The sequence below is a fragment of the Propionivibrio sp. genome (assembly GCF_049316945.1).
Taxonomy (GTDB): domain Bacteria; phylum Pseudomonadota; class Gammaproteobacteria; order Burkholderiales; family Rhodocyclaceae; genus Propionivibrio.
The window spans coordinates 1-57671 of record NZ_JBMOJE010000016.1; the positions used below are offsets into that span (position 1 = coordinate 1).

At 58.6% G+C, this 57671-nt stretch carries 49 protein-coding genes (1 of these 49 running past the window's edge); 15 read left to right on the forward strand and 34 right to left on the reverse strand.

Annotation, left to right across the window (positions count from 1 at the left end; all coding sequences use genetic code 11):
* Positions 1 to 261: 261 nt before the first annotated feature.
* The 16 genes from ACOYNV_RS05620 to gyrA all read right to left on the reverse strand — a co-directional run bounded on the left by ACOYNV_RS05620 (position 262) and on the right by gyrA (position 18751).
* Positions 262 to 600 carry a P-II family nitrogen regulator gene (locus tag ACOYNV_RS05620; RefSeq protein ID WP_422898771.1) on the reverse strand — a complete coding sequence of 113 codons (339 nt, stop codon included), beginning with the start codon at positions 598 to 600 and terminating at the stop codon, positions 262 to 264.
* Positions 601 to 649: 49 nt separating this feature from the next.
* Positions 650 to 2260, reverse strand: coding sequence for an NAD+ synthase (locus ACOYNV_RS05625; RefSeq protein ID WP_422898772.1), 1611 nt, complete (start codon positions 2258 to 2260; stop codon positions 650 to 652).
* A 216-nt stretch (positions 2261 to 2476) separates the two neighbouring features.
* A complete protein-coding gene (locus tag ACOYNV_RS05630; protein ID WP_422898773.1) occupies positions 2477 to 2734 on the reverse strand; it encodes a hypothetical protein in 258 nt (85 codons plus the stop codon).
* A gap of 241 nt (positions 2735 to 2975) precedes the next feature.
* Positions 2976 to 3764 (reverse strand): 3'-5' exonuclease, encoded by a 789-nt coding sequence (locus tag ACOYNV_RS05635; RefSeq protein WP_422898774.1) that lies wholly within the window; start codon positions 3762 to 3764, stop codon positions 2976 to 2978.
* A gap of 144 nt (positions 3765 to 3908) precedes the next feature.
* Positions 3909 to 4808: a cysteine synthase CysM gene (gene cysM / locus ACOYNV_RS05640; RefSeq protein ID WP_422898775.1), complete on the reverse strand. Its 900-nt coding sequence runs from the start codon at positions 4806 to 4808 to the stop codon at positions 3909 to 3911.
* The gene (rfaD, locus tag ACOYNV_RS05645; RefSeq protein ID WP_422898776.1) at positions 4801 to 5796 is read right to left on the reverse strand and encodes an ADP-glyceromanno-heptose 6-epimerase; all 996 of its coding nucleotides are present in this window, start codon (positions 5794 to 5796) and stop codon (positions 4801 to 4803) included. Before rfaD ends, cysM begins: the two co-directional genes overlap by 8 nt.
* Before the next feature lie 9 nt (positions 5797 to 5805).
* A complete protein-coding gene (gene rfaE1, locus ACOYNV_RS05650; protein WP_422898777.1) occupies positions 5806 to 6738 on the reverse strand; it encodes a D-glycero-beta-D-manno-heptose-7-phosphate kinase in 933 nt (310 codons plus the stop codon).
* A 151-nt stretch (positions 6739 to 6889) separates the two neighbouring features.
* Positions 6890 to 8056, reverse strand: a complete 1167-nt coding sequence (lapB, locus tag ACOYNV_RS05655) for a lipopolysaccharide assembly protein LapB (protein ID WP_422898818.1) — start codon at positions 8054 to 8056, stop codon at positions 6890 to 6892.
* An 82-nt stretch (positions 8057 to 8138) separates the two neighbouring features.
* The gene (locus ACOYNV_RS05660) at positions 8139 to 8381 is read right to left on the reverse strand and encodes a LapA family protein (RefSeq protein WP_422898778.1); all 243 of its coding nucleotides are present in this window, start codon (positions 8379 to 8381) and stop codon (positions 8139 to 8141) included.
* Between the two features lie 78 nt (positions 8382 to 8459).
* A complete protein-coding gene (locus ACOYNV_RS05665) occupies positions 8460 to 8753 on the reverse strand; it encodes an integration host factor subunit beta (RefSeq protein ID WP_422898779.1) in 294 nt (97 codons plus the stop codon).
* Between the two features lie 12 nt (positions 8754 to 8765).
* Positions 8766 to 10460, reverse strand: a complete 1695-nt coding sequence (rpsA, locus tag ACOYNV_RS05670) for a 30S ribosomal protein S1 (protein ID WP_422898780.1) — start codon at positions 10458 to 10460, stop codon at positions 8766 to 8768.
* A gap of 160 nt (positions 10461 to 10620) precedes the next feature.
* The gene (locus tag ACOYNV_RS05675; protein ID WP_422898781.1) at positions 10621 to 12573 is read right to left on the reverse strand and encodes a bifunctional 3-phosphoshikimate 1-carboxyvinyltransferase/cytidylate kinase; all 1953 of its coding nucleotides are present in this window, start codon (positions 12571 to 12573) and stop codon (positions 10621 to 10623) included.
* A gap of 2 nt (positions 12574 to 12575) precedes the next feature.
* Entirely contained in the window at positions 12576 to 13463 is an 888-nt protein-coding gene (locus tag ACOYNV_RS05680) for a prephenate dehydrogenase (RefSeq protein ID WP_422898782.1), read from the reverse strand.
* Positions 13463 to 14563, reverse strand: a complete 1101-nt coding sequence (gene hisC, locus ACOYNV_RS05685; RefSeq protein ID WP_422898783.1) for a histidinol-phosphate transaminase — start codon at positions 14561 to 14563, stop codon at positions 13463 to 13465. The genes ACOYNV_RS05680 and hisC overlap by 1 nt, the downstream gene beginning before the upstream one ends.
* Positions 14564 to 14791: 228 nt before the next feature.
* On the reverse strand, positions 14792 to 15883 hold the full coding sequence (pheA, locus tag ACOYNV_RS05690) for a prephenate dehydratase (RefSeq protein ID WP_422898784.1): 1092 nt from the start codon (positions 15881 to 15883) through the stop codon (positions 14792 to 14794).
* A gap of 234 nt (positions 15884 to 16117) precedes the next feature.
* Positions 16118 to 18751 carry a DNA gyrase subunit A gene (gene gyrA, locus ACOYNV_RS05695; RefSeq protein WP_422898819.1) on the reverse strand — a complete coding sequence of 878 codons (2634 nt, stop codon included), beginning with the start codon at positions 18749 to 18751 and terminating at the stop codon, positions 16118 to 16120.
* A 309-nt stretch (positions 18752 to 19060) separates the two neighbouring features.
* Here gyrA and ACOYNV_RS05700 point away from each other — a divergent pair, with 309 nt between their 5' ends.
* The 3 genes from ACOYNV_RS05700 to ubiG all read left to right on the forward strand — a co-directional run bounded on the left by ACOYNV_RS05700 (position 19061) and on the right by ubiG (position 21918).
* Positions 19061 to 20386, forward strand: a complete 1326-nt coding sequence (locus ACOYNV_RS05700; RefSeq protein WP_422898785.1) for a TRZ/ATZ family hydrolase — start codon at positions 19061 to 19063, stop codon at positions 20384 to 20386.
* 85 nt (positions 20387 to 20471) lie between these two features.
* A complete protein-coding gene (locus tag ACOYNV_RS05705) occupies positions 20472 to 21143 on the forward strand; it encodes an OmpA family protein (protein ID WP_422898786.1) in 672 nt (223 codons plus the stop codon).
* Positions 21144 to 21219: 76 nt separating this feature from the next.
* Positions 21220 to 21918, forward strand: coding sequence for a bifunctional 2-polyprenyl-6-hydroxyphenol methylase/3-demethylubiquinol 3-O-methyltransferase UbiG (ubiG, locus tag ACOYNV_RS05710; RefSeq protein ID WP_422898787.1), 699 nt, complete (start codon positions 21220 to 21222; stop codon positions 21916 to 21918).
* Between the two features lie 393 nt (positions 21919 to 22311).
* Here ubiG and ACOYNV_RS05715 read toward each other — a convergent pair whose 3' ends face one another.
* Together ACOYNV_RS05715 and ACOYNV_RS05720 are read right to left on the reverse strand one after the other, a co-directional pair.
* Positions 22312 to 23466: a DUF2934 domain-containing protein gene (locus ACOYNV_RS05715; RefSeq protein ID WP_422898788.1), complete on the reverse strand. Its 1155-nt coding sequence runs from the start codon at positions 23464 to 23466 to the stop codon at positions 22312 to 22314.
* 159 nt (positions 23467 to 23625) lie between these two features.
* Positions 23626 to 23928, reverse strand: a complete 303-nt coding sequence (locus ACOYNV_RS05720; RefSeq protein ID WP_422898789.1) for a hypothetical protein — start codon at positions 23926 to 23928, stop codon at positions 23626 to 23628.
* A gap of 439 nt (positions 23929 to 24367) precedes the next feature.
* On the opposite strand from ACOYNV_RS05720, the gene ACOYNV_RS05725 reads away from it, so the two are divergent.
* The 3 genes from ACOYNV_RS05725 (at position 24368) to ACOYNV_RS05735 (ending at position 28151) form a co-directional block, all read left to right on the forward strand.
* Positions 24368 to 26035: a diguanylate cyclase domain-containing protein gene (locus tag ACOYNV_RS05725; RefSeq protein ID WP_422898790.1), complete on the forward strand. Its 1668-nt coding sequence runs from the start codon at positions 24368 to 24370 to the stop codon at positions 26033 to 26035.
* Between the two features lie 132 nt (positions 26036 to 26167).
* Positions 26168 to 26911 (forward strand): HAD family hydrolase, encoded by a 744-nt coding sequence (locus ACOYNV_RS05730; RefSeq protein WP_422898791.1) that lies wholly within the window; start codon positions 26168 to 26170, stop codon positions 26909 to 26911.
* Positions 26912 to 27023: 112 nt separating this feature from the next.
* Positions 27024 to 28151: an alanine--glyoxylate aminotransferase family protein gene (locus ACOYNV_RS05735; RefSeq protein WP_422898792.1), complete on the forward strand. Its 1128-nt coding sequence runs from the start codon at positions 27024 to 27026 to the stop codon at positions 28149 to 28151.
* Between the two features lie 228 nt (positions 28152 to 28379).
* Here the strand turns inward: ACOYNV_RS05735 and lipA are convergent, their stop codons facing one another.
* The 5 genes from lipA to ACOYNV_RS05760 form a co-directional block, all read right to left on the reverse strand.
* A complete protein-coding gene (gene lipA / locus ACOYNV_RS05740; RefSeq protein WP_422898793.1) occupies positions 28380 to 29357 on the reverse strand; it encodes a lipoyl synthase in 978 nt (325 codons plus the stop codon).
* On the reverse strand, positions 29354 to 29983 hold the full coding sequence (gene lipB, locus ACOYNV_RS05745) for a lipoyl(octanoyl) transferase LipB (RefSeq protein WP_422898794.1): 630 nt from the start codon (positions 29981 to 29983) through the stop codon (positions 29354 to 29356). Before lipB ends, lipA begins: the two co-directional genes overlap by 4 nt.
* Positions 29980 to 30258 carry a YbeD family protein gene (locus tag ACOYNV_RS05750; RefSeq protein WP_422898820.1) on the reverse strand — a complete coding sequence of 93 codons (279 nt, stop codon included), beginning with the start codon at positions 30256 to 30258 and terminating at the stop codon, positions 29980 to 29982. Before ACOYNV_RS05750 ends, lipB begins: the two co-directional genes overlap by 4 nt.
* 228 nt (positions 30259 to 30486) lie before the next feature.
* On the reverse strand, positions 30487 to 31620 hold the full coding sequence (locus ACOYNV_RS05755; protein WP_422898795.1) for a D-alanyl-D-alanine carboxypeptidase family protein: 1134 nt from the start codon (positions 31618 to 31620) through the stop codon (positions 30487 to 30489).
* A 191-nt stretch (positions 31621 to 31811) separates the two neighbouring features.
* On the reverse strand, positions 31812 to 32321 hold the full coding sequence (locus ACOYNV_RS05760; protein WP_422898796.1) for a periplasmic heavy metal sensor: 510 nt from the start codon (positions 32319 to 32321) through the stop codon (positions 31812 to 31814).
* A 199-nt stretch (positions 32322 to 32520) separates the two neighbouring features.
* Here ACOYNV_RS05760 and ACOYNV_RS05765 point away from each other — a divergent pair, with 199 nt between their 5' ends.
* From ACOYNV_RS05765 to ACOYNV_RS05775, 3 genes are read left to right on the forward strand one after another with little or no spacing between them, the layout of a single operon-like run.
* Complete coding sequence (locus ACOYNV_RS05765) at positions 32521 to 33243, forward strand: response regulator (RefSeq protein WP_422898797.1); 723 nt, start codon at positions 32521 to 32523, stop codon at positions 33241 to 33243.
* A complete protein-coding gene (locus tag ACOYNV_RS05770) occupies positions 33240 to 34580 on the forward strand; it encodes an ATP-binding protein (protein WP_422898798.1) in 1341 nt (446 codons plus the stop codon). Before ACOYNV_RS05765 ends, ACOYNV_RS05770 begins: the two co-directional genes overlap by 4 nt.
* Before the next feature lie 38 nt (positions 34581 to 34618).
* Positions 34619 to 34900, forward strand: coding sequence for a type II toxin-antitoxin system HicA family toxin (locus tag ACOYNV_RS05775; protein WP_422898799.1), 282 nt, complete (start codon positions 34619 to 34621; stop codon positions 34898 to 34900).
* A gap of 1 nt (position 34901) precedes the next feature.
* Here the strand turns inward: ACOYNV_RS05775 and ACOYNV_RS05780 are convergent, their stop codons facing one another.
* From ACOYNV_RS05780 to ACOYNV_RS05790, 3 genes are all read right to left on the reverse strand, one after another.
* The gene (locus tag ACOYNV_RS05780) at positions 34902 to 36104 is read right to left on the reverse strand and encodes a multidrug effflux MFS transporter (RefSeq protein ID WP_422898800.1); all 1203 of its coding nucleotides are present in this window, start codon (positions 36102 to 36104) and stop codon (positions 34902 to 34904) included.
* A gap of 181 nt (positions 36105 to 36285) precedes the next feature.
* Positions 36286 to 37785, reverse strand: coding sequence for a YifB family Mg chelatase-like AAA ATPase (locus tag ACOYNV_RS05785; protein WP_422898801.1), 1500 nt, complete (start codon positions 37783 to 37785; stop codon positions 36286 to 36288).
* Between the two features lie 73 nt (positions 37786 to 37858).
* Positions 37859 to 38272, reverse strand: a complete 414-nt coding sequence (locus ACOYNV_RS05790) for an accessory factor UbiK family protein (RefSeq protein WP_422898802.1) — start codon at positions 38270 to 38272, stop codon at positions 37859 to 37861.
* 321 nt (positions 38273 to 38593) lie between these two features.
* On the opposite strand from ACOYNV_RS05790, the gene ACOYNV_RS05795 reads away from it, so the two are divergent.
* From ACOYNV_RS05795 to ACOYNV_RS05805, 3 genes are read left to right on the forward strand one after another with little or no spacing between them, the layout of a single operon-like run.
* On the forward strand, positions 38594 to 39481 hold the full coding sequence (locus ACOYNV_RS05795) for a TorF family putative porin (protein WP_422898803.1): 888 nt from the start codon (positions 38594 to 38596) through the stop codon (positions 39479 to 39481).
* Positions 39482 to 39529: 48 nt separating this feature from the next.
* Positions 39530 to 39868, forward strand: a complete 339-nt coding sequence (glnK, locus tag ACOYNV_RS05800; RefSeq protein WP_422898804.1) for a P-II family nitrogen regulator — start codon at positions 39530 to 39532, stop codon at positions 39866 to 39868.
* Between the two features lie 10 nt (positions 39869 to 39878).
* On the forward strand, positions 39879 to 41345 hold the full coding sequence (locus tag ACOYNV_RS05805; protein ID WP_422898805.1) for an ammonium transporter: 1467 nt from the start codon (positions 39879 to 39881) through the stop codon (positions 41343 to 41345).
* 87 nt (positions 41346 to 41432) lie between these two features.
* Here ACOYNV_RS05805 and ACOYNV_RS05810 read toward each other — a convergent pair whose 3' ends face one another.
* From ACOYNV_RS05810 to thrH, 3 genes are all read right to left on the reverse strand, one after another.
* Entirely contained in the window at positions 41433 to 43370 is a 1938-nt protein-coding gene (locus ACOYNV_RS05810; RefSeq protein ID WP_422898806.1) for an ATP-binding cassette domain-containing protein, read from the reverse strand.
* Between the two features lie 123 nt (positions 43371 to 43493).
* Positions 43494 to 44378, reverse strand: a complete 885-nt coding sequence (gene purU / locus ACOYNV_RS05815; protein WP_422898807.1) for a formyltetrahydrofolate deformylase — start codon at positions 44376 to 44378, stop codon at positions 43494 to 43496.
* A gap of 9 nt (positions 44379 to 44387) precedes the next feature.
* Positions 44388 to 45002, reverse strand: a complete 615-nt coding sequence (gene thrH, locus ACOYNV_RS05820; protein ID WP_422898808.1) for a bifunctional phosphoserine phosphatase/homoserine phosphotransferase ThrH — start codon at positions 45000 to 45002, stop codon at positions 44388 to 44390.
* A gap of 342 nt (positions 45003 to 45344) precedes the next feature.
* Between thrH and ACOYNV_RS05825 the strand changes: the two genes are divergently transcribed.
* Positions 45345 to 46061: a hypothetical protein gene (locus tag ACOYNV_RS05825; RefSeq protein ID WP_422898809.1), complete on the forward strand. Its 717-nt coding sequence runs from the start codon at positions 45345 to 45347 to the stop codon at positions 46059 to 46061.
* Positions 46062 to 46219: 158 nt separating this feature from the next.
* Here ACOYNV_RS05825 and ACOYNV_RS05830 read toward each other — a convergent pair whose 3' ends face one another.
* The 4 genes from ACOYNV_RS05830 to ACOYNV_RS05845 all read right to left on the reverse strand — a co-directional run bounded on the left by ACOYNV_RS05830 (position 46220) and on the right by ACOYNV_RS05845 (position 51165).
* Positions 46220 to 46561 (reverse strand): DUF3301 domain-containing protein, encoded by a 342-nt coding sequence (locus tag ACOYNV_RS05830; protein WP_422898810.1) that lies wholly within the window; start codon positions 46559 to 46561, stop codon positions 46220 to 46222.
* A 214-nt stretch (positions 46562 to 46775) separates the two neighbouring features.
* Positions 46776 to 48683 carry a DNA helicase RecQ gene (gene recQ, locus ACOYNV_RS05835; protein WP_422898811.1) on the reverse strand — a complete coding sequence of 636 codons (1908 nt, stop codon included), beginning with the start codon at positions 48681 to 48683 and terminating at the stop codon, positions 46776 to 46778.
* 137 nt (positions 48684 to 48820) lie between these two features.
* On the reverse strand, positions 48821 to 49378 hold the full coding sequence (locus tag ACOYNV_RS05840; protein ID WP_422898812.1) for a 1-acyl-sn-glycerol-3-phosphate acyltransferase: 558 nt from the start codon (positions 49376 to 49378) through the stop codon (positions 48821 to 48823).
* Between the two features lie 164 nt (positions 49379 to 49542).
* Positions 49543 to 51165 (reverse strand): ABC-F family ATPase, encoded by a 1623-nt coding sequence (locus tag ACOYNV_RS05845; protein WP_422898813.1) that lies wholly within the window; start codon positions 51163 to 51165, stop codon positions 49543 to 49545.
* Positions 51166 to 51539: 374 nt separating this feature from the next.
* Here ACOYNV_RS05845 and ACOYNV_RS05850 point away from each other — a divergent pair, with 374 nt between their 5' ends.
* Together ACOYNV_RS05850 and ACOYNV_RS05855 are read left to right on the forward strand one after the other, a co-directional pair.
* Positions 51540 to 52271 carry a sensor histidine kinase gene (locus ACOYNV_RS05850; protein WP_422898814.1) on the forward strand — a complete coding sequence of 244 codons (732 nt, stop codon included), beginning with the start codon at positions 51540 to 51542 and terminating at the stop codon, positions 52269 to 52271.
* 16 nt (positions 52272 to 52287) lie between these two features.
* A complete protein-coding gene (locus tag ACOYNV_RS05855) occupies positions 52288 to 53907 on the forward strand; it encodes a tetratricopeptide repeat protein (RefSeq protein WP_422898815.1) in 1620 nt (539 codons plus the stop codon).
* Positions 53908 to 53987: 80 nt separating this feature from the next.
* Here the strand turns inward: ACOYNV_RS05855 and ACOYNV_RS05860 are convergent, their stop codons facing one another.
* On the reverse strand, positions 53988 to 57671 hold the 3' portion of the coding sequence (locus ACOYNV_RS05860; RefSeq protein ID WP_422898816.1) for a PEP/pyruvate-binding domain-containing protein. Its footprint extends 1374 nt past the window's final position; 3684 of the gene's 5058 nt are visible here — the last part of the coding sequence; its start codon lies beyond the right edge, outside the window; it ends in the stop codon at positions 53988 to 53990.

Consider the following 57671-nt stretch of genomic DNA (forward strand, 5'->3'; position numbering starts at 1 on the left):
GTTCTTTAACCGCACCGTTCGTAATCAGGCATGATTTTTAAAATGAGAATTGCTGGCAATTTCCAAGGCGTTAAACATTTTTGTTGAAAATAAGCTCAATGACCTGAAACGACAAGCCGTCGCAAGCAACGCCGAAGACAAATTCGTCTGCGACTATTTCTTGCATCGTATTGATTCGACTTGGACAAAAACCCATCTTCAACAAATCATATTAACGGCTTGCGCAATTTCGCGAGCCGTTTTGTTTGAACGGGTGAATGATCATACCGCCGCTTCGCCGGTCTCTCCCGTCCGGATGCGAACCACCTGCTCGACGGCAGACACAAAGATCTTGCCGTCGCCGATCTTTCCAGTACGCGCTGCCTTGACGATCGAATCAATGGCGTTGTCGACCGCATCATCGGGAACGACGATCTCGATTTTGACCTTGGGCAGGAAATCAACGACGTACTCTGCGCCGCGATACAGCTCGGTGTGGCCTTTCTGGCGACCGAACCCTTTGACTTCCGTCACGGTCAGGCCGGAAACGCCAATTTCAGACAGCGCTTCGCGCACTTCGTCAAGCTTGAACGGTTTGATAACAGCTTCAATTTTTTTCATGAAATATTACCCCTAATAATTCTGTGCAAATCGTACCAGAAATCGAGCTTCAATACGGGTCCTGGTAGCGATTGGTGATCGGATAACGCCAGTCCTTGCCGAAACCGCGCTGTGTTACACGTATACCCACTGGTGATTGACGCCGCTTGTATTCGCTGATCTTGAGCAGACGGACGACACGACGGACATCAGCTTCCGCATAGCCTCTGGCGATGATTTCACGCGGGCTGAGGTCATTCACCATGTACGCTTCGATGATGGCATCAAGAACATCATACGGTGGCAGATTGTCCTGATCAGTCTGCCCCGGTTTCAATTCGGCGGACGGCGGACGGGTGATGATACGTTCGGGAATGGCGTAGGAAACCGTATTCCGCCAGCGCGACATGCGATAAACCAGCGTCTTGGCGATATCCTTGATTACCGCGAAACCGCCGGCCATGTCGCCGTAGAGCGTGCAGTAGCCGACCGCCATTTCGGACTTGTTGCCGGTCGTCAGCACCAGTGAACCGCTCTTGTTCGAGAGCGCCATCAGGAGCATGCCGCGAATGCGCGCCTGGATGTTTTCTTCCGTCGTGTCGGCCGGCAAGCCGGCAAATTCCTTTTTCAGCATCCCGGCAAATATCTGCATCGCCGGCTCGATGGCGATCTCGTCATAGCGCACGCCAAGCAAGCGGATCATTTCACGCGAATCGGCCAGGCTGATCTCGGCGGTGTAAGGCGAAGGCATCATCACCGCACGCACCTTGTCTGCGCCAAGCGCATCGACCGCGATGCACAGGGTCAGCGCCGAGTCGATACCGCCGGACAGGCCAATGATGGCACCGGGAAAACCGTTCTTCCCCAGATAGTCGCGTACGCCGAGCACCAGCGCCTGATAGACCTCGGCTTCGACCGGCTGCTCGGCAACGACCGGGCCAGGCAGCGGCTGGCCATTGGCAAAAGCGACAACAGCCAGCGCTTCCTCGAACTGGGGCAACTGGCAGCACAAGACACCGTTCGAGTCCATGGCGAAAGAGCCGCCGTCAAAGACCAGCTCATCCTGCCCACCAACAAGATTGGCATAAATCACCGGCAAACCGGTCGCAGCGATGCGCTCGCGCAACACTTCGGTGCGGCGTTCATGCTTGCCGATGTGATAGGGGGAGGCATTGAGCACGAGGAGGACTTCTGCACCGGATTCCTTGGCCTGGTCGGCCGCCCCGGCCTCCCAGACATCGGCGCAGATATTGATGCCGCAGCGAATCCCGTTGATGGTCACGACACAAGGTGTATCGCCAGAATCGAAGTAGCGTTCCTCGTCGAAAACCTCGTAATTGGGCAAGCGCTGCTTGCAGTAGGTAGCGACCCGAACCCCATTGCTAAGCAGCGTTGCCGCGTTGTAGCACGACCCGTTGCGCGCCAGCGGGTGGCCGACAAGAACAGAGATGCCCGGCAAACCGGCAGCCAGCGTATCGAGTTGACGCTCACAGGCCACGTAAAAATCATCACGCAGCAGCAGATCTTCCGGCGGATAACCGCAGAGCACCAGTTCGGGCGTCAGCAGGAGGTCAGCCCCCAGCGCTTTGGCGCGCCGGGAAAAATCGAGGATACGCGCCGCATTGCCGGCGAGGTCGCCGACCGTGGCGTTGATTTGGGCAATGGCGATCTTAAGTGTCATGGGCGTAACTATAAACGATACGCCCCTGCAAAACGACGACAGAGGGTTCCGAAGAAAGCCTCAGAGGTTGTGAAAAATGCCTGAACACCCATGGCCCGAGGCCAGGCTACGCACCCGCAGAGCCGCAAAGAAACACCATTGTTTTAAAAGAATTTCTCTGCGAAACCTCTGCGCCTTTGCGCCTCTGCGGTGGATTCTTGATATTTTCACAAGCTCTCACATCACCAGGGTTCGTGTCACCCCGTGATCATCGATGCCGAGCAGGCGAAAACCGGGATGCGGATGGAAAACCTGGCCGGTCGCCAAATCCATCAGATTCTTTGACATCGCCAGCAGGGTCAGCGCGGCCGTATGGTTACAGCCAAGATAATTGATGTTGTGAATTTTGCAGACATCCCCGGTTTGCATGGCCAGTTCAACGGTCGGCAGAACGGTTTCAATGGAGTCAGAGCGATTCAGGGTCAAATTCAACATGGCACTTACCAGTATCTTTTTAGGGCGCTGGACCTCGTAAGGAGTTACCGTAAAAGTCGCGCTAGCGACTCTCGAACCTCCCCTCGCCCTTTGGGAGAGGGGTCGGGGGTGAGGGTAACGGGCAGGACTTTCATAATTTGGGGTGCCTTACAAAGTCATGCCCGTTTGGCGGGAACAAGTCAGTCAACGGCCCTTGGCGCAGCAACTTGAGCAATTCCGTTGCCGTTGAGAAAGGACTCGGTCAATTGCTCCAGGCTGCCAGAAAATCTGGCCAGTGCGGCTTGTCCAGCCTTTCCAGTTCGCCTCGGACGAAGCAGATCTCGGCATCGTATTCTGCGCGTGATAATTCGCCACGCATCAGCCGGAAGCGCAGCATGACCAGATAGGTGTTCATCACATCGGTTTCGCAGTAATCGCGAATTCCGGCAATCTCGCCGTTCTGCCAGGCCTCCCAGACCTTGCTGCCGTCCATGCCGAGTTTGCCGGGGAAGCCGATCAACTTGGCCAGCGCATCGAGTGGCACGCTGGAACGTGGCTGGTACATGGCCAGCAGGTCCATCAGATCCAGATGGCGCGTGTGGTAGCGGCTGATGTAGTTATTCCACTTGAATTCACGGCTGTCGGCGTAGTCACCGTCGCCAAGATCCCAGTAACGCGGCGCCACGACGCCGTGGATCAGGCCGCGATAGTGCAGTACCGGCAGGTCGAAACCACCACCGTTCCAGGAAACGATTTGCGGAGTGAATTTTTCGATGCCGTCGAAGAAGCGTTGAATGATCTCGCCCTCACTCTGCTCGGGCTCGGCCAGTGACCAGACGCGCAGGTCCTTGCCAGCACGCAGAGCACACGAGATCACCGCAATCCGCTGCAGATGATGCGGCAAGAAATCGTTGCCATTCTGCGCGCGACGCTGCTGGAAGGCCAATTCGGCTACTTCGGCATCGGAAAGCGTCGGATCGAGGTTGTGCAGACGGCGCAGACCCGGCACGTCAGGAATGGTTTCAATGTCGAAGACGAGGACGGGTTTCATTAGAGGCTCAGTCATCAAAATCCACCGCGGAGGCGCAAAGGAGCAAAGGTTACGCAAAGGAAATCTGGCCCTTTCCAATTTCTTGCTTTTCTTTGCGTAACCTTTGTATCTTTGCGCCTTTGCGGTGAAGGTTTTCGGTTCATTTCAAGCCGGGAAAACACCCGTCGAGAGGTACCGATCGCCGCGGTCGCAAACGATGGTAACTATGGTGGCGTTCTCGACTTCACGCGCCAGTCGCAGGGAAACCGCCATCCCGCCACCGGAAGAAATCCCGGAAAAAATCCCTTCTTCGCAGGCCAGTCGCCGCGTCATTTCCTCGGCTTCACCTTGCGAAACCGACTCCACACGATCCACCCGCGAGCGGTCAAATATCTTCGGCAAATAGGCTTCCGGCCACTTGCGGATTCCCGGGATCTGCGAACCCGGTTCCGGCTGGCAACCGATAATGCAGATCGTCGGATTCTGCTCCTTGAGGTAACGCGAAACGCCCATGATCGTACCGGTGGTGCCCATGCTGCTGACAAAGTGAGTAACGCGTCCCTGCGTATCCTGCCAGATCTCCGGGCCGGTACCTTCGTAGTGGGCCAGCGGGTTATCCGGGTTGGCGAACTGGTCGAGAATGATGCCCCGTCCTTCGTTGCGCATCTTCTCGGCCACATCACGCGCCAGTTCCATACCTCCGTCTCTTGGCGTGAGCACCAGTTCAGCGCCGAACGCGCGCATCGTCTGCCGACGTTCGATGCTCTGGTTTTCCGGCATCACGAGCAGCATGCGATAGCCGCCCATGGCCGCCGCCATCGCCAGCGCAATGCCTGTATTGCCCGACGTTGCTTCTATCAACGTATCGCCGGGCTTGATGTCGCCTCGCTGCTCGGCGTGGCGGATCATCGAAAGCGCCGGCCTGTCCTTGACCGAACCGGCCGGGTTGTTGCCTTCCAGCTTGGCCAGGATGACGTTACCGCGGGCTTGCACTTCGGCGCCGGGTAATCGCTTCAAGCGCACCAGCGGCGTACCGCCAACGAAATCCTCAAGCGTTTTATACATGTGAGTTCAGCCATTGAACGTATTGCGCCACGCCTTCTTCAACGCTGGCAAACGGGGCGTCGTAGCCAGCCTGGCGCAGCTTCGAAAGATCCGCCTGAGTGAAACTCTGGTATTTGCCCCTGAGCGCTTCGGGAAAGGGGATGTACTCAATAAAACCTTGCTTGAGCAGATCATCCAGCGACTGCTTGGGCTCACCCGCCAGCGCGCGGCAACTGTTCACGTTGGCCACAGCCAGGTCATTGAAGCTTTGCGCGCGCCCGGTGCCGAGGTTGAATATTCCTGACTTCTCCGGATGATCGAGGAAGTAAAGATTGACCTTGGTCACATCGCCGACATAGACGAAATCGCGCTTCTGCTCGCCATTGGCGAAACCGTCGCAGCCTTCGAACAGCTTGACCTTGCGCTCGGCACAAAACTGGTTGTAGTGATGAAAAGCCACCGAGGCCATGCGTGCTTTGTGCGACTCGCGTGGGCCATAAACATTGAAGTAGCGGAAACCGACGATCTGCGACGAAGCTTCCGGCAAACGCTGGCGTACGATCTGATCAAAGAGAAACTTGGAGTAGCCATAGACATTGAGCGGTGCCTCGAACGGCCGCTCTTCCTTGAACTCGCTGCTGCCCCCATAGGTTGCCGCGCTTGAGGCGTAGAGGAATTGCACTTCCTGATCGATGCACCAGTCGAGCATGGTGAGCGAGTAGCGAAAGTTGTTTTCCATCATGTAGCGACCATCGGACTCCATCGTGTCGGAGCAGGCGCCTTCATGGAAAATGGCGTCGACGTCACCGTCGAAGTGTCCGGCCTGCAGTTGCTCGATGAACTCCTGCTTGTCTATGTAATCGACAATTTCGCAATCAACCAGGTTCTTGAACTTGTCGGCGCGTGTCAGGTTATCGACCGCAATGATTTTATTTATCCCGCGCTCGTTGAGTGCCTTGACGAGATTGGAACCGATAAAGCCGGCGGCGCCGGTGACAATGGTGTACATAATTCTTCCTCAGTTCAATGCCGCATCGAGTTCGGCGCGTGTTACAACCGCCGTGCCAAGCTTGCCGACAACGACACCGGCCGCCACATTCGCCACATGAATCGCTTGCGCCCAGTCAGCGCCATACGCCAGCATGACCGCCAGCGTGGCAATGACCGTATCACCCGCGCCGGACACATCGAAAACTTCGCGTGCCACGGCCTTTTCATGCACTGTACCGCCCGCATGGAAAAGCGTCATCCCCTCTTCGCTACGTGTAACCAGCAGCGCCTCCAGAGCAAGCTCGGTGCGCAAGGCGCCGGCCTTGCGCTCCAGTTCGGCGTCATCCTTCCAGCGCCCGACCACTTCGCGCAGTTCGCCCCGGTTCGGAGTAAGAATCGTCGCCCCCGCATACTTTGCGTATTCGTCGCCTTTTGGATCGACCAGAACGATTTTTCCGGCAGCACGCGCCAAGCGGATCATCTCGCCGATGTGTGTCAGTCCGCCCTTGCCGTAATCGGAAAAGACGACTGCATCGCACTTGGGCAGACGCTGCTCAAACTCGGATAGTTTGGCCAGCAGTACATCATGCGAAGGTATCGTTTCGAAATCGATTCTCAGCAATTGCTGCTGGCGGCCAATCACGCGCAGCTTGACGGTCGTAGTAACCGCTTCGTCGATGTGCAGGCTGGCATCGATGCCGCCTTCCGTCATCAAGCGCTTCAGGCTCTCGCCGGCCTCATCGTTGCCGACCAGCGCCAGCAGAGATACCTGGGCGCCGAGCGCGGCCGCGTTGCGCGCCACGTTGGCAGCGCCGCCCGGACGTTCCTCGGAGCGTTCGACCTTGACGACGGGAACGGGTGCTTCGGGCGAAATGCGCGACACATCGCCAAACCAATAGCGATCAAGCATCACATCGCCAACAATGAGCAGGTGCACTGCCGAAAGATCTCCAAGCTGCATGAAAATTTCCTCGGCTAATTTAGACTGGAAGTCGCGCTAGCGACTCTCGTATCTCCCCTCGCCCTCTGGGAGAGGGGTCGGGGGTGAGGGAAACGGGCATGACTTTCATAATTTGGGGAGCCTTTCAAAGCCATGCCCGTCAGGTGACAAATCAAGGTGTCAAATCGAATTCTTCGGTACGCTTTGGCGAGTAAGTCTCCCAACCGCCACACGCTGGGCAGCGCCAATAAAACTGGCGTGCCTTGAAGCCGCAATTATCGCACCGATAACGTGCCAGCCGGCGGGTGTAGCCGTGCACGATGCTTTTGGCCAGATCCAGATCGGCACGTGTTTCGGGTGGCGCAACCAGTAATCGTGCTTCAAGCAATTTGTCAAATCCAAGCAAAGTCGGATTGCGCTTCAACTCATCGCGGACCAGACCATACGCCGCTTCCGGGCCTTCACTTTCGAGCACCAGTTGAAAGACAACGTCAAGCAGGTCGAGCGAAGGATAGTGCTCAAGATAGCCGCGCAGGAGTTGCAAACCTTCATCGCGACGTGCCAGTTTGCGGAAGGCGTCGAGCAGGCGCTGTGCGACCAGTGCTAGATAGGTCGGGTCCTGCTGCTCAATTCGTTGCCAGCAGGCGACGGCCTCTTCAATTCTGTCCTGCTGCGCCTCGATGTCGCCTTGCAGAAGGCTGGCGCGAACACATTTCCGATTACGCTCAAGTGCCGTCTTCAAATAGCCCGTCGCTACATCGCGACGCGAGCGGATCATCTCCGCAGCGGCAAGCTCGCAGTAGTATTCGGCGATCTCCTTTTGCGAGGCGATATCAGGCAATTCGGCAGAAATGGCTATCGCCTTTTCCCAATCCTTTTCAAGCTGGTAGATTTCAAGCAGATTACTTTTGGCCTCCTTGACCATTGCCGAGTCCTGAAGCTTGTTGAAGACTTCCTCGGCACGGTCGAGCAAACCGGCTTTCAGATAGTCCTGCCCGAGTTCGGAAAGTGCCTGCAACTTCAGGTCCTGAGGCAGATCGTCACGATCCAGCAGATTCTGGTGCATGCGTATGGCACGTTCGAACTCGCCACGGCGGCGGAACAGGCTACCCAGCGCAAAATGCAGTTCGATGGTATGTGGATCAACCTTGACCGCATCGACAAAGGATTCGATGGCACGATCCGGCTGTTCGTTGAGCAGGAAATTGAGTCCCTGAAAATAGGAACGCGGAAGCGCTCGTGATTCCTTGACCAGGTGCTGGATATCGACGCGCGCAGCGGCCCACCCCAAGCCGAAGAAGAGAGGAAAAAACAGGAGTTGCCAGTACTCGAATTCAATCATTTTATCGACAATGCTTCGTTCAAACTCTCTGTGCCTGACTGGCAGGAATTGCTGTCAGCTACAGATCGCCTGTATTTTTCTATTGTTTCAACTCGCGCTTCAGTCGTGATACTTCGCGGCGCAAAGCGAAAACTGTTCCAAGCAATGAAAGTACCCCCAGCGCTGCACCGCACGTAAAAAAAGCCAGAACGATGATGATCAGCGGCGCTTGCCAGGCGGTTTCAAAGAAGAAGCGGACGCTAACAGGGTCAGTATTCTTGAGCGCAAAGGCGAGCAGGAAAAGGAATATGAAAATTCGAGAGCCCCATAGCAAGGCACGCATCAGTAACCCTCCAGAAATGAGAAAGGCGGCAACTCTCGTTGCCGCCCACCTGTTTTTACTTTAACACAGCTTTGTCATTCAGACTGCTTCGAGCGCGCTATCAACGCGCTCACGCAATTCCTTGCCGGCCTTGAAATGCGGCACCCATTTTTCCGGGACGCTGACCTTATCCCCGGACTTGGGGTTTCGGCCAACGCGCGGCGGTCGGTAGTTCAGCGAGAAACTGCCGAAACCGCGAATCTCGATACGATCGCCTTTGGCCAAAGCCTCGGACATCGCATCAAGAATCATCTTGACCGCGAAATCGGCGTCCTTGGCGATCAGTTGCGGAAAACGCTCGGCCAGTTGCGCGATCAGATCTGACTTGGTCATGCTCTAGCCTTATCACTGGTTGTTCAGCTTGGCTTTCAGCAAAGCACCAAGGTTGGTCGTTCCTGAGCTGGCGCTGCTGTCTGCAGAAAACTTCTGCATCGCTTCGTGTTGCTCGGCTTGATCCTTGGCCTTGATCGACAAGTTGATCGAACGCGTCTTGCGGTCAATGTTGATGATCATCGCTTCGATCGAGTCACCTTCCTTATAAACCTTGGTCAGATCCTCGATACGATCGCGCGACACTTCGGAAGCGCGGAGATAGCCATCCATGTCGCCCTCCAGAGTAATCACCGCACCCCGGGCATCAACCGACTTCACGGTGCCACGCACAATGGCGTTCTTTTCGTGGGTGGCAATGAAGCTGGTGTAAGGATCACCATCAAGCTGCTTGATACCGAGCGAGATACGCTCCTTGTCGGTGTCGATGGCCAGAACGACGGCTTCAACTTCGTCGCCCTTCTTGAAGTTGCGGATTGCTTCTTCGCCCGGAATCGACCACGACAGGTCGGACAGGTGAACCAGGCCATCGATGCCACCTGGCAGGCCGATGAACACGCCAAAGTCGGTAATCGACTTGATGGCGCCACGAACCTTGTCGCCCTTCTTCTGGTTCATCGAGAACTCATCCCACGGATTGGCAGCGCACTGCTTCATGCCGAGCGAGATACGACGACGCTCTTCGTCGATTTCGAGAATCATTACTTCGACTTCGTCACCGAGTTGAACAACCTTGGACGGATGGACGTTCTTGTTGGTCCAGTCCATCTCGGAAACGTGCACCAGGCCTTCGATACCCTGCTCGATTTCGACGAAGGCGCCGTAATCGGTCAGGTTGGTGACCTTGCCGAACAGACGGGTGCTCTGCGGATAACGGCGCGAGATGCCGACCCACGGATCTTCGCCAAGCTGCTTGAGACCGAGCGAAACGCGGTTCTTTTCCTGGTCGAACTTGAGGATCTTGGCTTGCACTTCGTCGCCAACCGCCAGAACTTCGGACGGGTGACGGACGCGGCGCCAGGCCAGATCGGTGATGTGTAGCAGGCCATCGATGCCGCCGAGGTCGACGAAGGCACCGTAGTCGGTGATGTTCTTGACGATACCCTTGACGATGCTGCCTTCCTTGAGGTTGGACAGCAGTGCTTCACGCTCTTCACTAACACTGGCTTCGAGAACGGCACGACGGGAAACGACGACGTTGTTACGCTTGCGGTCGAGCTTGATGACCTTGAATTCGTAGGTCTTGCCTTCGTACGGCGTGGTGTCCTTGACCGGACGCATGTCGACCAGCGAGCCCGGCAGGAAGGCGCGGACGCTGTTGGCCATGACGGTCAGACCGCCCTTGACCTTGCCGGTGATGGTGCCGGTAACCAGGGTGCCTTCGTTCAGCGCGGCTTCGAGGAAGTTCCACGCAGCGACACGCTTGGCGCGTTCGCGCGACAGGCGCGTTTCGCCGAAACCGTTTTCGAGTTGCTCGATGGCGACTTGGGTGAAATCGCCGACCTTGACTTCGAGTTCGCCGGAATCGCTGAGGAATTCTTCACGTTCGATATAGCTTTCGGACTTCAGTCCGGCATTGACGACGACAAAGTTCTGGTCGATGCGCACGACTTCTGCGGTGATGACCTCGCCTTGACGCATCTCCTGACGCGCGAGACTGGCCTCGAAAAGTTCGGCAAAGCTTTCTTGAATAATGGGATTGGCTGACATATTGAGAGTTACCTGACCGCATGGCTGCGGGAAAAGTTAAAAAACATTACCAGTTTTTGACCCGCCCTACAGGAACCTGAATGGCTCGACGTAGCGCCCTGCCGGGCAAGCGAAAATCATTTCAAACTGGTAACACCTTGGGCGCACGGCACCTGCCGCATCACCTTTGCTGCAAATCCTTGTTGCTCCACGCCAAAACCTGGGCCACCGCTTGTGCAATGGTCAGATCAGTCGTATCAAGCAATTCGGCATCTTTATCTTGCTGCAGCGGCGCTACGCTACGTTGGCTATCGCGTTCGTCGCGTTCTCGCAAATCCAGCAAAAGAGGCAGGATACTAGCAGCGATTCCTTTTTCGATCAACTGCTTATAGCGTCTTTCGGCGCGCACTTCGACGCTGGCGGTAAGGAAAACTTTGGCCTGTGCATCCGGAAATACGACCGAAGCCATATCGCGCCCATCGGCGACCAGACCAGGCGCCTGACGGAAAACGCGCTGTCTGAAAAGTAGCGCGGCGCGCACGGCAGGCAGCGTGGCAACCCGGGAAGCCCCGGACGAGATTTCCTCATCACGGATCGCCTCGCCGACCTCTTCTCCGGAAAGTCTGATCGAGTTTTCGCCAAACACCACGTCCAGTTCGGCAGCGACGGCCGCCACGCGCGCCTCGTCATTCCACGCCACGCCGGCGCGCCGGGCCGCCAGCGCTGTCAGGCGATAGAGCGCGCCGGAATCGAGATAATGCCACCCGAGCGCCGCAGCAACCCGCGCTGCGACCGTTCCCTTGCCGGAAGCCGAAGGGCCATCGATGGCGATGACCGGGACCGGCTGCGTTACCGTGGCGAAACGTTCGAAATAGTCTGGAAAGGTCTTGGCCACGCAGCCCGGATCATTGATGCGTACCGTGCTGCCAAACGCGGCGAGCGAGAAACACATGGCCATGCGGTGATCGTCGTAGGTGTCTATGCCGCCGTGAGGGGTCAGGAGTGAGGCGTGCGGAGGGGTTACGCGGATGAAGTCGGCCCCTTCCTCGACTTCGGCGCCGAGCTTGCGCAGTTCGGTGGCCATCGCCGCGATGCGGTCGGTTTCCTTGACGCGCCAGCTGGCGATGTTGGTCAAAGTGGTCGGGCCATCGGCGAACAGTGCGGTAGTCGCCAGGGTCATTGCAGCATCAGGAATGTGGTTGCAGTCGAGTTCGATTCCGCGCAGCTTTCCCGATTTCGGCGCGGAAGCCTCGATCCAGTTCGGCCCCATCTCGATGCAGGCACCCATCTGTGCCAACGCGTCGGCAAAGCGTACGTCACCCTGGATCGAATCACGACCGACGCCTTCAACGCGTAGCGGACCGCCACCAAGCGCCCCGCAGGCAAGGAAATACGAGGCGGAGGAGGCATCGCCTTCGACATAAACAACGCCGGGCGAACGGTATGCGGAAGCCGCCGGAATTTTGAAACACTGCCAGCCATCGCGCTCGACCTGCACACCGAATCGGCTCATCATCGCCAGGGTGATTTCGATATAGGGCTTGGAGATCAAATCGCCAACGACTTCAATTGTCGACTCGACCCCGGTCAGCGGCAGCGCCATTAGCAGGCCGGTCAGGAACTGGCTTGATACGTCGCCGCGAATGCGCACCACGCTACCCGGCCGGAGCGTGGCCGGACGAATCGCCAGCGGCGGAAAGCCCTCGGTGCGCTGATAGCCAATATCGGCGCCGAGTTGACGCAGTGCGTCAACAAGATCGCCAATCGGCCGCTCATGCATGCGTGCAACGCCAGTCAGTGCGTAGTGCCCGCCGGACAGTGCCAGAGTTGCGGTCAGTGAACGGAAAGCCGTACCGGCGTTGCCGAGAAACAGTTCGGCCTCCTTGACCGGGAAAACGCCCGCGGTGCCGCGCACGCGAACCGTGTTGTCGCCCAGCGACTCAATGCCGACCCCAAGCGCCCTAAGCGCATCGAGCATGCGCGCTGTATCGTCGGACTCCAGCAGGTCGCGAACTTCGGTTTCGCCTTCCGCCAGAGCGGCAAGCAACAAAACGCGGTTTGAGATGCTCTTCGAGCCGGGCAGGCGAACCGTGCCTTGGGCAGAAATCAGCGGCGGCAGATCGATGAATTCCATATTTATTCGTTACCCTTGCCTTCCGCCCAGGTGCGTCGCGCCGTACGCGCGACATCGAAGGTCTGCTCCAACGCCGCACCATCGCCGCGTTGCAGCGCATCGCGCAACTCGTCAAGCTGGGTGCGGTAGCGGTCAAGTTCCTCCAGCAGCGCAACACGATTTGCCAGACAGACGTCGCGCCACATTTCAGGATGGCTGGCGGCAATCCGGGTGAAATCGCGGAAGCCGCTGGCGGCATAGCTGAAATAAAGCTCACTGTTGTCGCGTACGGCGAGATCATGAACCAGTGCGAACGACAGGAGATGCGGCAGATGGCTGACGGCAGCAAAAACACGGTCATGCTCGGCCGGTTGCAGCTCATGAACCTGCGCGCCACACCACTCCCAGGCCGAGCGCACGCGTGCCACATTGAGCACGGAGTTTTCGGATAGCGGGGTCAGTACCACTTTCTTGTCGCGGTAGAGATCGGCGCGAGCCGCCGCTGCACCGCTATTCTCGGCACCGGCAATCGGATGTGCGGGAACAAACTGTCCGATCTTGCTGCCGAAATACAGACGCGCTGCGGCGACCACATCCTCCTTGGTGCTGCCACCGTCAGTCACCACCGTTTGCTCGCCAAGATAGGGAGCGATGCGCGCCATGATGTCCGGCATTTGACCGACCGGCGTTGCGATCAGAACCAGGTCGGCGTTCGCTACTTCCTGACCGGCATTGAAACCGACCCGGTCGATGATGCCCAGATCCAGCGCCAGGGTCAGCGTCGAAAGGCTGCGGCCGAAGCCGACGACCTCCTCGACCTGCTCCGTTTCCTTGAGTCCGAGGGCGAAGGAACCGCCGATCAGGCCGACGCCAAAGATGACGACCTTGCCGAATTCTGGCGAACCACTCATCACACCACCCGGTTCTGTGTGGTTTCCAGCGCTTCGAGAAAACGCTGGTTCTCAGTCTCGGTGCCAATCGTCACGCGCAACCAATCCGGCATACCGTAACCGCCAATCGGCCGAACGATAACGCCCTGCTTGAGCAGCTTCTGGTTCAGCGCGGCGGCATCACAGGCCTTGAACGTCACGAAATTGCCGTGCGAAGGAATATGCGAAAAGCCGAAGCGCTTGAGCCCGGCGACGATCTGCTCCATGCCGGCCCGATTGAGTACATAACTCCTGGCCACGAACTCATGATCGTCGAGCGCTGCCGTGGCCGCCGCCAGCGCCAGGTTGTTGCAGTTGAACGGCTGCCGAACGCGGTTCATCAGATCGGCGACTTCAGCCGAGGCCAGCGCGTAACCGATGCGCAAACCGGCCAGCCCGTAAATCTTCGAAAAAGTCCGCGTGATCACCAGATTTGGAAACTCCGCCAGCCAGGCTGTCGTATCGGTGCGCTCTGCCGGTGGGATGTATTCGTTGTACGCCTCGTCAAGAACCACCACGACATCCGCCGGGACGGCTTGCATGAAGGCCTTGAGTTGCGGGTACGGCAGGAAGGTTCCGGTCGGGTTGTTCGGGTTGGCGATCCAGATCAGGCGCGTATCCGGTCGGATGGCGCTACACATGGCGTCAAGATCATGGCCAAAATCCCTGGCCGGGACGGCAATCAGTTCGGCTCCGGCCGAAAGCGAAGCAATGGGGTAAACGGCAAAGGCATGCTGCGAAAAAATGGCCGAACGACCGGGCGCCAGAAAGACACGGGCAATCAGATCAAGCACATCGTTCGAACCGTTGCCGAGGACGATACGCTCCATGCCCAGCCCGGAATGATTGGCCAGCGCGTTCTTCAGCTCGAAGTCATCCGGATAGCGGGCCAGAGAACCGACGGCCTTTTCCAGCGCCACCTTTGCCTTCGGGCTCATGCCCAGCGGGTTTTCGTTGGAAGCGAGCTTGACGATGCGCTCAACCGGAATGCCCATTTCGCGCGCCAACTCGGTGATCGGCTTGCCCGGCTGGTAGGGGGATATGGCGCGGATGTAAGTTAGCGATTGATCGCAGAGTGACATGAAGAAAACTCCGAATAAAGTGCGGCAGAAAAATTAAGTTCAACCCATTCGTTCTTTACACTAAGCCTGTAACCCGCATGAACAGGCGATCTACAAGCGATTAGTCTGAAGAGTGGCGTATTCATTGACTATTCAGCCTTGCTTCCTATAGATCGCCTATTGGTAAGGCTTCCAGAGTGGTTCCAACGCTCGGCAAAAAAGAACAAGGCAGCACTTCGGTTTTACTGATCAGTAAACGGTAACCGGGTAGGAGCCGAGCACCTTGAGATAGGCCGCGCGACGGCCAAGTTCGGCCAGCGCCGTCGCTACCGCGGCATCTTCACGATGACCTTCGATATCGACGAAGAATACGTACTCCCACAAGGTATGTCGCGCCGGTCGCGATTCAAGCCGCGTCAGCGACACGCCGGCGTCGGAAAACGGGGCGAGCAAGGTACTCAGCGCGCCGGTCCGGTTATGTGCCGACATGATCAGCGAGGTCTTGTCGCGCCCCGAAGCCCCGGCTTCCTGACGCCCGAGAACGACAAAGCGGGTGGTGTTGTTCGGTTCGTCTTCAATGCTGCTCGCCAGTTTCGGCAGCTGGTAGCGCTCAGCGGCGGCTTCACCGGCAATCGCTGCAACGCCCGGCTCTGACGCCGCGAACTGGGCGGCCTGGGCGTTGCTCCCGAGCGATATACGCTGCGCATTCGGCAGCGAACGGTTCAGCCATTCGTGGCATTGCGCCAGTGACTGGGCGTGCGAATAGACCTTGGTGATCTTGTCGAGCGAGGTTTCGTTCGACAGCAGATGCTGGTGAATGCGCAACACCACTTCGCCGCAAATTTTCAGCGGCGTGGTCATCAGGAGGTCAAGCGTGCGACCGATTGCACCCTCGGTCGAATTCTCGATCGGTACCACGGCATAGTCGGCGTGCGACGCTTCGACCTCTCGAAACACGTCATCGATCGATACTTGCGGCATCAGTCGTGCCGCATGACCAAAGTGCTTGGTCGCCGCACTCTCCGAGAAGGTGCCGAGCGGGCCGAGAAAGGCAACGCCGAGCGCTTGTTCAAGCGACAGACAAGCCGACATCACTTCGCGGAAAAACCAGGTCACGCTGTCGTTCGGCAAGGGCCCCGGATTGATCTCCTGAATCCGCCGCAACACCTGCGCCTCGCGCTCCGGGCGGTAAATGAAGCCCGCTTCACCGTGGCTGGCCTTGATCTCACCGACCTGCTGTGCGCACCGGGCGCGGCGGTTCAGGAGGTCGAGCAACTGCGCATCGATACTATCGATCTCGGTTCTTACCGCCGAGAGTTTCTTCTGAAGCTCTTCACTCATGGTTGGCATCCGGCATCGTGTCGGCAAACATCGTTAATCCTAGAAAAGGCAGTTGACCACAGCGAACACGGCGAACACAACGGGAAATCAATGACTTGCAATATTTTCATAATTCACCCTTTGGGTGAGCCATGAAATCCTAAAAAACTGAGGCTTTTCGCTGTGCCCGCCGTGTTCGCCGTGTTTAAACTGAGGTTTTAAGGTTAATGAAGTCAGGACCGGCGTATCTGCCCTTTACTCCTGATCCGGCCCGGGTTCTGCATCATTGTCAGCCGCATTGCCGGCATCACTGCCGGACTCCTCGCTGATGCCCAGATCCACACCCTGACCATCATCGGTTTCGACGACTTTTTCCAGACCCGCAAGTTTCTCGCCAGCGTCCAGCGCAATCAGCGTGACGCCCTGCGTGGCGCGGCCCAACTCGCGGATCTCACTGACCCGGGTGCGAATCAGCACGCCACCAGTGGTAATCAGCATGATTTCGTCCTCGTCCTTGACCAGACGGGCAGCGACGACCTTGCCGTTGCGTTCGCTGGCGGCGATGGCGATCACCCCCTGCGTGCCGCGACCGGAATGGCGGAAATCGGCCAGCACGGTGCGCTTGCCAAAACCGTTTTCGGTCGCCACCAGCACCGTCTGCTGATGGTTCTCTGCAACTAAAAGTGAAAGCACCTGCTGGCCTTTGCCCAGACGCATGCCGCGCACGCCGCGTGCCGTACGGCCTATGGCGCGAACGTCTTCCTCGTCGAACCATACGGCCTTGCCGGCGTCGGAAACAAGAACGATTTCCTGCGTACCGCTGGTGATCTCGGCGCCGATGAGGAAATCGTCCTCATCGAGCGCGACGGCGATGATGCCTGCCTTGCGCGGGTTGGAAAAGTCGGAAAGCGGGGTTTTCTTGACCGTCCCCTGCGAAGTGCACATGAAGATGAAACGATCTTCGACGAATTCCTTGATCGGCAGGATGGCGTTGATCTTCTCGCCCTCTTCGAGCGGGAACATATTGACAATCGGTTTGCCGCGACCAGTGCGCGTTCCCTGCGGCACTTCATAAACCTTGAGCCAGTAAACCCGGCCGCGATTCGAGAAGCAAAGGATGAAATCGTGCGTATTGGCGATGAACAGATGGTCGACGAAATCGTCTTCCTTGACGGCGGCCGCCTGCTTGCCACGTCCGCCACGGCGTTGCGAGCGGTAATCGGAGAGCGGCTGCGACTTGATGTAACCAGTGTGCGACAGCGTGACCACCATGTCCTGCGGCGTGATGAAGTCCTCGATGCCGAGATCCTGCGTGTTCAAGACGATCTCGGAACGGCGCTTGTCGCCGAACTGGGCGCGAATACCGGTCAGTTCTTCAACGATGATCTCGCTGATCCGCTCCGGTCGCGCCAGGATATCCATCAGATCGGCGATACGGACGAGCAGATCGGCAAAATCGGAAACGATCTTGTCACGCTCAAGTCCAGTCAGGCGCTGCAGGCGCAATTCAAGGATGGCTTGCGCCTGCGCTTCGGACAGCAGATAGCCGTTTTTCGACAACCCGTATTCAAGGGCCAGGCCATCCGGGCGCGTCGCATCAAGCGTTGCACGTTCGAGCATTTGGCCAACCGTCGTCGACATCCACAGGCGCGCCATCAAGCCGCGACGCGCATCAGCCGGTGTCGGCGAAGCTTTGATCAGGGCAATGATCTCGTCGACATTGTCGAGTGCAACCGCCAGGCCTTCCTGGATGTGCGCCCGTTCGCGTGCCTTGCGCAGTTCGAAAACGGTACGCCGGGTAATCACCTCGCGCCGGTGCGAGAGGAAACAGTCGAGCATCTGCTTGAGGTTGAGCAGGCGCGGCTGGCCGTCGACCAGCGCCACCATGTTCATGCCGAAGGTATCCTGCAACTGCGTCTGCTTGTACAGGCAGTTGAGAACGACTTCTGGCACTTCGCCGCGCTTCAGCTCGATCACCACCCGCATGCCCGACTTGTCGGACTCGTCACGCAGATCGGAAATGCCGTCGATTTTCTTTTCGTTAACCAGCTCACTGACTTTTTCAAGCAGCGTGCGCTTGTTAACCTGATACGGCAGCTCGTCGATGATGATCGCCTGGCGATCATTACTATTCTTGATCGGCTCGAAATGTACCTTGCCGCGCATCACCACCCGGCCGCGCCCGGTGCGATAACCTTCGCGTACGCCGGTAACTCCGTAGATGATGCCCGCCGTCGGAAAGTCCGGCGCCGGAACGATGTCGATCAACTCATCGATCGTCATCTCCGGATTGCTCAGCAGGGCCAGACAGGCGTCGATGACTTCGTTGAGATTGTGCGGCGGGATATTGGTCGCCATGCCCACGGCAATGCCTGATGAACCATTGATCAGCAGATTCGGGATGCGCGCCGGCATGATCAGCGGTTCTTGCTCCGAGCCGTCGTAGTTCGGCCCGAAATCAACCGTCTCCTTGTCGATGTCGGCGAGCAGTTCATGGCCAATTCGAGCCATGCGCACTTCGGTGTAACGCATCGCGGCTGCATTGTCACCGTCGACCGAACCGAAATTGCCCTGCCCGTCGACCAGCATATAACGTAGCGAAAAATTCTGCGCCATGCGCACGATGGTGTCGTACACAGCCGTGTCGCCGTGCGGGTGATACTTGCCGATCACGTCACCGACGATACGCGCCGATTTCTTGTAGGCCTTGTTCCAGTCGTTGGACAACTCATGCATGGCAAACAAAACACGCCGATGCACCGGCTTGAGACCATCGCGTGCATCAGGCAGGGCGCGACCGACGATAACGCTCATGGCGTAGTCGAGATACGAACGGCGCATCTCGTCTTCAAGGCTGACGGGGATGGTTTCTTTGGCGAAGGGTTCCACGGGTTGTTCCATTTTGTATCCGGATAGTTCCAGCAAGAACCAAACTTCGACGTCGATGTTGTCGTCTTGGCTAAACCAGCTATTCTACCACGCCGTCTCACCCGACCAGAAACCGGAGAAAGCAAAACCAACTGATTTTTCGCTCTCGGTTGAAAAGTGCAATTTCACCGCCGGGCATGGCAAATTCTCAGGTGACAGCACTGAAATTCGCCTGCTTCTCGAAATTGCTGCTGATCCGAAGTAAGCTAGCCAAAATTTCAGCAAAATCCCCGCTTGTGCGGCTTTTTTCCCACAAAAACCACTCGGCCAATGAACACACCTATAGATCTACTCATCGAAGCGCGCTGGATCATTCCCGTTGAACCGACCAATGTCGTGCTTGAAGACCACGCCGTTGCGGTCGACAAGGGTCGAATTGTTGCAATTTTGCAACAAAATGAAGCCGGTGCCCGATTTTCCCCTCGCCAAGTCAAACGATTGCCCCATCACGTCCTTATTCCAGGCCTTGTAAACCTGCATACGCACGCCGCAATGACGTTGCTACGAGGTCTCGGCGATGATTTGCCGCTCATGGAATGGCTGCAAAAGCACATCTGGCCGGCCGAGGAAAAACACGTCTCCGCTCAATTCGTACATGACGGCACTCTCCTTGCCTGTGCCGAGATGTTACGCGGCGGCACGACCTGTTTCAACGACATGTATTTTTACCCGAAAGCCGCCGCTGAGGCAGCACTGGCCTCAGGAATGCGTGCTTCCATCGGGCTGATAACCCTGGATTTTCCGACCCCTTACGCGGCCGATGCTGACGACTATCTGGCCAAGGGGCTGGCTACCCGAGACGAGCTTCGCGATGAGCCCTTGCTCAGTTTTTGCCTGGCTCCGCACGCACCCTACACGGTCAGTGACCGGAACTTTGCCAAGGCGCTGACACTCGCCGAGCAGTGCGACCTGCCGATTCATCTTCATCTGCACGAAACAACCCAGGAGCTTGACGACAGCATGCGAATGTTTGGCGTGCGCCCCGTTGAGCGGCTACGCCGACTTGGGCTGCTCAGCCCTGGGCTGATTGCAGCGCACGGAACACATCTCGATGCCAATGAAATAACGCTTCTGGCTCAGCACGGTTGCTCGATTGCGCACTGCCCAAGTTCAAATCTCAAGCTTGCCAGTGGCATTGCCCCGATCGCCGCGCTGACCAGAAATGGCGTCAATGTTGGCATTGGCACCGATGGTGCGGCGAGCAATAACCGCCTGGACATTTTTCAGGAAATGCGCCTGGCCGCCTTGCTGGCCAAGGGATCCAGCGGGCAGACAAGCGTCATTGGTGCCCATCAGGCGCTGCGCATGGCCACCCTCGGTGGCGCTCAGGCACTTGGCCTTGACGCAGCAATTGGTTCCATTGCCAACGGCAAGGCCGCTGACCTGTGCGCCGTCAACATCAATGACATTGGGTTGACCCCGTGCTACGATCCGGCCTCGCTTCTGGTTTATTCAGCAGGGCGCGAGCATGTTAGTGACGTATGGGTGGCGGGCCGGATTCGTGTTGCTGACGGTTGCCTGCTTGAAACTAACGAAATTGAGTTGATAAATCTCGCGGCTTTGTGGCAGAATCAAATTCGTCCGCGCAAAGTTTGATCAAGTTGTTATAGATAATAGGGCGTACCAGGTCATGCGGACGAAAAACCGCAGGCTTTAACAAATAACTAACGAGGAAATCAAGATGAACAAAACTGTGAAACATTCAATGATGGCCTTGCTGGCCGCCACGCTCGGCCTTTGTGCTTCGCTGGCGCAAGCACAAGCTGTTGATCGCGTCTACGTTATCGACAGCCGCGGCGAAGTTGCCAAAAGCGGTACCGGCCTTTGCTGGCGCACCGGCTTCTGGACCCCGGCAGCTGCTGCCAAGGATCCGGCTGGTTGCAAATGCGACAAGGACCTGATCCCGAAGGAAATTTGCGAGCCACCAGCACCTGTTGTTGTCGCTGCTCCTCCTGCCGCGAAGACGTTTGGCGAGAAGATCACCGTAGCAGCCGATGCGCTGTTCGACTTCAACAAGTCTACGCTGCGTCCTGAAGGCAAGGCGAAGATTGACGAAGTTGTTGCCAAGTCCAATAAACTGAATCTGGAAGTCGTGATCGTTGTCGGCCATACTGACCGCATCGGTGGCAAGGCATTCAACCAGAAACTCTCCGAAAAGCGCGCCGCAGCGGTCAAGGATTACCTGGTCAGCAAGGGCATCCCGGCCAACCGTGTTTACACCGAAGGCAAGGGCCTGACGCAACCGGTCACCAAGCCCGATCAGTGCCCGAACAAGTTGGGCCGGGCAAAACTCATCGCTTGTCTGCAACCTGACCGTCGCGCTGACATTGAATTGATCGGCACTTCCAAGTAATTCTGCCGATGTTAATAAAAGCCCTGCTTCGGCAGGGCTTTTTTTGTTTCCACCATTTAAAGATACTCTGTGCACCATGCTCAACGCCGACCAGAACGAACTCGACAAATTCAGCCAACTCGCGCATCGCTGGTGGGATCCGAACAGCGAATTCAAGCCGTTGCACGAAATCAACCCGCTTCGTCTCGAATGGATTGATAAGCACGCCAATATTTCAGGAAAAAGAATTCTTGATATCGGCTGTGGCGGCGGAATACTCTCGGAAAGCATGGCTCAACGTGGCGCTTTGGTAACAGGCGTCGACCTCTCAGACAAAGCGCTCGGCGTAGCTCGTCTTCACCTGCTGGAAAGCGGTAACAAGGTTGATTACCGGAAAATATCGGCAGAAGAACTCGCTGACCAGGAGGCGGCCAGCTATGACATTATCACCTGCATGGAAATGCTCGAACACGTCCCCAACCCGGCCAGCTCCATTGCAGCCTGCGCCGCACTGGTCAAACCGGGCGGGCATGTCTTTTTCTCAACGATCAACCGCAACGCCAAGGCCTATTTGCTCGCTGTTATCGGTGCCGAATACGTACTCAAGATACTTCCCAAGGGTACTCACGATTACGCAAAATTCATCAAGCCCTCCGAGCTTTCACGCTGGGCAAAAAGTGTCAGGCTGGAACCCGATGAATTGATCGGCATGACCTACAATCCATTCAACCAAAGCTACAGCCTTGGACGCAATACCGACGTCAACTATCTATTGCACTGCGCCAGGGAAGCATGATGCCTCACGCATGCCTCGTTCGGCCAAAGGCGAACCTCCTTGATTTCACCGGGAGAGTAGTTCGGTTCAATGGCCTCGACCATGTTCCAACGTTGGACGTGCAGGCCACCCGTATGCGTGTATGCGCACATATCGAAATAGCATGTCCCGGGGAGGTCAGGAGCGCATCATGCTTCAATGAATACGGCACTCTTCAGGCATATAGTCTGTAGATCGCCTATTCACGGGCGTTACAGCGATACTTGCCGCTATCTCCATTGCTCCATTGCTGATCTGGTTGCCGAAAACAGCACCTGCACAATCTGACAGGCCGCCTGTTAGCTCGTCGAGTTCGAATTTAAAATTACTGTTAATGGATACTGGTAGCGGGCTCTCAACGGCAGATTGCGTCCGTTATCCGGCGGGGTTTCCGTCCTTCGCGATCACTTTCTCTGCCTGAACCCAGTCGTCGGCGGGTGCCCCGCCCTTGAATTGACGCTTCTCAGCGAGGTAGTACGCTGTCTCGCGAATCACTTGCTCTGGATCGGGAGCATGGATTATTTGCTCCTCCGCAGTCATTGCCATCCACGTATTGGCCTCTGCCAGTGCGGCGTGATCCTGGGCCGGGCTAGTTGATTCGGTCGGTTGAATTCCGGGCTGCCCGCCCTGATCCTGCGCTGTCACAAGGTGAATCGGTTGCCGCTCCACTTGATCATGAATCCCCACACTTTTTCCGGGGGCATCGTCCTTGGGCATCGACACACCGACGGGTTCGGCCAATCCAACAGGCATAGCCGCAGCATCTGGCACTACCTCTGGAAGGTCGGCGCGGGCTTCTTGCAGCGGCTCGATAGTCTTGTCAGTTTGCCGGGGTTGCAGCGCCGCCTCCTCCGGCACGCGCAATTCTCTTTTGCGCGTCTCCCACAGGAAGTTGCCGGCGATGAGCAGCGCGATCGCCAAGGGGTCAAAGACAAAGATGATCACCAGGATCACGTACTTGACCGCCTGTTCCACTGACACGTCAAAAGCCTGTGAAACGTAGACGATCGGTCCGGCATGCGTGTTGATGTTGATCTGCTGCACCCGCAGCCTGGGCAGTTCCGCTTCCAATTGCCGCAGACGCAGGTTGATGCGGTCGGCTTCACCCTTGAAGGCGCCGATGAGCTTTTGACGCCCTTTCACGATGTGTGCTGGAAGATTGGCTATCTGGGCATCAATCTCCTTCTTGCGCGCCTCCAGCTTGGCCTGTTCCTCCATGGTGGCGGTCACCAGGATCTGTTGCTGCTTCGTATCCTTGATGGCGCCCTGGAAGGCGGCGGAGAGATAGCCGAACGCACCGGCCGAGGTGATGGCCATCAATACCGCGGTGGCCAGAATCATGTACAGCCTGAGCGCCTTGGGTGCCGTGCCCCAGCGCTTGTACAGGAAGGAAACGGTGACGATCTTGCCCACGTCGAGCGCCCCAGCCAGGGCGATGATGATCGGATCGGCGCTAAACAGGCTTGAGAGCCCGATGATTGATATCCAGGTTCCGAGGCCCTCGATCAGGAACGCCGAGGCAAAGGTCAATAGTGAGAAGATCATGGGAAGAGAAGAAATTCAGGAGTTTGTGATGGCGCTCGGTACCTGCAAGATCTTCTTGTCTTGTGCAGCAAGGCAGCTTTGGCGGTGTCCAGGGCGACGTCAGGGGCGGGTTCGACGTTCATCTTCATCTATCTGGTCTTTCGATTATCCTATGGCAAATTGATTGGGTCCGCCGTCCTCGGCGCGGTAGAGCGCCACGTCGGCCAAGCGCAGCACGGTCTCGGCCGGCTCGCTTACCTCCGGACTCTTCGCGGCCACGCCAATGCTGACCTTCGCCTTGCCGTGTCGCCATTCCTCGTGCAGCGTGCTGTCGACTCCGTTGCGGCACGTAAAGTTTCCGGGGATTCCGATTTCTAGCTTGATGTCAGCGGCCGAGTATCCTTGACATGACCAATGGTTGCACTTGGCGCCTAAAAAGTGAGCAGATAACCAAGCCCTGTCATTCACCTCAAGGGCACGAGTGCCAGCCAGCAACGAGCATCATTCATGTCAAATTCTATTTTTTTCATGCTGGTGATTGGGCAAGGCGAATGCAGTGGGCGGAGTTTGTCCGGCAAGACTCTATTGAGATTTCGCGTATGACATTGACCGGTGTACAGAAGCCAAGGATACTCCGTATTATGCGGTTGATATTTCCTTTCCTTTTGCAGTCGAAACGGTCGCAACCCTTTGAACAGCCCTGCTGAATTACTTACCTCATCTATTCTGCACTGCGGCCAGCGGCAACGTTTCCTGCAATTTGGCGGCATCTACCTTGTACTGTGGATAGGCATCTGGTTCGTCGCTAGCCTGATTGACAGCCTGGGCTTCGTCAGCCTGTGGTTTCTGCCAGCCGCCCTGCGCTTTTGCTGCCTGCTTTTTTGGCTGGCTCGGGCTCCTGCTTGAAATGCTGACCCATCTGGCGTGTGGTCTGCTGCAACTCACACTACCGGGAGATCGCATCTCCATCTTCCTTTCCGCGCAGACACTCTGGCTGCTCTATGGCTGGTTTGCGCCATTACTTGCCTCTGCTGCGGTGATCCTTCCCCTGCGTCGGTGGATGCGTCATCCTTGGGATTTCACCCAGCCCGGCCTTGCCCTGCACTATCAGGTGGTAATGATTGCCATCGCCCTGGTGGGATTGTGGCTCAGCAGTGCGGTTGAATCCCGCAACCGGCTCATGCTGCGCTACCGTAATTTCGCCAGCATTTCCAATGATCTGCTCTGGGAGACCGATTCCGAAGGTCGCTTGCTCGAAGCCAGCGGGCGGCTGGCCAACGAGCTTGCGCTGTCGCCGGGTCAACCCTGGCGGTCGCTGCTGGGCGAAGTTTCGCAACCGCAATTGGCTGCGCTCGAACACGCCCTGACTCAACAACAGCCGTTTCGCCATCTGGAGATCACGTTGCAAAGCGCCGGTGATGCTCCGCGCTGGATTCAACTCAACGGGCTGCCGCTGCGCGACGATTCGGGTAAGTTGACGGGCTATCGCGGCACCGCCGTTGATGTCTCCCGCTCACGTCAGGCGGAAGCGCTGCTACTCAACTGCAACGAGGACCTGCTTGCGGAAGTGGCGGAGCGCACCCGCGCCCTGGACCAGACGAATAGCGAACTGGAGACCAAGGAACGGCATCTGCAGGTGTTACTGGCCGCGGCCCCGGTGGGCGTGCTGGAACTCGATGACGCCCAGCACTGCCGCTACCTTAACGTCAATGGCTGCACGCTGACCGGCTGCACCCAGGAACAGGCTCATGGCCTCCCCCTTCTCGACTTCGTGCATCCCGATGACCGCGAGCATGTGGAGTTCGCCTGGAAAATCAATCGGCAAAGCGCTACGGTGCACTGGCTGGAGTTCCGGCTGAACCGCACCAACCTGTGGTGCGCCGCTTACTGGATCAACCTGAGGCATCCCGATCAGTCCATGGACGGGGCGATCATGGTGCTGACCGACTCCACCGCTCGCCGCCAGCAGGATGAGCGGCTATGGAACCTGGCCCACCACGACCCCCTGACCGACTTGCCTAACCGCAACCTGTTCAGGGGCCGGAGCGTGCAGGCCTTGAGCCTCGCCAGGCGCCGCGAAACTGGAGCGGCGCTGCTGTGCATCGATCTCGACGGCTTTAAGGCCGTTAACGATCATCTCGGCCACGCTGCCGGCGATGAACTGCTGCAACAGGTGGCTCAGCGGCTGAAGAACCGGCTACGCGACAGCGATACCGTGGCGCGGATGGGTGGCGATGAATTTGCCGTGATCATGCCAGAAATCACGGAACCCGAGCATGCGCTGCAAGTGGCCACTGAATTGGTAACCAGCCTGGCCGAGCCGTTCAATCTGCCACAGGGGCTGGTGTACATTTCGGGCAGCATCGGCGTCGCACTGTATCCGCAACACGCCGATACCATCGAAACGCTGACACAGTGCGCTGACCGGGCAATGTACACCGCCAAACATGCCGGTAGATCAAGTACAGGTATGGAATGGCGGGCGTCGCCTGGCTGTGGACGCCAGCGTATATTCGAAGGGGAACGAAACTTCCATCGGATTGCCGGGACTACACGTTCCGGACAGAAGAAATAGGACGGACTAACGGGCATGGCTCTGATAGGCACCCCAAGAAATGAAAAGCATGCCCGTTAAAACATCCGGATCGAAGCTAAGTACCGATAGCCTTCGATCTGCGAAACAATAGTTTGCATAAGGAGGTTTCAAATGATCGTCAAAGGCATTATTTTCGATATCAACGGAACGATGACCGATATCCTGACTGACGAAGCGGACGACGAGGTGTATCGCGTCATCAGCAATCTTATGTCATATCAAGGCATCTTGCTCGATCCTGCCGAAGTCAAGCAGTGCTATTTTCAGACGTTGCAGGAACAACGTGCGGCAAACGTTGAACGCCACCCCGAATTTGATGCCGTTGAAATCTTCCGCAAGATGATGACGCAGCACGCGACGGATTTCACAAACGCCCTGCCGGCCGCGAAGCTTGAACAGCTTCCGCGACTTCTTGCCGAGACATTCCGTGCCGCATCCCGCTTCCGCTTGCAACTTTATCCTGGCGTCGATGAAACCATCCGGCAACTGCACCAGAATTATCATCTGGCGATAATTTCCGATGCGCAAAGCGCCTACGCCGCTCCGGAGCTGAACGCCGTCGGACTCTCCAGCTATTTCGACCCAATCATCGTTTCGGGAAACTTCGGCTACCGCAAGCCCGACGAACGCCTTTTCACAGCCGCATTGAAGACCATGAAAATGGAGTCAGCAGAGGTTCTTTATGTGGGCAATGACATGTACTGTGATGTTTTCGGCGCGCAGCAACTCGGGATCAAGACGGTCTTTTTCAGATCGAACCAGGGAAGGCAGGAAGCGGCAGGCGCAGAGCCAGACTATATTATTTACAATTTCCCTGAGTTGCTGAACGCCATCCGTTTTTTCGAAAGCCGATAGGCGCTGCACCAGGCACATGCCCGGAGAGCCACTGTTTATCTTGCTCTCCAGCCATGCACATTATGCTGCATCCTTGCTCTCGACACATCGATAAAACGAAGGAGAAACACCCATGAACGCCCTACTGCCCAGACCCGACCCCCAAGGCCTGCTCGAATACTCGGTGGTCTATACCGACCGGGCGCTTAATCATATGTCACAACGCTTTCAGGGCGTGATGAAGGACATCTCGCGCATCCTGAAGACCGTTTACAACGCGAAGTCTGCCATCATCGTGCCGGGCAGCGGCACCTTCGGCATGGAGGCGGTGGCTCGCCAGTTCGCCACGGACAAAAAATGCCTGATTATCCGCAACGGCTGGTTCAGCTACCGCTGGACGCAGATTTTCGAGATGGGGCGTATTCCTGCCGAGAGCATCGTCCTCAAGGCCCGCCAGATCGGCAGCGGCAGCAATGCGCCCTTTGCTCCAGCGCCGGTTGAAGACGTTGTGGCCGCGATTCATGAACACCAGCCGGATGTCGTTTTCGCCCCGCATGTCGAAACGGCCTCCGGCATGATTCTGCCCGATGACTACCTGCGCGCCGTCGGCGCCGCGGTGCGAGCGGTCGATGGCCTGTTCGTCCTCGATTGCATTGCTTCCGGCACGGTCTGGGTCGACATGGTCGCCAACAACGTCGACGTCTTGATCAGTGCGCCACAGAAAGGCTGGAGCGCTTCGCCGTGCTGCGCACTGGTTGCGCTCAGCGAGCGCGCCCGTAGCCGGATCGATGCCACCAGCAGCAGCAGTTTTGCCTGTGACCTGAAAAAATGGCTGCAGATCATGGAAGCCTTCGAGGCCGGCGGACACGCTTACCATGCAACCATGCCCACCGACGCGCTTGCCACTTTGCGCGATGTAATGCTGGAAACGGAAGCCTACGGCTTCGACAAGGTCTGCCGCGAACAGCAGGAACTTGGTCGCCAGGTGCGCGAACTGCTGGTCGGCAAGGGCTTCCCGAGCGTCGCGGCTGAAGGTTTCCAGGCGCCCGGAGTAGTGGTCAGCTACACTACCGACCTGGAGATTCAGTCGAGCAGGAAATTCCTCAAGATCGGCATCCAGGCTGCTACAGGCGTCCCGCTTCAGTGCGACGAACCCGCTGATTTCCGCAGCTTCCGCATCGGCTTGTTCGGCCTTGAAAAGCTTCACAACCCGGAACGAACGGTGAACAGCCTTGAAGAGGCGTTGAACAGCCTTGGGTAAAGGCGGTGAGTCTGCAAATTTTTAAGTCAGCCTGTCTGCATTATATTCCACGGGATTGCTCTGGAGAGCCCATGGATAGGCGATCTTCAGGCCATGCCTTGGGGACCCGCGTAAACAAAGGCTCTCCAGGCAACTTTCTGTAGATCGCCATTTGACGGGCGTTGCAGGGCGAGAAGGTGAATCCGGCGTAAAGTCCGGCGCTTGTACTCATCTTCCCTTCACCTCTGTTTACCGCTCCCGGTCAACACCAGCGCTGTGCGCCTGCTGATCGGCCCAATATGAAGAGCGCACCATCGGGCCGCAGGCGGCACCGGTGAAGCCCATCTTTTTGGCCTCTTCCTCGTACATCTCGAAAATGTCGGGATGCACGTAGCGTGACACCGGCAGGTGATGGCCGGAGGGCGCGAGGTACTGGCCGATGGTGAGCATTTCAACGCCGTTGGCGCGCAGGTCGCGCAATACGTCTAGGATTTCATCGTCGGTTTCGCCCAGCCCGACCATCAGGCCGGACTTGGTGGGCACCTGCGGATAGCGTGCCTTGAATTGCTGCATGAAGGCCAGCGAGTGCGCGTAGTCAGCTCCGGGGCGCGCCTGCTTGTAAAGGCGCGGCACGGTTTCCATGTTGTGATTGAGCACGTCGGGCAGCGACTGGCCGAGCACTTCGATGGCGATTTCCATGCGCCCACGGAAGTCCGGCACCAGGGTTTCGATGGTGGTCGTCGGCGACTTGGCACGCACGGCGGCGATGACGTCGACGAAGTGCTGGGCACCGCCGTCGCGCAGGTCGTCGCGGTCGACGCTGGTGATGACCACGTAGCGCAGTTTGAGACTGGCCACGCTGTCGGCCAGGTTGCCCGGTTCATTCGCGTCGGGCGGCAATGGTTTGCCGTGGCCGACGTCACAGAAGGGGCAGCGGCGCGTGCAGATGTCGCCGAGGATCATGAAGGTGGCGGTGCCGCGCCCGAAGCATTCGCCGATGTTCGGGCAGGCGGCTTCCTCGCAGACGGTGTGCAGCTTCTGCTCGCGCAGCATTTTCTTGATTTCGCCGAAGCGCCCGTCGGCATTGCCGGCCTTGACGCGAATCCACGCCGGCTTGCGCAGCGCCTCGGTGTGCACGATCTTGATCGGGATGCGCGACGTTTTCAGTTCGCCCTTCTGCTTGACACCGGCGATCCTGGTCGGCGGTTTAATCTCTTGCTCGCTCATGCTTGCTCCAGTTGATGGGTGAGGTGACTCACCAGTGCTTCGGCCGCCTGGGCGGGCAACAAGGCCACGCCCAGATCGCGGGTCTGCGTGACCGCCATGCCGGCATAGCCGCAGGGGTTGATCGCGGCAAAGGGAGATAGATCCATGTCTACGTTCAAACTGACCCCATGGTAGCAGCCGCTTTTTCTGACGCGCAGACCGAGCGCGCCAATCTTGGCCACCGCCCCGCCCTGTTCGACATAGACGCCGGGGGCACCGTCCAGCCGCCTTGCGCTGACGCCATGTTCGGCCAGCAGGTCGATCACCGCCTGCTCGATGCGGCTCACCAGTTCGCGCACTCTGAGACCGCTTCGTCCCAGATCGAGCAACAGATAGACCACCACCTGGCCAGGCCCGTGGAAGGTAATCTGCCCACCGCGATCGATCTTTACCAGCGGGATGCCGTTGTCGAAAAGCAGATGCTCCGGCTTGCCGGCCTGCCCCAAGGTGTAAACCGGAGGGTGTTCGCAAACCCAAAGTTCGTCCGGCGTTTCCGCGTTGCGATTGGCGGTGAAATTGACCATCGCCTGCCACGTTGATTCGTACTCCGCGCGTCCGAGCTGTCGGACGACCGGCGCAGCACTCAAAGCACCACCTTGACTAGCGGGTGACTGCTCAGCTCGCGATAGAGCGCGTCGAGTTGCGGCCTGGAGGTGGCGTTGATGGTGCAGGTGAGGCTGAGGTACTTGCCAGCACTTGAAGGGCGCATTTCCATCGTCGCCCCGTCGAAATCCGGCGCGTGGCGCAGGACGACTTCAAGCACCGTCTGCGCCAGCGCGTCGTTCGCCAGACCCATGATCTTGAGCGGGAAAGCGCAGGGGAATTGGAACAGGCTTTCCTGCCCGGGCGTAGGGTCAGGCATCGGCGAGCGGCAAAACCTGGCGGTCAAGATAAGCGGTCATGCGCTGCTCATGCCTCAGAGGCTGTGAATTAATTGGCACACCCATCCAAGACCGTCATTCCGGCGAAGGCCGGAATCCAGTGCGAACCTCTGATATTCATAAAAACAATCAGATAGACGAACTGGACCCCGGCCTTCGCCGGGGTGACGAGAGAGGAGATTAGGCTCAAATGAATTTTTCACAGGTTCTCAGTTGAACCAGAGACGAATGGTATCGATCAGGCGCCCGAAGAAACCGGCAAGCGGCACTGCTTCGATGGCCACCACCGGGTATTCGCCAAACGGCTTGCCGTCAAGGCTGACCTTCAGCGTGCCGACCACCTGACCCTGTGTCACGGGCGCGATCAGAGGCAGTTGTGAAAGCAGTTCGGTGGTGAGGCGCGGCGCATAGCCCTTGGGCACGGCGAGGATGAAGTCGTTGGTAAAACCGGCCTTGACCGTCGGCGAGGCTCCCTTCCAGACCTTGAGGTTGGAAACGGCCTGATCCTTGGCGTAAAGCTGCGCGGCGTCGTAGAACTGGAAGCCGTAGTTGAGCAGCTTGAGCGACTCCGAGGTGCGAACGTTATCGGAGGCCGTGCCGAGTACGACTGACAGCAGGCGGCGCGGACCGCGCTTTGACGACGAAATCAGGCAGTAACCGGCGCCTTCGGTATGCCCGGTTTTGACGCCATCGACCGTCGGATCAAGATACAGCAAGCGGTTGCGGTTCGGCTGGGTGATGTTGTTGTAGCGGAATTCCTTGAGCGAGTAGTACTTGGCGTAATCCTCGGGGAAGTCGCGGATCAGCGCACTGGCCAGGATCGCCAGGTCGCGTGCCGTGGTGTAGTGCTGGGGGTCGGGCATGCCGGCCGAGTTGCGGAAGTTCGACGCCTTCATGCCCAGCCGCTGCGCCTCGCGGTTCATCATCTGTGCAAAAACTTCCTCATTGCCGGAGATGGCTTCGGCCAGCGCAACGCAGGCATCGTTGCCGGACTGCACGATCATGCCCTTGATCAGGTCCTCGACCTTCACCTGCGTTCCGACCTGGATGAACATGCGCGAACCTTGTGCCTTCCAGGCTTTTTCCGACACGGTCACCATCTGGTCGATCTTGATCGTGCCCTGCTTGAGCGCGGCAAAGGTCAGGTAGGCGGTCATCAGCTTGGTCAGCGAAGCCGGTTCAAGGCGTTCGTCAGGCGCCTGCGAGGCGAGTTCCTGCCCGGAAGCGGATTCGATCAGCAGCCAAGACTTGGCGGCCAGAGCAGGCGGGGTGGGCAACTGCTGGGCAAAGGCCAGGGCCGGGAGCAGAAGCAGGACGAGGATGAATGATTGAATCTTGCGCATGGGGAGCCGTGTATTCGTTGAAAATCGCGATTATAACAAGCGACCACCTTGGCTCAAACCCGAATTCCTTGAGTGTTTTTGTAACGGCCGATGCAAACGGCACAATGAGGTGAACAGGCAATCCCGGGAATTTCACTCCCGGAATCACCCCTTGGCTACTTTGATTGCGAAACTGACTTCCGTCGCCTGCCTTAACCCCGGCCAGCGCCGCGCTGGTTGTGGCGATCCTTGCCTTCCAGTTTGCTCTTGAAGAACAGACGGGCCTTTTCCTTCTGCTCGGCGTTGAGCGAGTCATATACCGTCAGCCAGCGGTCGCGGTCGGCTTGGTGCTGTTTCTGCCCTTCAGCCCTGAGTTCGTCCATACGCTTGAGCACAGCGCGCAAATCGGCGCCCGGCTTGTCAATCATGGACAGCGTTTCCTCGCGTTGTTTGCTGAAACGATCACGCAGGGTGCTCCGGTTATCCTGGCCGGCTTTCTCGGCCTCTTTCCAGAGCGCTTCCTGCTTGGCGTCAAGCTTCAGGTCATCGTGCAGGCGCGACATTCCCTTCATGCCGTGATCCATGCGTGAGGCGTGCATGCCGGCGCCGCATTGTTCGGCGCCACGCGGCGACATGGCGAAGGCGGTTGCGGCCAGTCCAAGCGAGAGGGCCACGGCGGCGACGATGATTCGGGGAGAGAATTTTGAAAACCTGGTATTCATGGTGTGACTCCTTTGTGGTCGGGTTGATTTGTCGTGAGGCTGGATGTGCTGCAATGCCTCTTTTGACGTCGCCATTTTCTGCCCGGCCTCATTGCAAAGGATTTCAGCGCCAGGGTAGACGATTGCAAATTGTTTCAGTCTTCCATGAGGCAGACGGCGGCGGCATAGAATGGCTGCCATACCGAACCAAGGATTGGTCATGAAAAAGATTCTGCTCGTCGACGACGACCCCGAACTGCGTCAGTTGCTGGCCACCTATCTGGGCCGGCACGGCTTCGACACCCTGCTGCTGCCGGATACGCGTCAGCTCGACGCCTATATCGAGCGCTTTCAGCCGCACCTGGTGGTGCTCGACCTGATGCTGCCCGGCGAGGACGGCCTGGCCGCTTGTCGCCGTTTGCGCGGGCGCGGCGAGACCCTGCCGATCATCATGCTGACGGCGCGCGACGAGCCGGTTGACCGGGTCATCGGGCTGGAAATGGGCGCCGACGACTATGTCGGCAAACCATTCGATCCGCGCGAACTGGTCGCCCGCATCGAAGCCGTGTTGCGACGCGGCACCCAGCCGCCCGCCGCGCCGGATAGCAAAGGCGGCGTTTTCAGCTTTGGCGACTGGTGCTTTGATCGCGGCACGCGCCAGTTGTCACGCGACGGTGAAGTGGTGGCCTTGACCAGCGGCGAATTCGCCCTGCTCAACACCCTGGTGGCCAACGCCAACCGGCCGATGAAGCGCGAGCGCCTGCTCGAGCTGACACGTGGCGACGAGAGCGAATCCTTCGACCGCGCCATCGACGTCCAGATTCATCGCCTGCGCCGCCTGCTCGAAGCCGACCCGGCGCATCCGCGCTATTTGCAGACGGTGTGGGGCGTCGGTTACGTGTTCGTTCCCGACGGCGAACGCAGTGCAGGAGCGGAAAAATGAGGCTGCTGCCCGCTTCGCTGGCGGCACGCACCGTCCTGCTGGTGATTGCCGTCGTCGCTGTTGCCGAACTCGCCACGTTTTCATTGCTCACCGATTACCGGCGAACTTCGCATATCAGCCAGACCGTCCGCTTTGTCGCCGGCCAGATACGGCTGCTGCAGACCGTCTTGCCGGGGCTGAACGACGAGGCGCGCAACCGGCTCGAATCCGCAGATGCTGGCGAACAAGGCCTGCAGTTGCGCCCGGACGGAGAGTCCGTTCCCGCTCACGAACCGGAATTCGGCTTTGCCCGCCACCTGGCGGCAGACCTCGATCAACTGCTGGACGAAAAACCGAGCTTGCGCCATGCCGGCCCGGGAACACGCAGTGGTTTGTGGATCGGCTTCATGGCCGGCGGCGAACGCTGGTGGCTGGTGCTGCCGCCGCCGCGCTTCGAGCCCCAGGCGCTGCCCCCAGAGTTGTGGGGCGGGCTGGCCGTGGCGCTGGCCGTTCTGGTGCTGATCGCCGGTCTTTTCGTGCGCGGCATTGTCGGTCCCTTGGCACGTCTTGGCGAAGCGGTGACCGCCACCGGCGACGGCAGCGCACGCACTGTAACGCCGGAAGGCCCGAAAGAAGTGCGGCGCCTGGCCGAACGGCACAACACCATGCTGACCCAGTTGGCCTCGGCCAATGCCGAGCGGCACGAGATGCTGGCTGGATTGACGCACGATCTGCGGGCGCCGCTGGCGCGCCTGCGCGTTCGCCTGGCCTTGCTCGAAAACGATACGGAACGTGCCGGCCTGACGCGCGACGCCGACGACATGGAGCGCATTGTCGGCCAGTGCCTGGCCTTCCTGCGCAGCGAGGAGAGCAGCAGCCAACCGGCTTCGCCGCTGTTGCTGGCCGATGCGGTAAGCAACGAAGTGGCGCGTCATCGCGAACTCGGCCGGCCGGTCGAAATGGCCGTCAGCGAAGCCGCTGCCGCATGCCAGGTGGCCATTGCCCACGGCAATCTGCAGCGCCTGCTCGACAACCTGATCGACAACGCCCTGCAGTACGGCGCGCCGCCGGTCGAGATATCCCTGTCCGTCGAGCGCCCGGAAACCATTACCCTGCGCGTGCGCGATCACGGAGCGGGCATCGCTGCCGGGGAACGCGCAAGGGCGCTCGAAGCTTTCGCCCAGCTCGACCCGGCGCGCGCCACCGGTGGCAGTTGCGGCCTTGGGCTGGCCATCGTCCGGCGCATTGTTGCCGGTTGCGGTGGTGAAGTTGCGCTCGCCGATGCACCCGGCGGCGGCCTGGAAGTCGTGCTGAATTTCCCGACGCTCCCCGGATGCTGGCAGAATAGGAATTCCTGAAACTTTTCGGCCGGATCAACAAGACTGAGGAGGCTGCCATGAGTCACAAACATCTGCATTTGCTTCAGACGATTTATCATGACCCGCTCAGCGCCAACATCCATTGGCGGGAGATTGAATCACTGCTGGTGCATCTCGGGGCCAGCATCGAGTCGGCGCATGGTGCGCGTTTCCGGATCGTGCTCAACAAGGTCGAGGCTTTTCTGCACCATCCGCACAACAGCTCGACCTGCGCCAAGGAAGAAATCAAGCAGATCCGCGAATTCCTGGCCCACGCCGGGGTGACGCTTTCCAGCTATGAGGCTGGCAAAAAAACCTGAATCAAGTGGTTTTGTGTCGAGTCAGCCGGTGATGCATCCAGGCCGACGCCGCTCCAATCAGCATCAAGATGCCCATGCCGAAAGCCAGGGTGCGTGTCGATCCCCACAGCGCCGGCGCGAGCACGCCAGCGACCAGCCCGTTCGAGCCGGCTTGCAGGAACATCTGGCAGGAAGCGGCCAGCCCGCGCTGCTGCGGAAACGGGTCAAGCGCCAGCAGCGTCAGGCAGGGCATGGCCAGCGACATGCCGAAGGTGTAGACGAAGATCGGGACAATGCTCCATGGCAGCGCTGGCGGCAGCCACAGATTCAATCCGACATTGCCCAGCGCCGCCGCACCCATCACCAGATAACCGCGAACAATGGTCTGCCTGAGCGACAGCTTGCCGGCGAGTCGTGCCGAGAACCAGGCGCCGGACATCAGGCCAGCCATGGCCGGGCCGAACAGCCAGAAGAAAGCTGTTTCGGAAACACCGAGGTGACGCATCAGGAACACCGGCGCCGACATGATGTAAATGAAGAAGCCGGCAAAGTTGAGCGCCAGCCCGCCGCAGGCGAACAGGAATAACGGAGAGGTCAACACCTTCCAGTAGGTTCGCGCCAGATAGCCGGCATGCAGGCTCTGGCGGCGCTCCGGCGGCAGCGTTTCAGGCAGCAGGCGCCAACAGGCCAGCCACAGCGCCAGCGTCAGCAGAACCAGAAAGGCGAAGACCGAGCGCCAGCCGAACCAGGATTGCAGGTAGCCGCCGATCACCGGGGCGATGGCCGGCGCCAGTGCGAACATCATGGTGATGTGCGACATCAGGCGATGCGCCGCCGGCCCGTCGAACAGGTCGCGCACGATGGCCCGGCTGATGACGACGCCGGCACCGGCCGACATCCCCTGCAGCGCGCGCAGCGCCCACAGGTGTTCAATGCGCGTGGCAAACAGGCAACCGGCCAGCGACAATCCGAACAGCGCGAGAGTAACCAGAATCACCCGCCGTCGCCCGAGCGCATCGGAAATCGCGCCGTGCCACAGGGCCATGATGGCGAACGGGATCAGGTAGGCGGTCAACGTTTGTTGCACCTCGATTGGCGTCGCCTGCAGGCTCTGGCCGATGTCGTGAAACGACGGCAGGTAAGTATCGATCGAGAAGGGGCCGAGCGCCGACAGCGCCGCCAGCAGCAGCGCGATGCCGCGTGGCGGCTTAATGTGTTCGGTCATTGGGCAGTCAGGGGCTGTGAAGAAATGCCTGAACACCTACCGCAGAGGCGCAAAGGTGACCCAAGAAAATGCAGCACCGCAGAGGTTTCGCAGAGAAAGATCTTAAAAGCATGGGGTTTCCTTTGCGTCATCTCTGCGCCTTTGCGCCTCTGCGGTGGATTCTTGATATTTTCACAGGCTCTCAGTCCTTGGCGAAGCGGCGGTACTGCACGGCCTCGGCGACATGCGCCGCAGCGATCGCTTCGCAGCCGGCCAGATCGGCAATGCTGCGGGCGACCCGGAGCACGCGATGGTAAGCACGGGCTGAAAGGTTGAGGCGAGACAGCGCATGTTTGAGCAAGGCTGCACCGTCGGCGTCGGGTTGGCAGTAGAGGTCTATCTCTTTGGTCGTCAGGCGGGCGTTCGGTTTGCCCTGGCGCGCCAGTTGCCGCTCGCGGGCCAGCGTAACGCGAGCGCGAACGGTTGCCGACGCTTCGCCATCAGCGGCCTTTTGCAGTGCCTCGGCGGGCAGCGCCGGCACCTCGATTTGCAGATCGATGCGGTCGAGCAAGGGGCCGGAGAGTTTGTTCCGGTAGCGCGCCACCTGATCGGGAGTGCACCGGCATTTTCCGCTGGGGTCACCGTGATAGCCGCAGGTACAGGGATTCATCGCCGCGACGAGTTGAAACTGTGCCGGAAACTCGGCCTGCCGTGCTGCGCGCGAGATGTGTATGCGACCACTTTCGAGCGGTTCGCGCAGCGCTTCAAGAACTCGCCGGTCAAACTCGGGCAGCTCATCAAGGAATAAAACGCCCTGATGCGCGAGTGAAATCTCGCCCGGACGCGGTACGCTGCCGCCACCAACCAGCGCCGCCGAAGAAGCGGTGTGATGTGGTGAGCGGTAGGGATGGCGGCAAAAATTTTCCGGGTCGAATTGCCCGGCCAGCGAAAGCACGGCGGCCGATTCCAGCGCCGCTTCCTGCGTCATCGGCGGCAACAGGCCGGGCAAGCGGGTGGCCAGCATCGATTTGCCGGTCCCGGGTGGGCCGGCGAGCAGAATCGAATGAGCGCCTGCCGCCGCGATTTCCAGGGCGCGCTTGGCCTGCGTCTGTCCGCGAACCTCCGCTAGATCGGGATAGTCGTTGCTGTGGCCGGGATGGTCGTCACTGGCGACACATTCGCTCAGCGCGGCGTGTCCGGTGAGGTGAGCGCACACTTCAAGCAGGGTATTGGCCGTCAGTACGCGCACGTCCCGGGCCAGCGCTGCCTCGCGCGCACTGGTTGCGGGCAGGACGAAGCAGCGCCCCCGCGTGCCGGCGGCCAGGACCATGGCCAGGGCGCCACGAATCGGCCGCAGGTGGCCGGAAAGCGAGAGCTCGCCGGCAAACTCGTAGTTGTTCAGCGCGTTGCCGGGTATCTGCCCCGAAGCGGCGAGAATGCCCAGTGCAATCGGCAGGTCGAAGCGGCCGGATTCTTTCGGCAGATCAGCTGGCGCGAGGTTGACCGTGATGCGTTTGCTTGGAAAGTCAAAGCCGGAATTCTGCAACGCCGCCCGCACCCGATCACGTGCTTCCTTGACCTCGGTGTCGGGCAAACCGACCAGCGTAACTTGCGGCAATCCTCCGGTCAGATGCACTTCGACCGCGACTTCCGGGGCGGAAAGTCCGTCTAAACCACGGCTGTGGACGATGGCAAGCGGCACTGGCTGAGCTTGGGCTGGGCGGCAGGTGAGGAGGTTTGGAAGATGGCGCAGGGGGTGAAGCCCCCGCACGGGTTCAGTCGTTGCTGCCGGCCCGGGTTTCCAGCCGGCTGACGCGTTCTTCAAGTGCCTTAAGTTTCTCCCGGGTACGCAGCAGTACCTGGGCCTGTATATCGAATTCCTCGCGGCTGACCAGATCCAGTTTTGTGAAGAAGCTGGACAGTAGTGCGCGTGCATTTTTCTCGATTTCGGCCGCCGGGCTGGCCGCAATGATCGCGCCAAGACGGGCACTTAATTCCTCAAATATTTTCGGGTCGAGCATGGCGACTGTCCTTCCTGAGTGTTTATTGCCTTCGAGTTTAGCACAGCGCCTGCGGGCCTTGATTTCTGCAATCCGCTCGTCGCCCAGCCGGCATGCCCATTCAGTCGAACAAGCTGCGCCCCTGAGACACTTGCTGGCATCGGCCTGCGAGGCAAGCAGGGCGGGCATTCCGGCGCATGATGCCATGGCCGGCAATGTTTATGCGGCTCCCACGGCATGCAGCCCTGTGAACCCCTATCCACGGGCGTGCAGGCCCATGCGTTCTAAACTGCTCACTCCATTCGGCATTCCGGGCTCGTCGTGGTTTCAGTCGCCCTGCCATGGTGCGATCTGCATATCTGGCGCCCCAGTAAAGTGCGCCAAACACCTTGACACTTGGATTGAATTTATCAACCTATTGATTTTTGACGTTTTTTTACATGGCACGGCAAATGCTTTGTGTAACAGGCAAGTTTCAAACCCTTCACCATGATCCGAGGAGCACCTGCTATGAAAAAAACCATTCTCGCCACCCTTCTGGTCGCAGCTTTTGCTGCTCCGGCGATGGCTCAAACCGGTGCACCGGCCGAGGCTCCCGCCGCTGCCGAAGCTGCACCGGCACCAGCGCTGACCGGCAACCTGGGAATTTTCTCCAGCTACCGTTTCCGTGGCATTGCCCAGACATATAACGACCCGGCACTGCAAGGCGGTATCGATTATGCCCATTCGAGTGGCTTCTATGTTGGCAACTGGAACTCGAACGTCAGTTCGGGCGCAGGTTTCCCCGACGGCAACCTCGAAATGGATTTCTACGGTGGCTACAAGCAGGCTTTCGGTGATTTCGGGCTCGACGTCGGCGCAATTTACTATTACTACCCCGGTTCCGAAGCGCGGGTGCTTGGCACGAACGCTAAAAGCGGCTCCGTGTATAACGCCGAAATCTACATCGGCGGTTCGTGGAAGTTCATGTCGCTGAAATACTATTATGGTCTGGATAACTATTTCTCGTTGGTCGGTGTGGACTCGACGGGTACCTTTACCGGCAAGAACACTAAAGGTTCCAGCTATCTCGATCTGGCCGCCAACTATGATCTGGGCGATGGCTGGGGTATCAACGGTCATGTGGGATCGCTCAACCTGCAGAATGTTCACAACGGTAATTACACAGACTGGAAGATCGGCGTCACCAAGGATATTTCCGGCTGGGTAATCGGCGCATCCTACATTGACACCAATGCCAACGGGAATTGCAGCAACAATGTACTTCCTATCTCTAACTACCAGCCGTACTGTTTCTCCAGTTCGAATTCCAGCAGCAATGGAGCGCTGCAGACTAGTTCAAGCTTCAAGAATGCCGGTAATGGCATCGCCGTCGTCTCGGTCAGCAAGTCGTTCTGACACTTTTTTGAACCGGGGAGGGTTTCCTCCCCAGAATTGGAGCACATCATGAAAATGATTACCGCCATCATCAAGCCGTTCAAGCTTGACGAAGTGCGTGAAGCACTTTCCGTCATCGGCGTTCAGGGCATCACGGTGACCGAGGTCAAGGGCTTCGGACGTCAGAAAGGCCACACCGAGCTGTACCGTGGCGCCGAATATGTCGTCGATTTCCTGCCCAAGGTCAAGGTCGAAGCGGCCATTCAGGATTCGATTCTGGATCAGGTTATCGAGGCCATTGAAAAATCGGCTGGCACCGGAAAAATTGGCGACGGCAAGATCTTCGTCTTCGATATTGAACAAGTCATCCGCATCCGCACCGGCGAAACCGGTGAGGAAGCCTTGTAAGGAGCGAATCATGAAAAACCTCTTTGCGCTACTTGCCCTGCTTGGTGCCGTTACCTGCGGCAACCCGGCGTGGGCAGAAGAAAAGGCGGCGGCCGCACCGGTCGCCACCATGGCAGCGCCGGCAGCGGCAGTTGCGGCAGAAGCCGCCGCACCCGCTGCTCCGGCACTGGTGGCCAACAAGGGCGACAACGCGTGGGTGATGGTCAGCGCCGCGCTGGTCATCCTGATGTCGATCCCCGGACTGGCATTGTTCTACGGCGGACTGGTCCGCTCGAAAAACATGCTTTCGGTACTGATGCAGGTTTTTGTAACCTTCTCGCTGATCAGCGTGCTGTGGGTGGTCTACGGCTATTCGGTGGCCTTTACTGAAGGCGGCAATTTCCTCGGTACGCTGGACAAGCTGTTCCTCAAAGGCATGACCGTCGATTCCGTGGCGGCCACCTTCAGCAAGGGCGTGGTCATCTCCGAATTCGCCTACGTCATCTTCCAGGGCGCCTTTGCGGCGATTACCTGCGGGCTGATCGTCGGCGCCTTCGCCGAGCGGGCCAAGTTCTCTGCGATCCTGGTCTTCATGCTGCTCTGGTTCACCTTCTCCTACCTGCCGATGGCGCACATGGTCTGGTACTGGGCGGGTCCGGATGCCTACATCGACGCGGCAGCAGGCGAAGCCGCTGGCAAGACGGCAGGCTTCCTGTTCCAGAAGGGCGCACTCGACTTCGCCGGCGGTACCGTGGTGCATATCAATGCCGCGGTAGCCGGCCTGGTCGGTGCCTTCATGTTCGGCAAGCGTATTGGTTACGGCCGTGAATCGATGGCGCCGCACAGCCTGACCTTCACCATGATCGGCGCTTCGCTGCTGTGGTTCGGCTGGTTCGGCTTCAACGCTGGTTCGGCACTCGAAGCTTCGGGCGGCGCAGCGCTGGCGATGGTCAATACCTGGGTGGCAACGGCCTGCGCGGCGATGTCCTGGATGCTGGCTGAATGGCTGATCAAGGGCAAGCCCTCGATGCTCGGTGCGGCTTCCGGTGCAGTCGCCGGTCTGGTGGCGATCACCCCGGCGGCTGGCTTCGTCGGTGTCATGGGCGGCATTGTCATCGGTCTGCTGGCGGGCATCGTCTGCCTGTGGGGCGTCAATGGCCTGAAGCACCTGCTTGGCGCCGACGACTCGCTCGACGTGTTCGGCGTGCATGGTGTCGGCGGCATCCTCGGTTCCATCCTGACCGGTGTGTTCTGCGCACCTTCGCTGGGCGGTACCGGTGTCTATGACTACGTGCTCAACAAGGTCGGCGACTACGACATGACGGCGCAGCTGATCAGCCAGTTGTGGGGCGTCGGCACGGTCATCGTGTGGTCCGGCGTGGTTTCTCTGGTGGCTTACAAGCTGGTCGACATGTTCATCGGTCTGCGCGTGCCGGAAGAGGAAGAGCGCGAAGGTCTGGACACCACCTCGCACGGGGAAACGGCTTACCACCTCTAAGATTATCTCCAGCAGCAACCTCCCTTTGGGCGCCCATGTGGCGCCCATTTTTTTCCGGGCAACAGCCCAAAACGCTTTAACGGCCGGCTACGCTTCTTCCGCCTCGATCTGCTCTGAAATCGCCAGCCATTTTTCTTCATAGCCGGCCAGTTCCTCGTCGATCTTTTTCAGCTCCAGGCCAAGCTCACCAATCTCCTGCGCCGGCAAGGGCTTGGACAAGCGTGCTTCGATCGCATGCTTGCGCGTCTGCCGGTCGAGCATGGATTGTTCGAGCTTTCCCTGATCGCGGCGCAAAGTCTTCAAAATGGCCGAGATTTTCTTGTGGGCCAGCACCGGCGGCGGCGCTTGCGTGACGACTTCCCTGGCATCCTTCAAGGACGCCTTCAGCTCTTCACGGGCGCGTTTGGCTTCGTCGAGCAGATAACGCTGGTAGTCGTCCAGATCGCCGTCGAAAGGCTCGACGCCGCCACGCGAAACCAGCCAGAACTCGTCGCATACCGAGCGCAGCAGCGAGCGGTCATGGCTGACCAGCATCACCGTGCCTTCGAACTCGTTGAGCGCCATCGACAGCGCCTCGCGCGTGGCCAGATCAAGGTGGTTGGTCGGTTCATCGAGCAACAGCAGGTTCGGGCGCTGCCAGACGATCATGCACAGCACCAGACGTGCCTTCTCGCCGCCGCTCATGGTGCCGACCGGCTGCTTGACCATGTCGCCGCCAAAATTGAAGGTGCCGAGGAAGGTACGCAAATCCTGTTCGCGAGCGCTTTGCCCGGCGGGCAAGCCTTCCTTGGCCATGCGCGTCATGTGTTCGAGCGGGTTGTCGAGCGGCCGCAGCACGTCGAGCTCCTGCTGCGCGAAGTAGCCGATGTTCAGCCCCTTGCCTTCCTGCACGATGCCGCTGATCGGCGCCAGCGCACGCGCCACCGTCTTCACCAGCGTCGATTTGCCTTGCCCGTTGGCGCCGAGGATGCCGATGCGCTGGCCGGCCATCACCGACTTGCTGACGTTGCGCACGATCACCGTCGGCGGCGTTCCTTCCGGCGCGTCTTCCGCCGGCGGGTAACCGAAACAGGCGTCTTCCATGGCCAGCATCGGATTCGGCAGATTGGCCGGCTCCTTGAACTCGAAGGTGAACTCGGCGCTGGCCAGCACCGGTGCCAGACGTTCCATGCGCTCCAGCGCCTTGACCCGGCTTTGCGCCTGCTTGGCCTTGCTGGCCTTGGCCTTGAAGCGGGAAATGAAGCTCTGCAGGTGGGCGATCTTGTCCTGCTGCTTGATGTAGGAATTCTGCTGCAATTCCATCTGCTGCGCACGCATGTCTTCGAAGGTGCTGTAGTTGCCGCCGTAGCGCGTCAGCTTGCCGGCGTCGATGTGCAGCGTTACCGAAGTAACCGCGTCGAGGAATTCCCGGTCATGGCTGATCACCACCATGGTCCCGTCGTAGCGCTTGAGCCAGGCTTCGAGCCAGACCAGGGCGTCCAGGTCCAGGTGGTTGGTCGGTTCGTCGAGCAGCAGCAGGTCGGACGGACACATCAGCGCGCGTGCCAGTTGCAGGCGCATGCGCCAGCCGCCGGAGAAGCTGTTAACCGGGTTATTCAATTCGGTGGTCTTGAAGCCAAGGCCAAGAATCAGCGCCTGTGCACGCGACTGCGCATCATGCGCGCCGGCGTCGTGCAGCGCCATGTAGGCATGCGCCATGCGCTCGCCATCGTCTGTGGTTTCGGCGGCATGCACTTCGTTCTGTGCGTCGAGCAGGACGGCATCGCCTTCGATGACGAAGTCGGTGGCCGATTGCTCGGTTTCCGGCATGTCCTGCGCCACTTGCGCCATGCGCCACTGCGCCGGCAGGCTGAAGTCGCCGGCGTCTTCATGCAGGGTGCCGTTGAGCAAGGCAAACAGCGACGTTTTGCCAGCGCCATTGCGCCCGACCAGGCCGACCTTTTCGCCGGGATTAAGCGTGATGGAAGCGTTATCGAGCAGCACCTTGGCGCTACGGCGCAGGGTGACGTTTTTGAGGGTGATCATGAATGAACCTTTAAATGCCTTTAACCACGGCGGGCACAGCGAGCACGGCGAAAAACCAGACGGGGAACAATGCTCTTGCTTTTCGCTGTGTCCGCCGTGTCGCCGTGGTTAATTTGTTTGTTTCTATCTAAAAACCACCGTCTTGTTGCCATGCACCAGCACCCGGTCTTCCAGGTGGTAGCGCAGGCCGCGGGCTAAAACGGCTTTTTCGATGTCCTTGCCGTAGCGCACCATGTCTTCGACCGAGTCCGAATGGTCGATGCGGATCACGTCCTGTTCGACGATCGGCCCCTGGTCGAGTTCGCTGGTGACGTAATGGCAGGTGGCGCCGATCAGCTTGACGCCGCGACGATAGGCCTGATGGTAAGGCCTGGCGCCGACGAAGCTGGGCAGGAAAGAGTGGTGGATGTTGAGGATCTGGTTGGGGTAGGCGGCGCACAGTTCCGGCGAAATGATCTGCATGTAGCGCGCCAGCACCATCGTCTCGCCCTTCACCTCTTCGTACAGGCGTTGGACTTCGGCATAGGCCGCGGCCTTGTTGTCGGGATTGACCGGAACGTGATGGAACGGGATGCCATGCCACTCGACGAAGCCCTTGAAGGTGTCGTGGTTCGAGATGACGCAGGGAATCTCGATGTCGAGTTCCTTCGACTGCCAGCGCGCCAGCAGGTCGTACAGGCAATGCTCCTGCTTGCTGACCATGATCACCACGCGCTTGCGCACTGCCGAATCGCTGATCTTCCAGTTCATCTGCAGTTCTTCGGCGATCGGACGGAAGCGCTCGCGGAACTCGGCCAGATGGAACGGCAGCGAATCGGCCTTGACCTCGATGCGCATGAAGTAGCGGCTGCCCTCTTCACCATTTTCGCCGTTGTTGCCGTCGTCCGCGTGGTAGCTCGATTCGAGAATCCAGCCCTGATGCTCAGCAATGAAGGTGGAGACGCGGGCAATGATGCCGACCCGGTCCGGACAGGAGGCAGACAGCGTGTAGAAGCGTTGTGAATGCATGGCTGTCGACTACGCCCCGACGCGGGTGAACGCTGAGTCGATGGCAGCGCGCAGTTCGTCGTAATTGTTGGTCACCGGATATTGCGGGAATTCGCGGATCACTTTCTCCGGCGGGCAAAAGAAAATGCCGGCGTCGGCTTCCCCGAGCATGGCCGTGTCGTTGTATGAATCGCCGGCGGCCACCACCGTGAAATTCATCTCCCGGAAGCGTTTGACGGCCTCCCGCTTCTGCTGCGGCATGCGCAAGTGGTAATTGACCAGTTTGCCAGTGTTGTCAGCTTCGAGGCTGTGGCAGAACAGCGTCGGCCAGGCCAGTTGGCGCATCAGCGGGTGGGCAAATTCATAGAAGGTATCGGAGAGAATGATCACCTCGCAATCCTCGCGCAACTTGTCGAGAAACGCGCGCGCGCCCGGCATCGGCCCCATCTCGCAAATCACCTTCTGGATGTCCGGCAGGCCCAAGCCGTGCTCGGCGAGAAGGCCGAGGCGGTACTTCATCAGCGTATCGTAGTTGGGCTCATCGCGCGTCGTGCGGCGAAACTCCGGAATACCGGTACGCTCGGCAAAGGATATCCAGATTTCGGGAACGAGCACACCCTCAAGGTCGAGGCAGACGATTTTCACGAAAAGCTCCCTGTGAATAGTTGTTAAAGTCCAGGGCTAATTTGTTCTAACGCTAACCCATTGATTTACCGTCATTCCGGGCTTGACCCGGAATCCAGTTCGTTTATCAAGCCGGTCTTTTAAAATCTTGATCAGATAAACGAATCTGGATTCCGGCCTTCGCCGGAATGACGGTGGATGGTTAGAACAAATTTACCGTGGTTAAAGTCAGGCAGTTAAAGACAGCCGGGCATTTTACCAAACTGCAGGCGCGTTCATGCGTCATATTTCCTGCAAAGTTGCCGTCGATGCTGGCGCCTGGGCGTAAAACCGTCTAGTTTACGGCCTCGGAGGAAACACCCAATGCACATTCGAAGTTTGCTGGTCCGCAGTTTTTTTGCCGCCTCGCTGTTAGTTAGCCAGTCCCTTTTGGCGCAGACGCCTGCAGCGGAAGTACCGCAGACACTTGAACAGGCCGCTGCCCAGCGCGAACGTGTGGTACATATGCGCGAAGCGGCGGAGAAACGTCTCCTGGAAGAGCAGGACGCCTGCTACCGGAAGTTTCTGGTCAACAGTTGTCTTGAAGACGCCAAGAAGCGCTACACAAAATCGATGATCGAGGCACGAAATCTGGACATTCCGGCCCGCGAATTCCAGCGTGAAGCAAAGCGCTCTGATGTTGAGGCCAAGGAAGCCAAGCGTGCCGCCGAGCTTCCGCAGCGCCAGGCCGAGCAGAAGGAAGAAGGCGAAATCTATCGCGCCGAGGAAGCCGCCAAGGCCGTCGAACGCCAGAAAAATATCGCTGCCAAGGCCCAGCAGGCGGCCGAGGGGCGCCAGAAATTGGCCGCCGAACAGGCCAAGCGACAGGTCGAGCAGGAAAAGCGTGCGAAGCGGGACGCCGAGCTTGCCGCCAAGAAAGCCGCACGCGCCGCCGAGGAAAGCCAGAAAGCCGCCGCTGAACAAGCCAGGCGACAGTCCGAACAGGAAAAACACGACAAAAAAGTCGCCGAGCGTGCGGCAAAGAAAGCCGCACGCGCCGCCGAGCAAGCGGAAACAGCCGCTGCGCCGGCCAAGCAATAGTCAGTCACGGCAAAGCCCATCGAAGATCGCGCGATCCGCGCTGCGATTCTCGCTCTCCTGCAACCCGCATGAACAGGCGTTCTACAGGCCATAGGCGTGAACAGTGGCGTGCCTGTTGGCTGTCCGGGCATTAGCCGTGAAGAGCGCCTATTGACGCCCTACGTGAGTGCCCTCGGGTTTTGCCGTTCCGGCATGTCCGGCAGATTCAGGTTGATCACCAACACGCGGCTTCCCAGCATGGCGATGCTTCCGGCACTGCGATCGTTGCCGGTATCGCTGTACTCGAAATCGTAAATGCGGCGGATGCGCAACACGCCCTCGTCATCCCGCCCCAGACTGATGCGCTGGATGGCGACCGTGTCATCGAGCAGCAGCAGATTTTCCGAATTGCAGGCCGCCTTGGCCGCTGCCACCGACATTTCGCGGGCATTGAGGCTGTCGTACCATAGCCAGCCGATAGCGGCCAAGAGCAGAAGGCCGAGAATGTCGAGTAAGTCCATTGGGACAGCCTAACCGAATTTTCCGGTCGGGCAACATCTGACTATTCCAGTGCCCGCTTGATCAGCCACTCAGAGGCTGTGAATTAATTGGCGCAATCATCCAGGACCGTCATTCCGGCGAAAGCCGGAATCCAGTTCGTTCATCTGATATCCATGAAAACAATTAGATAGACGAGCTGGACCCCGGCCTTCGCCGGGGTGACGAGCGAGAAAATCAGGCTGAAATGAATTTTTCACAACCTCTCAGCACGCGCAGGATTTCGCGTCCGTAGGCCTCAAGCTTCTTCGAGCCGACGCCGCTGATTCGTCCGAGTGCTTCCCGCGAGTCCGGCGCCGCCTGGGCCATTTCGGCCAGGGTCGCGTCGTGGAAAACGATGTAGGCCGGCAGGTTGTGATCGTGCGCGACTTTGGCACGCCACACCTTGAGCGCTTCGAAGCGCAGCAGGGCTTGATCGTCGAGCGGCAGTGGCGGCGGTTTGTCCTTGCCGCGCGCTGCGCCGGTAGTCTTGCCGCCACGCGCCGCCTTGGTCCGCTTGGGCATATCGCTCGGCTTGCGCAGCAGCATCTGCACTTCACCGCGCAGCACCTGGCGGGCGGTCGACGTCAGTTCCAGCGTGTTGAATTCGCCCTCGGTTTGCACGTAGCCGAGCGCAATCAACTGGCGCAGCACGACGCGCCATTGGGCTTCGCTGACCTCGGCGCCGATGCCGAAGGTGCTCAAGCTTTCATGCCCGTATTGCGCCACCTTCTCGGTGCTCTTGCCGCGCAGCACGTCGATCAGGTGCACGGCGCCGAAGCGCTGGCCACGGCTCTGGTGGAAGCGGTAGATACAGGACAAAGCCTTGCGCGCGGCTTCGGTTGCATCCCAGGTGGCGGGCGGGTGCAGGCAGTTGTCGCAGGCGTTCTGGTGCTTCGCACAGGCCGCGCTGTCCTCGCCGAAGTAGGCGAGCAGCCGCACGCGCCGGCAATCGTGGGCTTCGGCCAGCGACAGCAGGGCGTCGAGCTTGCCGCGCTGGCTGCGCTTGAATTCATCGGCGGCCGGGCTTTCGTCGATCATCCGCCGCTGGTTCACCACGTCGGCCAGGCCGTAGGCCATCCAGGCATCGGCGGGCTGGCCATCGCGGCCACCGCGCCCGGTTTCCTGGTAATAGCTTTCGATATTCTTGGGCAGGTCCATGTGCGCGACAAAGCGCACGTCGGGCTTGTCGATGCCCATGCCGAAGGCGATGGTGGCGACCATCACGATGCCTTCTTCGCGCAGAAAACGATCCTGGTGGCGTCGGCGCATGTTGGCGTCGAGACCGGCGTGGTAGGGCAAGGCGCTGATGCCTTCGCCCTCCAGCCAGTTGGCGGTTTCCTCGACTTTCTTGCGCGACTGGCAGTAGATGATGCCGGCGTCGCCCGCGTGCTCGTCCTGGATGAAGCGCAGCAGTTGCTTGCGTGCTTCGTCCTTCTCGACCACCGCGTAGCGGATGTTCGGCCGGTCGAAGCTGCTGATGAAAACGCGTGCTTCGCTCAGCGCCAGCCGCTCGATGATGTCGGCGCGCGTCAGGTCGTCAGCTGTGGCGGTGAGCGCGATGCGCGGCACGTCGGTGTAGCGCTCGTGCAGCACGTTGAGCGCCAGATAGTCTTCGCGGAAGTCGTGGCCCCACTGGCTGACGCAATGCGCCTCGTCGATGGCGAACAGGCTGAGCAGGCCGCGCTCGTTCAGCGAATCGAGCTGGCCGAGCATGCGCGGCGTAGTCAGACGTTCCGGCGCGACGTAGAGGAGCACCAACCGACCGCTCATCATCTCGCGCTCGATCTTCTGCGTCTGTTCGAGGGACAGCGTCGAGTTCAGGAAAGCGGCGTGCACACCGGCCTCTTCGAGCGCGCCAACCTGGTCGTGCATCAGCGCGATCAGCGGGCTGACCACCACCGCCACGCCGCGCCCGGCACGGTGCCGGGCAATCGCCGGCACCTGGAAGCACAGGCTCTTGCCGCCGCCGGTAGGCATCAACACCAGCGCATCGCCGCCCTTGATAACATGGTCGACGATCTCGGCTTGCGCTCCGCGAAAAGCGCTGTAGCCGAATACGTCGTGCAGGATGGTGTCGGGGGATGCGGAGGTAGGGTTGGTCATGTTGTAAAGTGCTGAAAAAATATTCGTCATTCCGGGCTTGACCCGGAATCCAGAGGTGCACAACTGGATTCCGGGTCAAGCCCGGAATGACGAGGTTGTTCATAGGTCTTTTCTTTGCCGTTTAACATCACTTCCCCTTACGACTTGAAGCGGATGTCACCGGCTTTTTCCGGGTAGCACGCGGTCTTGTCGGCGTAGTAGGCACGGAACAGGGCGAGGTCGGCTTCTTCGTTGCCGCTCAGGGTGACCCAGCGCTCAACGCCGACGCACTTGTTGCGGAAGTCGAAAAAGCCCAGTCCGACCGGCACGCCGGCCGCCAGCGCAATGCGGTAGAAGCCGGATTTCCAGTGATCGGTCTTTGCGCGGGTGCCTTCCGGCGTGATGCACAGGTGGAAACTCTCGCGCCGGGCAAAGGTATCGATCAGTTGACCGATCATCCCGGTACGCTCGCGGCGGTTGATCGGCACCCCGCCAAGCCTTAGAAAAAGGCCCCTGAACGGCCAGCGGAAGAGGGTGTCCTTGCCGGCCCAGTGGATGAAAATCGGATGCGTGGCGTTGAACAGCACGCCAAGCGGAAAATCCCAGTTCGAGGTGTGCGGATAGACCAGCACCACCGACTTCGGTCCCGGTGGCGGAGAGTACACGGTGCGCCAACCAATCAGCCGCAGGATGAGGTTAGCGAGTCGGCTGATCATGGTTGATGCGCCTGAGAGACTGTTAAAAAAGCCTGAAACCTCACCGCAGAGGCACAGAGCCGCTGAGGTTTCGCAGAGGAAACCTTTAAGTGAAAAGAGTTTCCTCGGCGTTTTCTCTGCGCCTCTGTGCCTCTGCGGTAGGTTTTCAATCGCGTCACAAGTTCTTAATCAATGCCCTGGCTGGAAAGGTATTCCTCGTAGTTGCCGAGGTAATTGACCAGCGTGCCGTCCATGCGGATTTCCAGGATTCGGGTCGCCAGCGAGGAAACAAACTCGCGGTCGTGCGAAACGAACACCAGCGTTCCCTTGAACTTCTCCAGCCCGGTATTCAGCGATTCGATCGATTCCATGTCCAGGTGGTTGGTCGGTTCGTCCATCACCAGCACGTTGCATCTAGTCAGCATCAGCTTGCCGAAGATCATGCGTCCCTGCTCGCCGCCGGAGATGACCTTGACCGGCTTGCGCACATCGTCACCGGAGAACAGCAGGCGGCCAAGCGTGCCGCGAATCAGCGTTTCCACCTCGTCGCCTTCGCTGGCGGTGGCACGTGCAAAGCCGGCAATCCAGTCGGCGAGGTTGGTGTCGCTCTTGAATTCGTCGGCGTGATCCTGTGCGTAGTAGCCGCGACGCGCTTTTTCAGTCCATTTGACGCTGCCGAACTGCGGCTGCAACTCGCCCATCAGCAGCTTGAGAAAGGTTGATTTGCCGACACCGTTTTCGCCGATCACCGCCAGGCGGTCGCCGGCATTGAGCGAGAAATCGAAGTCCTTGAAAATCTTGCGCTCGCTGCCCTCGTAGGCAAAGCTGAGGTTTTCGATCTCCACCGCCTGCCGGTGCAGCTTTTCCTTCTCGTCGTAATCGAAACGAATCCACGGGTACTGGCGCGACGACGGCTTGATGTCTTCCGGCCGCAGCTTGTCGATCAGCTTCACCCGCGAAGTGGCCTGCTTGGCCTTGGACTTGTTGGCCGAGAAGCGGCGCACGAAATCCTGCAGGTCGGCGATGCGCTCCTTGGCCTTGGCGTTGGCATTTTGCTGCCGGGCGCGCGCCTGCGACGAAGCTTCCATGAAGTCGTCGTAGGTGCCTGGATAAACGGTGATCTTGCCGTAATCCAGATCGGCCATGTGGGTGCATACCTGGTTCAGGAAGTGGCGATCGTGAGAGATGATGATCATCGTGCTGTTGCGGTCGTTGAGCACGTTTTCCAGCCAGCGGATGGTGGCGATGTCGAGATTGTTGGTCGGTTCGTCAAGCAGCAGGATGTCGGGATCGGCGAACAGCGCCTGGATCAGCAACACGCGCAGCTTCCAGCCCGGCGCCACTTCGCTCATCGGGCCGAAGTGCTGGCTGGACGGAATGCCGACGCCAAGCAGCAACTCGCCGGCCCGCGATTCGGCGCTATAGCCGCCAAACTCGGCAAACTTGCTTTCCAGTTCGGCGGCGTGCAGGTATTCGGCTTCGGTCGCTTCCGGGTTGGCGTAGATCGCATCCTTCTCGAGCATGCAGGCCCACATGTCCTCGTGGCCCATCATCACCACGTCGATCACGCGCTGATCTTCAAAGGCAAACTGATCCTGGCGCAGGTAAGCCATGCGCTCGTGGGACTCTTTCGAGACGTTGCCGGCGGTGGCTTCGAGTTCGCCGTCGAGAATCTTCATGAAGGTCGACTTGCCGGAGCCGTTGGCGCCGATCAGGCCGTAACGATAGCCCTCGCCGAATTTGACCGAAACGTTTTCAAAAAGGGGCTTGGCCCCGAACTGCATGGTGATGTTGGAGACGACGAGCACTAAGAAACCTCGGGAAAGTCATTGATTTGAAAAGGCGGTTATTGTAACCGAGGGAGACGGCGAGCGCCCGGATTCAAGACTTTCCCGCCCTGTTCCAGGCGGTTGTTAATCGTTTTTTGCTGTCACAAACATAGAGATAATCAATCGGATAAATAATTGCCACATCCCTATCATTCAGTCACCGCATCACTTTCTAAACCCGAATCACCAGGAGTAATCAACATGAAATCGCTGATCAATACCGAAGTTCTGCCCTTCAAGGTCTTATCAGAACAATAAAATCTATCCCCTACTAAAATTATGGAATTCAGAGCAAGTCTATCTGGCTTCCAGTGTAAGATGATTGCCGTTTTCACCCTTTTGAAGCTTCCTCCATGCCCGACTTCACCCCGCAGAATATTGTTGCCCTGATGGAAGTCGGGGATTTGCCAGCAATGGACATGACCGCCTATATGGTTTCTTCGGTTCATGACATGAAAAATTCGGTCTGCGTCATGACAGCGCACCTTGAATTTGCACTGGCCGAGTTGCCCGTTGACGGACCTTCCAGGAGCATGGCCTACCAAGCCCTTTACGAAGCGCAGCGGATATATCACAACCTGATCCAGTTGCTGGGGCTATACAAGATCAACGGGAACATCTATCCCTTTGATCCGGTCGAGGTGGAATTGACTACTTTTGAAGCAGAAGTTATCGCCCGGGTACAGCTACTTGCCAAAGCCAAGGGGGTCACCGTGGAGGTGGTCACGGACGAACACGAACGAAGCTGGTACTTCGATTATGAACTGATCTCCGGCCTGATCACTCAATCACTGCACAACGCTATCAAATACACCCGCGACAAGGTACGGCTATCAATGCTGGTGGTTGACAATCAGCTGGAAATCCGTGTCGATGACAATGGCGCCGGCTTCCCGCCTTTAATTCTGGCCCAGGGTTTCGCGACTGACCAGGGTATCAATGCCAACACTGGCAGTACCGGACTGGGTCTTTATTTTGCGGCAAGAGCCGCTCGCCTGCATCGCAACCGCACTCGCTTTGGCAGCACCCGACTTGAAAACTATGGGGTGCTGGGCGGCGGCACTTTCATCCTGATTCTGCCATAAGAGACTAAGGACCAAAATGTCGATAGAAGTCCTTGGAAAGGGTGTTTTCGCCAACCGCTCATTTCTTCTGGTCGAGGATTTTGAGGCGATGCGAGTTATCCTGCGTGACCTCCTGCGACGTTGCGGCGCACGACGCATCGAAGTGGCTGCCAACGCCAGCGAAGCCATGAATATCCTGCGTCGTGGCAAGTGCGATGTGGTTCTCTGCGATTACCACTTGGGATCGGGCAAGAACGGTCAGCAGTTGCTTGCCGAAGCGCGACATGAGGGGCTGGTGAACGCTTCCAACATCTGGATCATGGTAACAGCTGAAAAAACTTCCGAAATGGTTACCGTGGCCGTCGAGCACCAGCCCGACAACTACCTGCTTAAGCCGGTCACCCAGGCGGCCCTTCAAAGCCGGCTGGAGAAACTCATCACGCGCAAATCCGCACTGTCGAATATTGCGGCTGCGATGCGTGCAAAGGAGTATTTGAAAGCCGTCGATCTCTGCAAGGTACGCATCAAGCAGGATCCAGGAAACTCGATGGAAATCCTGCGCATCAAAGCCGGTCTCTACCAGCTCATTGGCCAGCCCGACAAGTCGCGCAGTATTTTTGATGCCATTCTGGCACGGCACGACGTGCATTGGGCGCGCTTCGGCTTGGCCAAGTTGCATGTTCTTGAAGGCAGCCTTGGGCGTGCCCGCGACATGCTGGAACGACTGCTTGAGGACAACCCGAGCTATCTGGAAGCTTACGACTTGCTAGCGCATGCCTACCGGCGTCAAGGTGCCTGGCGCGACGCACAGCGGGTGTTGACCAAGGCCATCAATGCTTCGCCTAATTCCCCGGATCGACAGAACGCCTTGGGCGAAAGTGCCCTGCGTTGCGAAGACCTGAATATCGCAGAATCCGCTTTCAAGAAAGCGCTTAAGCTATCTGCCCAGAGCACACTAAAGACCTCAGCGCCCTATCTGGGGTTGGCTCGTGTTTTTACCGCACAAAGCAAACCCGAAGAAGCCCTGAAGCTGTTATCTCAACTGGCGAACGATATCGAGGGCGACGAGGCCAGTCTTCAGGGTAAAGCCGAGGAAGTTCGCGTCCACCATGCTTCAGGAAACGCTAAACAGGCAGAGGCTGCTGCAAAGGAGGTCACTTCCCGAATCCAGAGCGGGAGTCAAAACCTTTCCCCTGCCTCGACCCTGGACTTGGCTGAGACCTTCTTGCTGATGGGTAACAAGGAGACAGCCTGCAGCCTTATGCAATTTGTGGTGCGCAACAATCACGAGAATGAAGAATTGGCGAGGCGCGCCCTGGAAGTTTTCGACAAGGGCGGGCTGGGCGAGGAAGGTCGGGCGATGGTTCAATCCTCGCGGCAGCATGCCACCGAGGCCATGAACAATGGCGTTCGGCTTGCCAGCGAAGGCAAGCTGAACGAGGCGCTGGAGTTCCTTAATCAAGCTAAGGCGCTTATGCCACGCAACCCGCGTCTTCTGCTCAATCATGCCTATGTGGTCATCGCGCTATTGCAGAAGAATGGTTGGCGGCACGATATGGAAACCGACGCCCGTCGATCAATTACCATTGCTCGCCAGATCATGCCCGGTGAAAAACGTTGCGGTGAACTTCTGGCCAAGCTGGAATCCCTTCGCTGACAAGCTCGGTTGTTCACCGCATGAGCTCCTGCGGAGCTCATGGATGCCCGTGAGCCCCTATAGACCTTTGTAAAGTAGCGTTAGCTTGTATGTTGCGAAATCCCGGATTCGCTCCCTCTGGGCCCTGTACCACCGCTTTCTTCGCCAGCGAGCAATGCCCACCCAAGACCGCGCGTGGTGACGGGCCGGGTTTGCAGAATACTGACTTTGCCATTGGCAATCCCGAACTCGATATCCTGCGACAAAGCATAATGCTCTTCCAGGGCCATGGCGATGTTGGCCCGAATGTCTTCATTCGCCAGACATGGGACGTCACGCAGATCGCTGTCGACCGGTACGATTGACGTCCCCTTGCCGGAGGAATGCTGCTTGACCATGAACGCCTTCTTCCCGACGTGAACATTTGAAACCGAACCGTCAAATTTATCCACATAGTAACGGTCCACGTCTACCACTCCTGAAACTACTCCTTCGCCAAGTCCATACCCCGCTTCAATCACGATCACGTCTCTTCCGCTTACCGGATCCGTAGTAAAAATCACCCCGGAAACCTGCGACTCGAACATCTGCTGCACCACTATCGCCAGCTTGGCCGACCCTTGCCGAACAATGCGGTCGCTCCGGTAGAGCATTCCCCTGGTCAGCCAGAACGACGTCCAGACTTCCTTTATCCAATCCAATAGCTCCGCGGGGCTAACGAATAGATACGTTTCTGCCGCTCCGGCAAATGCCGCTTCTTCCGTGTCTTCCTGGAGACCGGAAGAGCGCACGCTCAAGAAGCTGTTGCTCAAGCCGGTCGATTCGACCGCCGCCATGATTTCCCGACCTACACCGTTCGCACTATCCAGATTCCCTCGGCGTATCAAGTCCCGAATTCTCGCCGAGGCGTCTGTAATCTTCATGCGCTTGTCTTCGTCCGGCATTTCTTGAGTCGCAAGGATCACCTCGATTTCCGACGTCAGGTGCAAATACGCCTCGCCAATGCCGTTCTCCTCAAGAAATCGATCGAAGGCAAAGGTGGTCACCATGAACGCTGGCGGAACCTGCGCACCATGACGCTTGACGATTTGTGCAATTTCTCCAAGATTTGCGCCTTTCCCGCCAACCAGCTCGACATAATCGGCATCAACCTCTTCCAGCAACAACACGGCGCGCCGAAATTGCGCTATCCGCGTTCTCTTCGCTCGCGTCAGTTCGCCCGCCTTGATTTGCAAGTGGGCGACCATTGCCTTTGCCAGCAGACCTTCCTCCCGCATGCGCTTGACAGCACCGCTCAGCGCCACCTGCACTTCGCGCTTCATCCTGTAATACGCATCTTCCAGTTGGCCGGCGGGATCTTCTATGTCGACGAATTCCTGCACACTGGCATAGTGGCTGAGCAGAAAGACTCTTCCAGTGGCGCCCGGATACCTGTCAGTCACGAATCGAACATGCGACCTCTCCATCGCCAGGATCAGATCTGCCTCGCCAATATCGGCTTCGGCAAGCCTTCTGCTGCGGTGATCCGAACCAATGATGCCGTCTTCGGACAGCAGCAGCGCCTGGCTGGTCTCGGACATCGGCCTGCCCTCAAACGCTGCGACACCACGGGAACATACCTCGACGCCCGTTATTGCCTCGGCAACCAGCATCTTCTTCAAGAGGATCTCGGCCAAAGGGCTACGGTCAATATTGGCCGTGCACACCAGCAAGACTTTCTGGGGCCTGATTTCCCTGGTGCCGTGTCCGAGACGACGCAGCGCCTTGCGGATCGCCGGCAGATCCGCTTCGGTCAAATTGCGCCCGCCCATGGCTTCAACTTCATGCAGTGCCGCGGCTCTCAGCAAGGCGATGCGTGGATGCCATCGCAATACCTGGATTCGCCTTTGGAATGCCTCCAGTCGCGCATCGCATAGATCGAGACTGTCAGCCAACATCGTGACCTGTGTCCACAGGCGCACGACCACGGCAATGGTGTTGAGCGCTCTCCAGAGTACCGTCAGCGCAGCAATGTGGTGCTCGACCTCGGACAACAATCCTTCGAGTTCGGCAAACGCGTTCCCGGAAACGGTCTGGATCAGCATGGCGATATTTTCAGTCCCGCCTTTCGCGAAGGCCTCTGTCGTTCCTCCCGCGGCAATCCCGCGGGGCGAACAACGAGCACGACGCACGATTTCAATCAGATGCTTTCGCACGCTGGGATTGACCCGCTTGTTCCATAGTGCTTCAGCCAATATCAGGACAAGGCCATCGGCAACAATCCCCGCGCGGCTATCCTGTTCATCCATAGCCAACGGCACTGCGGCCAGCCAGGCTTCCAGATCGGCCGGGGATTTTTCTCCCGAGACCACTTGATGAATCAATTTGTGCAGTGGCTCAATGAGGATTCCGGCCATCGGCATGATCGAGGCGATCCCCTGTGATGCCCAGACCATTACTACGCATCCCTCGCGAATTTCGAACGTCTCAGAAACCATCGACTCACTGACCCAGAAACCTTCGTCCGTCAGTGTGGTCTTGCCGGGATGCCTTTCTTCGATGCGGACCATGGTGCCCTCCGCTGATTGCACCCACTCGGCGTGCGGCAAAATCAGCGATGGGATGCCAAATTCCCGGGTCGTGACTCCGGCGTGGCTGAGCAGACCACCACTGGTTACCAGGACCGCTTCAGCGGCGCGAATGGCTTCAATGTCTTCGGGTGTCGTAAAAGGAACCAGCAGAACCCGCCCTTCGCGACCCTGCGGATTCAAGCAATAGTCACGATCAAATGTTATGCGCCCGATGCGGACGGATCCATCACCAACGGAAGCCAGCAGACCCCTTACAGTCTGGTCACTGAATCCAGCGGGCGCGCGTGCTTGTTCGACCAGCAAGCGGTGCGAAACAAGCTTGCGAAACGCAGGAACCTGGATTTTGGCTGGGACTGAATAAGCGCCTTTGCGCAGCATTCTCCTCAGGCCGGCAATGGACAGCCATTTGCCGCCGCTGGTTGGCGTCAGGTGATGGCCAAATGCATACAGGATCGAACGATCCTGATCGTCGGCCAAGCCATATAGCACCAGCCATTCGTCAGGTGCTATCTCGTGCTGGGCCCGCACCACCGTAAGCTGGTCGATGCTTCCGATCGTCTCGAAATCCAGATGCAGGTCGGCCTTCTTCAGCAGCACGGCGGTGCGCAAAGCTTCGTGCTCGCGGGCCAACACTCTGCGGATGATCTCCTTCAGCGGCTGGTAGGCCGGATTGCGCTCCAGGAACCCTCGATTGTCGAGCCGCAATTCTCCGCGAGCCAGTGCTTTGCGGCAGGGGCCATTGAAGAGCCGGTCAATAACCTCCTGCCCAACGCCGCCTGTTCCCGGCTGAATGACTGCCATGTCGAAGGTCCGCAGCAGCGCATTGAGCGCGAAATACAGACGGTGGCGGACCATCTGCCGTTCTTCGGAAACATACGAATTGAACTCGCGCAGAGCCATGGGGCCACTAAACTCACAGTACGTTTCGAATGGCATGCCTTGGCCGTGATAGGAGAACGGGATCATTCCCTCAACCAGAAACATCCGTGCCATCGCGCTTGCTAATTCGCTGATCTTCTCAGGACTCGCTTTGTACGGGAGTCCCGCGGATGGAACCCTTGCCAGAAAAAGATACGCCATGGCGTAGTCCAGATCGCGTAGCGACCATATGAGCCGCAAGACCACTATCAGCGCGCGCTCGATCTGGCGCTCAGTCCGTGCGCCATGATCCTTGTCCAGATAGCCTGTGACCAGGATTTCGACCAGGCTACTCTG

Excerpts from the sequence above, each read along its gene's own strand:
- rfaD (WP_422898776.1), bottom strand. The coding sequence starts at position 5,796 with ATGTACACCATTGTCACCGGCGCCGCCGGCTTTATCGGTTCCAATCTC.
- ACOYNV_RS05755 (WP_422898795.1), bottom strand. The coding sequence starts at position 31,620 with ATGCGCAAGATTCAATCATTCATCCTCGTCCTGCTTCTGCTCCCGGCC.
- ACOYNV_RS05625 (WP_422898772.1), bottom strand. The coding sequence starts at position 2,260 with ATGACACTTAAGATCGCCATTGCCCAAATCAACGCCACGGTCGGCGAC.
- purU (WP_422898807.1), bottom strand. The coding sequence starts at position 44,378 with ATGCATTCACAACGCTTCTACACGCTGTCTGCCTCCTGTCCGGACCGG.
- ACOYNV_RS05850 (WP_422898814.1), top strand. The coding sequence starts at position 51,540 with ATGCCCGACTTCACCCCGCAGAATATTGTTGCCCTGATGGAAGTCGGG.
- ACOYNV_RS05620 (WP_422898771.1), bottom strand. The coding sequence starts at position 600 with ATGAAAAAAATTGAAGCTGTTATCAAACCGTTCAAGCTTGACGAAGTG.
- ACOYNV_RS05840 (WP_422898812.1), bottom strand. The coding sequence starts at position 49,378 with ATGATCAGCCGACTCGCTAACCTCATCCTGCGGCTGATTGGTTGGCGC.
- ACOYNV_RS05735 (WP_422898792.1), top strand. The coding sequence starts at position 27,024 with ATGAACGCCCTACTGCCCAGACCCGACCCCCAAGGCCTGCTCGAATAC.
- ACOYNV_RS05700 (WP_422898785.1), top strand. The coding sequence starts at position 19,061 with ATGAACACACCTATAGATCTACTCATCGAAGCGCGCTGGATCATTCCC.
- ACOYNV_RS05675 (WP_422898781.1), bottom strand. The coding sequence starts at position 12,573 with ATGGAATTCATCGATCTGCCGCCGCTGATTTCTGCCCAAGGCACGGTT.
- ACOYNV_RS05725 (WP_422898790.1), top strand. The coding sequence starts at position 24,368 with ATGCTGACCCATCTGGCGTGTGGTCTGCTGCAACTCACACTACCGGGA.
- ACOYNV_RS05680 (WP_422898782.1), bottom strand. The coding sequence starts at position 13,463 with ATGAGTGGTTCGCCAGAATTCGGCAAGGTCGTCATCTTTGGCGTCGGC.
- ACOYNV_RS05705 (WP_422898786.1), top strand. The coding sequence starts at position 20,472 with ATGAACAAAACTGTGAAACATTCAATGATGGCCTTGCTGGCCGCCACG.
- ACOYNV_RS05760 (WP_422898796.1), bottom strand. The coding sequence starts at position 32,321 with ATGAATACCAGGTTTTCAAAATTCTCTCCCCGAATCATCGTCGCCGCC.
- hisC (WP_422898783.1), bottom strand. The coding sequence starts at position 14,563 with ATGTCACTCTGCGATCAATCGCTAACTTACATCCGCGCCATATCCCCC.
- recQ (WP_422898811.1), bottom strand. The coding sequence starts at position 48,683 with ATGACCAACCCTACCTCCGCATCCCCCGACACCATCCTGCACGACGTA.
- cysM (WP_422898775.1), bottom strand. The coding sequence starts at position 4,808 with ATGTATAAAACGCTTGAGGATTTCGTTGGCGGTACGCCGCTGGTGCGC.
- lipA (WP_422898793.1), bottom strand. The coding sequence starts at position 29,357 with ATGAGCGAGCAAGAGATTAAACCGCCGACCAGGATCGCCGGTGTCAAG.
- ACOYNV_RS05750 (WP_422898820.1), bottom strand. The coding sequence starts at position 30,258 with ATGCCTGACCCTACGCCCGGGCAGGAAAGCCTGTTCCAATTCCCCTGC.
- ACOYNV_RS05770 (WP_422898798.1), top strand. The coding sequence starts at position 33,240 with ATGAGGCTGCTGCCCGCTTCGCTGGCGGCACGCACCGTCCTGCTGGTG.
- rpsA (WP_422898780.1), bottom strand. The coding sequence starts at position 10,460 with ATGTCAGCCAATCCCATTATTCAAGAAAGCTTTGCCGAACTTTTCGAG.
- ACOYNV_RS05635 (WP_422898774.1), bottom strand. The coding sequence starts at position 3,764 with ATGAAACCCGTCCTCGTCTTCGACATTGAAACCATTCCTGACGTGCCG.
- ACOYNV_RS05775 (WP_422898799.1), top strand. The coding sequence starts at position 34,619 with ATGAGTCACAAACATCTGCATTTGCTTCAGACGATTTATCATGACCCG.
- ACOYNV_RS05730 (WP_422898791.1), top strand. The coding sequence starts at position 26,168 with ATGATCGTCAAAGGCATTATTTTCGATATCAACGGAACGATGACCGAT.
- ACOYNV_RS05790 (WP_422898802.1), bottom strand. The coding sequence starts at position 38,272 with ATGCCCGCCCTGCTTGCCTCGCAGGCCGATGCCAGCAAGTGTCTCAGG.
- pheA (WP_422898784.1), bottom strand. The coding sequence starts at position 15,883 with ATGAGTGAAGAGCTTCAGAAGAAACTCTCGGCGGTAAGAACCGAGATC.
- ACOYNV_RS05630 (WP_422898773.1), bottom strand. The coding sequence starts at position 2,734 with ATGTTGAATTTGACCCTGAATCGCTCTGACTCCATTGAAACCGTTCTG.
- glnK (WP_422898804.1), top strand. The coding sequence starts at position 39,530 with ATGAAAATGATTACCGCCATCATCAAGCCGTTCAAGCTTGACGAAGTG.
- ACOYNV_RS05795 (WP_422898803.1), top strand. The coding sequence starts at position 38,594 with ATGAAAAAAACCATTCTCGCCACCCTTCTGGTCGCAGCTTTTGCTGCT.
- ACOYNV_RS05780 (WP_422898800.1), bottom strand. The coding sequence starts at position 36,104 with ATGACCGAACACATTAAGCCGCCACGCGGCATCGCGCTGCTGCTGGCG.
- ACOYNV_RS05855 (WP_422898815.1), top strand. The coding sequence starts at position 52,288 with ATGTCGATAGAAGTCCTTGGAAAGGGTGTTTTCGCCAACCGCTCATTT.
- ACOYNV_RS05765 (WP_422898797.1), top strand. The coding sequence starts at position 32,521 with ATGAAAAAGATTCTGCTCGTCGACGACGACCCCGAACTGCGTCAGTTG.
- ACOYNV_RS05830 (WP_422898810.1), bottom strand. The coding sequence starts at position 46,561 with ATGGACTTACTCGACATTCTCGGCCTTCTGCTCTTGGCCGCTATCGGC.
- ACOYNV_RS05660 (WP_422898778.1), bottom strand. The coding sequence starts at position 8,381 with ATGCGTGCCTTGCTATGGGGCTCTCGAATTTTCATATTCCTTTTCCTG.
- rfaE1 (WP_422898777.1), bottom strand. The coding sequence starts at position 6,738 with ATGCAGCTTGGAGATCTTTCGGCAGTGCACCTGCTCATTGTTGGCGAT.
- ACOYNV_RS05665 (WP_422898779.1), bottom strand. The coding sequence starts at position 8,753 with ATGACCAAGTCAGATCTGATCGCGCAACTGGCCGAGCGTTTTCCGCAA.
- ubiG (WP_422898787.1), top strand. The coding sequence starts at position 21,220 with ATGCTCAACGCCGACCAGAACGAACTCGACAAATTCAGCCAACTCGCG.
- ACOYNV_RS05810 (WP_422898806.1), bottom strand. The coding sequence starts at position 43,370 with ATGATCACCCTCAAAAACGTCACCCTGCGCCGTAGCGCCAAGGTGCTG.
- ACOYNV_RS05805 (WP_422898805.1), top strand. The coding sequence starts at position 39,879 with ATGAAAAACCTCTTTGCGCTACTTGCCCTGCTTGGTGCCGTTACCTGC.
- ACOYNV_RS05825 (WP_422898809.1), top strand. The coding sequence starts at position 45,345 with ATGCACATTCGAAGTTTGCTGGTCCGCAGTTTTTTTGCCGCCTCGCTG.